At 67.8% G+C, this 56,051-nt stretch carries 47 protein-coding genes and 2 tRNA genes; 28 read left to right on the forward strand and 21 right to left on the reverse strand.

Annotated features, from left to right (window positions below; genetic code table 11):
- Positions 1-49: 49 nt before the first annotated feature.
- On the reverse strand, positions 50-1,435 hold the full coding sequence (locus ABZT04_RS40310; protein ID WP_356064107.1) for a serine hydrolase domain-containing protein: 1,386 nt from the start codon (positions 1,433-1,435) through the stop codon (positions 50-52).
- 213 nt (positions 1,436-1,648) lie between these two features.
- Between ABZT04_RS40310 and ABZT04_RS40315 the strand changes: the two genes are divergently transcribed.
- Complete coding sequence (locus ABZT04_RS40315) at positions 1,649-2,215, forward strand: dihydrofolate reductase family protein (protein ID WP_356064110.1); 567 nt, start codon at positions 1,649-1,651, stop codon at positions 2,213-2,215.
- A 54-nt stretch (positions 2,216-2,269) separates the two neighbouring features.
- Here the strand turns inward: ABZT04_RS40315 and dnaB are convergent, their stop codons facing one another.
- Positions 2,270-3,748, reverse strand: a complete 1,479-nt coding sequence (dnaB, locus tag ABZT04_RS40320) for a replicative DNA helicase (RefSeq protein ID WP_356064113.1) — start codon at positions 3,746-3,748, stop codon at positions 2,270-2,272.
- Between the two features lie 460 nt (positions 3,749-4,208).
- Between dnaB and ABZT04_RS40325 the strand changes: the two genes are divergently transcribed.
- Entirely contained in the window at positions 4,209-5,546 is a 1,338-nt protein-coding gene (locus ABZT04_RS40325; RefSeq protein WP_356064116.1) for an MATE family efflux transporter, read from the forward strand.
- Between the two features lie 167 nt (positions 5,547-5,713).
- On the opposite strand, the gene rplI is transcribed toward ABZT04_RS40325, so the two are convergent.
- The 4 genes from rplI to rpsF all read right to left on the reverse strand — a co-directional run bounded on the left by rplI (position 5,714) and on the right by rpsF (position 7,441).
- Positions 5,714-6,160 carry a 50S ribosomal protein L9 gene (gene rplI / locus ABZT04_RS40330; RefSeq protein WP_019073380.1) on the reverse strand — a complete coding sequence of 149 codons (447 nt, stop codon included), beginning with the start codon at positions 6,158-6,160 and terminating at the stop codon, positions 5,714-5,716.
- 18 nt (positions 6,161-6,178) lie between these two features.
- Complete coding sequence (gene rpsR, locus ABZT04_RS40335) at positions 6,179-6,415, reverse strand: 30S ribosomal protein S18 (protein WP_006381652.1); 237 nt, start codon at positions 6,413-6,415, stop codon at positions 6,179-6,181.
- 57 nt (positions 6,416-6,472) lie between these two features.
- On the reverse strand, positions 6,473-7,078 hold the full coding sequence (locus ABZT04_RS40340; RefSeq protein WP_356064120.1) for a single-stranded DNA-binding protein: 606 nt from the start codon (positions 7,076-7,078) through the stop codon (positions 6,473-6,475).
- A 72-nt stretch (positions 7,079-7,150) separates the two neighbouring features.
- Complete coding sequence (gene rpsF / locus ABZT04_RS40345) at positions 7,151-7,441, reverse strand: 30S ribosomal protein S6 (RefSeq protein ID WP_006604399.1); 291 nt, start codon at positions 7,439-7,441, stop codon at positions 7,151-7,153.
- A gap of 276 nt (positions 7,442-7,717) precedes the next feature.
- Between rpsF and ABZT04_RS40350 the strand changes: the two genes are divergently transcribed.
- The 3 genes from ABZT04_RS40350 to ABZT04_RS40360 all read left to right on the forward strand — a co-directional run bounded on the left by ABZT04_RS40350 (position 7,718) and on the right by ABZT04_RS40360 (position 10,448).
- Positions 7,718-8,032: a hypothetical protein gene (locus ABZT04_RS40350; RefSeq protein WP_355919981.1), complete on the forward strand. Its 315-nt coding sequence runs from the start codon at positions 7,718-7,720 to the stop codon at positions 8,030-8,032.
- A 179-nt stretch (positions 8,033-8,211) separates the two neighbouring features.
- Positions 8,212-9,333: a peptidoglycan bridge formation glycyltransferase FemX gene (gene femX / locus ABZT04_RS40355; RefSeq protein ID WP_356064123.1), complete on the forward strand. Its 1,122-nt coding sequence runs from the start codon at positions 8,212-8,214 to the stop codon at positions 9,331-9,333.
- A gap of 83 nt (positions 9,334-9,416) precedes the next feature.
- Entirely contained in the window at positions 9,417-10,448 is a 1,032-nt protein-coding gene (locus ABZT04_RS40360) for an alanine racemase (RefSeq protein ID WP_356064125.1), read from the forward strand.
- An 82-nt stretch (positions 10,449-10,530) separates the two neighbouring features.
- Here ABZT04_RS40360 and ABZT04_RS40365 read toward each other — a convergent pair whose 3' ends face one another.
- On the reverse strand, positions 10,531-12,030 hold the full coding sequence (locus tag ABZT04_RS40365; protein ID WP_356064128.1) for a glycosyltransferase 87 family protein: 1,500 nt from the start codon (positions 12,028-12,030) through the stop codon (positions 10,531-10,533).
- 107 nt (positions 12,031-12,137) lie between these two features.
- Positions 12,138-14,381, reverse strand: coding sequence for a transglycosylase domain-containing protein (locus ABZT04_RS40370; RefSeq protein WP_356064131.1), 2,244 nt, complete (start codon positions 14,379-14,381; stop codon positions 12,138-12,140).
- Between the two features lie 741 nt (positions 14,382-15,122).
- Between ABZT04_RS40370 and ABZT04_RS40375 the strand changes: the two genes are divergently transcribed.
- The 4 genes from ABZT04_RS40375 (at position 15,123) to ABZT04_RS40390 (ending at position 18,974) form a co-directional block, all read left to right on the forward strand.
- Positions 15,123-15,809 (forward strand): helix-turn-helix transcriptional regulator, encoded by a 687-nt coding sequence (locus ABZT04_RS40375; RefSeq protein ID WP_356064133.1) that lies wholly within the window; start codon positions 15,123-15,125, stop codon positions 15,807-15,809.
- 44 nt (positions 15,810-15,853) lie between these two features.
- On the forward strand, positions 15,854-16,936 hold the full coding sequence (locus tag ABZT04_RS40380) for an inositol-3-phosphate synthase (protein ID WP_266432672.1): 1,083 nt from the start codon (positions 15,854-15,856) through the stop codon (positions 16,934-16,936).
- A gap of 73 nt (positions 16,937-17,009) precedes the next feature.
- Positions 17,010-18,287, forward strand: a complete 1,278-nt coding sequence (locus ABZT04_RS40385; RefSeq protein ID WP_356064138.1) for an MFS transporter — start codon at positions 17,010-17,012, stop codon at positions 18,285-18,287.
- A 120-nt stretch (positions 18,288-18,407) separates the two neighbouring features.
- Complete coding sequence (locus ABZT04_RS40390; protein ID WP_356064141.1) at positions 18,408-18,974, forward strand: hypothetical protein; 567 nt, start codon at positions 18,408-18,410, stop codon at positions 18,972-18,974.
- A gap of 102 nt (positions 18,975-19,076) precedes the next feature.
- On the opposite strand, the gene ABZT04_RS40395 is transcribed toward ABZT04_RS40390, so the two are convergent.
- Positions 19,077-20,519, reverse strand: coding sequence for a CCA tRNA nucleotidyltransferase (locus tag ABZT04_RS40395; protein WP_356064144.1), 1,443 nt, complete (start codon positions 20,517-20,519; stop codon positions 19,077-19,079).
- Between the two features lie 258 nt (positions 20,520-20,777).
- On the opposite strand from ABZT04_RS40395, the gene ABZT04_RS40400 reads away from it, so the two are divergent.
- The 7 genes from ABZT04_RS40400 to trxA all read left to right on the forward strand — a co-directional run bounded on the left by ABZT04_RS40400 (position 20,778) and on the right by trxA (position 30,549).
- Positions 20,778-23,180, forward strand: coding sequence for a DUF6049 family protein (locus ABZT04_RS40400; protein WP_356064146.1), 2,403 nt, complete (start codon positions 20,778-20,780; stop codon positions 23,178-23,180).
- A gap of 46 nt (positions 23,181-23,226) precedes the next feature.
- A complete protein-coding gene (gene murJ / locus ABZT04_RS40405; protein ID WP_356064149.1) occupies positions 23,227-25,485 on the forward strand; it encodes a murein biosynthesis integral membrane protein MurJ in 2,259 nt (752 codons plus the stop codon).
- 118 nt (positions 25,486-25,603) lie between these two features.
- Complete coding sequence (locus ABZT04_RS40410) at positions 25,604-27,322, forward strand: protein kinase family protein (RefSeq protein WP_356064151.1); 1,719 nt, start codon at positions 25,604-25,606, stop codon at positions 27,320-27,322.
- Between the two features lie 27 nt (positions 27,323-27,349).
- Positions 27,350-28,075 carry an RNA polymerase sigma factor SigM gene (sigM, locus tag ABZT04_RS40415; protein ID WP_356064154.1) on the forward strand — a complete coding sequence of 242 codons (726 nt, stop codon included), beginning with the start codon at positions 27,350-27,352 and terminating at the stop codon, positions 28,073-28,075.
- Positions 28,072-29,034: a hypothetical protein gene (locus ABZT04_RS40420; RefSeq protein WP_356064156.1), complete on the forward strand. Its 963-nt coding sequence runs from the start codon at positions 28,072-28,074 to the stop codon at positions 29,032-29,034. Before sigM ends, ABZT04_RS40420 begins: the two co-directional genes overlap by 4 nt.
- Positions 29,035-29,205: 171 nt before the next feature.
- On the forward strand, positions 29,206-30,174 hold the full coding sequence (trxB, locus tag ABZT04_RS40425; protein ID WP_200676820.1) for a thioredoxin-disulfide reductase: 969 nt from the start codon (positions 29,206-29,208) through the stop codon (positions 30,172-30,174).
- Between the two features lie 42 nt (positions 30,175-30,216).
- Positions 30,217-30,549, forward strand: a complete 333-nt coding sequence (gene trxA / locus ABZT04_RS40430) for a thioredoxin (protein WP_355919935.1) — start codon at positions 30,217-30,219, stop codon at positions 30,547-30,549.
- Positions 30,550-30,601: 52 nt separating this feature from the next.
- Here the strand turns inward: trxA and ABZT04_RS40435 are convergent, their stop codons facing one another.
- From ABZT04_RS40435 to rpmH, 9 genes are all read right to left on the reverse strand, one after another.
- The gene (locus ABZT04_RS40435) at positions 30,602-31,219 is read right to left on the reverse strand and encodes a GNAT family N-acetyltransferase (RefSeq protein WP_356064160.1); all 618 of its coding nucleotides are present in this window, start codon (positions 31,217-31,219) and stop codon (positions 30,602-30,604) included.
- Between the two features lie 328 nt (positions 31,220-31,547).
- Positions 31,548-32,651, reverse strand: coding sequence for a ParB/RepB/Spo0J family partition protein (locus ABZT04_RS40440; RefSeq protein ID WP_356064162.1), 1,104 nt, complete (start codon positions 32,649-32,651; stop codon positions 31,548-31,550).
- Positions 32,648-33,721: a ParA family protein gene (locus tag ABZT04_RS40445; RefSeq protein WP_355920014.1), complete on the reverse strand. Its 1,074-nt coding sequence runs from the start codon at positions 33,719-33,721 to the stop codon at positions 32,648-32,650. Before ABZT04_RS40445 ends, ABZT04_RS40440 begins: the two co-directional genes overlap by 4 nt.
- Before the next feature lie 296 nt (positions 33,722-34,017).
- Positions 34,018-34,734 (reverse strand): 16S rRNA (guanine(527)-N(7))-methyltransferase RsmG, encoded by a 717-nt coding sequence (rsmG, locus tag ABZT04_RS40450; RefSeq protein ID WP_356064163.1) that lies wholly within the window; start codon positions 34,732-34,734, stop codon positions 34,018-34,020.
- 136 nt (positions 34,735-34,870) lie between these two features.
- The gene (locus ABZT04_RS40455) at positions 34,871-35,383 is read right to left on the reverse strand and encodes a R3H domain-containing nucleic acid-binding protein (RefSeq protein ID WP_019055151.1); all 513 of its coding nucleotides are present in this window, start codon (positions 35,381-35,383) and stop codon (positions 34,871-34,873) included.
- A 16-nt stretch (positions 35,384-35,399) separates the two neighbouring features.
- Positions 35,400-36,698 carry a membrane protein insertase YidC gene (yidC, locus tag ABZT04_RS40460; RefSeq protein ID WP_356064165.1) on the reverse strand — a complete coding sequence of 433 codons (1,299 nt, stop codon included), beginning with the start codon at positions 36,696-36,698 and terminating at the stop codon, positions 35,400-35,402.
- A 3-nt stretch (positions 36,699-36,701) separates the two neighbouring features.
- Entirely contained in the window at positions 36,702-37,055 is a 354-nt protein-coding gene (gene yidD, locus ABZT04_RS40465) for a membrane protein insertion efficiency factor YidD (RefSeq protein WP_355919919.1), read from the reverse strand.
- Positions 37,052-37,423: a ribonuclease P protein component gene (rnpA, locus tag ABZT04_RS40470; protein WP_356064167.1), complete on the reverse strand. Its 372-nt coding sequence runs from the start codon at positions 37,421-37,423 to the stop codon at positions 37,052-37,054. Before rnpA ends, yidD begins: the two co-directional genes overlap by 4 nt.
- Positions 37,424-37,444: 21 nt before the next feature.
- Positions 37,445-37,582 (reverse strand): 50S ribosomal protein L34, encoded by a 138-nt coding sequence (gene rpmH, locus ABZT04_RS40475; RefSeq protein ID WP_006381191.1) that lies wholly within the window; start codon positions 37,580-37,582, stop codon positions 37,445-37,447.
- A gap of 399 nt (positions 37,583-37,981) precedes the next feature.
- Between rpmH and dnaA the strand changes: the two genes are divergently transcribed.
- From dnaA to ABZT04_RS40520, 9 genes are all read left to right on the forward strand, one after another.
- Positions 37,982-39,943: a chromosomal replication initiator protein DnaA gene (dnaA, locus tag ABZT04_RS40480; RefSeq protein WP_356064169.1), complete on the forward strand. Its 1,962-nt coding sequence runs from the start codon at positions 37,982-37,984 to the stop codon at positions 39,941-39,943.
- Between the two features lie 924 nt (positions 39,944-40,867).
- Positions 40,868-41,998, forward strand: coding sequence for a DNA polymerase III subunit beta (gene dnaN / locus ABZT04_RS40485; protein ID WP_356064171.1), 1,131 nt, complete (start codon positions 40,868-40,870; stop codon positions 41,996-41,998).
- A gap of 148 nt (positions 41,999-42,146) precedes the next feature.
- Positions 42,147-43,022 (forward strand): phosphogluconate dehydrogenase (NAD(+)-dependent, decarboxylating), encoded by an 876-nt coding sequence (gene gnd, locus ABZT04_RS40490; RefSeq protein WP_356064174.1) that lies wholly within the window; start codon positions 42,147-42,149, stop codon positions 43,020-43,022.
- Positions 43,023-43,084: 62 nt separating this feature from the next.
- Positions 43,085-44,206: a DNA replication/repair protein RecF gene (gene recF, locus ABZT04_RS40495; RefSeq protein WP_356064176.1), complete on the forward strand. Its 1,122-nt coding sequence runs from the start codon at positions 43,085-43,087 to the stop codon at positions 44,204-44,206.
- On the forward strand, positions 44,203-44,739 hold the full coding sequence (locus tag ABZT04_RS40500; protein ID WP_356064178.1) for a DciA family protein: 537 nt from the start codon (positions 44,203-44,205) through the stop codon (positions 44,737-44,739). Before recF ends, ABZT04_RS40500 begins: the two co-directional genes overlap by 4 nt.
- Before the next feature lie 343 nt (positions 44,740-45,082).
- The gene (gene gyrB, locus ABZT04_RS40505) at positions 45,083-47,152 is read left to right on the forward strand and encodes a DNA topoisomerase (ATP-hydrolyzing) subunit B (RefSeq protein WP_356064181.1); all 2,070 of its coding nucleotides are present in this window, start codon (positions 45,083-45,085) and stop codon (positions 47,150-47,152) included.
- Between the two features lie 42 nt (positions 47,153-47,194).
- On the forward strand, positions 47,195-49,789 hold the full coding sequence (gene gyrA / locus ABZT04_RS40510) for a DNA gyrase subunit A (RefSeq protein ID WP_356064184.1): 2,595 nt from the start codon (positions 47,195-47,197) through the stop codon (positions 49,787-49,789).
- Between the two features lie 18 nt (positions 49,790-49,807).
- Positions 49,808-50,584: a DUF3566 domain-containing protein gene (locus tag ABZT04_RS40515; RefSeq protein WP_356064186.1), complete on the forward strand. Its 777-nt coding sequence runs from the start codon at positions 49,808-49,810 to the stop codon at positions 50,582-50,584.
- A gap of 124 nt (positions 50,585-50,708) precedes the next feature.
- Positions 50,709-50,785, forward strand: a tRNA-Ile gene (locus ABZT04_RS40520).
- A gap of 333 nt (positions 50,786-51,118) precedes the next feature.
- Here the strand turns inward: ABZT04_RS40520 and ABZT04_RS40525 are convergent.
- The gene (locus ABZT04_RS40525) at positions 51,119-51,472 is read right to left on the reverse strand and encodes a DUF6344 domain-containing protein (RefSeq protein WP_356064189.1); all 354 of its coding nucleotides are present in this window, start codon (positions 51,470-51,472) and stop codon (positions 51,119-51,121) included.
- Positions 51,473-51,809: 337 nt separating this feature from the next.
- On the opposite strand from ABZT04_RS40525, the gene ABZT04_RS40530 reads away from it, so the two are divergent.
- Together ABZT04_RS40530 and ABZT04_RS40535 are read left to right on the forward strand one after the other, a co-directional pair.
- Positions 51,810-51,938 carry a DLW-39 family protein gene (locus tag ABZT04_RS40530; protein ID WP_003999697.1) on the forward strand — a complete coding sequence of 43 codons (129 nt, stop codon included), beginning with the start codon at positions 51,810-51,812 and terminating at the stop codon, positions 51,936-51,938.
- A gap of 191 nt (positions 51,939-52,129) precedes the next feature.
- On the forward strand, positions 52,130-53,458 hold the full coding sequence (locus tag ABZT04_RS40535; RefSeq protein WP_356064192.1) for a hypothetical protein: 1,329 nt from the start codon (positions 52,130-52,132) through the stop codon (positions 53,456-53,458).
- 13 nt (positions 53,459-53,471) lie between these two features.
- Here the strand turns inward: ABZT04_RS40535 and ABZT04_RS40540 are convergent, their stop codons facing one another.
- Both ABZT04_RS40540 and ABZT04_RS40545 read right to left on the reverse strand, forming a co-directional pair.
- Positions 53,472-54,734, reverse strand: a complete 1,263-nt coding sequence (locus tag ABZT04_RS40540; RefSeq protein WP_356064195.1) for a serine/threonine-protein kinase — start codon at positions 54,732-54,734, stop codon at positions 53,472-53,474.
- 81 nt (positions 54,735-54,815) lie between these two features.
- Complete coding sequence (locus tag ABZT04_RS40545) at positions 54,816-55,364, reverse strand: DNA-binding protein (protein WP_019055167.1); 549 nt, start codon at positions 55,362-55,364, stop codon at positions 54,816-54,818.
- Positions 55,365-55,544: 180 nt separating this feature from the next.
- Between ABZT04_RS40545 and ABZT04_RS40550 the strand changes: the two genes are divergently transcribed.
- Positions 55,545-55,617: transfer RNA gene (locus ABZT04_RS40550), tRNA-Ala, on the forward strand.
- Positions 55,618-56,051 lie beyond the last annotated feature (434 nt).

Here is a 56,051-nt window from a genome sequence, read left to right on the forward strand (position 1 = left end):
GGAGGCGCCATGTTTCACGTGAAACATGGCGCCTCCCCGACCACGACGGCTAACTGATCCCTCGCCACCCCTCCGGGTCCACCCCACCCGGCACAGAAGCACCCTCCTCGTACGGCTGACGCGTGAAGACGAATGACCCGAGGTCGAGGTGGCTCACGGACCCGTCCGGCCGCTGTACGGGCCTCAGGAGCTCTCCGGCGTAGTACCCCTCCAGCCCTGTCCAGGTGCCGTCACCGTTGGCACGGAAGCGCGAACGGCGGCCGCTGCCGGCCAGCGGCTCCAGCGAGGCCCCTCCATCGGCCGTCAGCCGCAGGGCGAAGCCATGCGTCCCCCAGTACCACTGCCCCGCCAAATCCAGTGCAGCGGTGTCGACTTCGGGCATCGGGCGCCACGGATCGGGAATCCTCGGTTCGGCCTCGGCGACGATACGGACGAGATCGGCACCCAGCGATGCCACCAGCGGTCCGGAGGTGCAGTTGGCCAGCACCACGGCCGAGACGTCGTCGGCCAGGCTGATGGTCAGGTTCGCCAGGAAGCCGGGCAGCGATCCGGAATGACCGATGAGCAGTCGGCCATCACGGTGCTGGATCTGCAGACCGAGACCGTAGGCAGCACCGTCCACGACATCGGCCCCCTCGGCCGGTGCCGCGGGCGTCCGCATCTCCCGCACGGACTCCACGCTCAGCACCCGGTCGTCTCCCTTGGCCAGGAACACGGCGAACCGTGCCAAGTCACCGGTGGTGGACCAGAGTTGACCGGCAGGTGCCATCCGGCCGAGGTCCTCGACAGGTTCCGGCAGCAGCGCGTCGGCCCATGGATGCACCGCCCAGCCACCTGCGTGCGGAACCTGCGGCTGAGCACTCGTACGGTCGAGACCCAGAGGTTCGAGCACTTCCCGCCGTAGGACGTCCTCCCACGGGGCTCCGCGCAGTTCCTCGACGAGAGCGCCCAACACGGTGTAGCCGGGGTTCGAATAATGGAACCGACGGCCGACCGGATGCAGCAGGGGCTGCTCACCCAGCACATCGCGGAGCTCCGGACGCAGGGAGCCCGGCGTCCGCTCCCACCAGGGTGCGGGCGATTCGGCCGCCAACCCGCCGGTGTGCGCCAGGAGTTGCGCGATGGTGGCCTCCCCCGCACCGGTGCCGGGCAGATGCTTCTCCAGCGGGTCACCGAGATCGAAGACGCCCTCGTCCCGCAGCCGCAGCACCAGGACGGCGGTGAACGTCTTGGTGATCGAGCCGATCCGGTACTGCACGTTCTCGTCCGGCCCGTGCCCGTCCACCGAGGTCCGCGCTCCGTGCCACACCGCCCGCCCGTCCCGCACGACCGCCGCGACCAACGACGGCGCCCTCCCCTCGGCCTGGGCCACAGCGATCCGGTGCAGCAGCGCCCGGCGCGTGCCGGGAAGCAAGTCGTCCTGAGATGTCGTCATGCCCCCAGTCCATCCGGCGCAACGGCCGCACGTCGAGCACATTTCCCAGGACACGGCACCAGGTCGGCCGCCTACAGTTGTAGGGTCTCGCCGCTCGTGACATGTCGATCTTGTGTGACCTGGGCGTTCTTGGCTGTCTCACCGAGCGCACCGATGAGTTCCCCGCGCCGTGCCGGTCTGTACGGCGGGCACCCACGGACGGAAGGCTGAGCCATGCGGAAACTGATCTACGGCATGAACCTGACCCTGGACGGCTACATCGCCGCGCCCGGCGACGACATCGGCTGGAGCGGACCGCCGAGCGACGAGCTGTTCCAGTGGTGGCTCGACCACGAGCAGGCGAGTGGCCTGTCGCTGTATGGACGCAAGCTGTGGGAGACGATGAGCTCCTACTGGCCGACCGGCGACCAGCAGCCGGGCGTCACCCCGGCGCAGATCGAGTTCGCGCGGAACTGGCGGGACACACCCAAGGTGGTGTTCTCCTCGACGATCGACAAGGTCGACTGGAACACCCGCCTGGTCACCGGCGACGCGATCGCGGAGATCACCCGGCTCAAGGCCGAGGACGGCGGCCCCATGAACATCGGCGGCGCGACGCTCGCCGGGGCGGCCATGCGCGCCGGGCTGATCGACGAGTACGTGATCGCCGCCCATCCGGTCCTGGTGGGCGGCGGCACGCCGTTCTTCACCGCGCTGGACAGTTGGGTGAACCTGAACCTGGTGGAGACGCGGACGTGCCCCGGCGGCGTGGTCCTGACCAGGTACGAGACGAGGCGCTGAGCAGCAGCACCGCATTCCCGCCCGCGGCCTTGCCCCGCACCCCGCACCGCCCGGTCACGTCTGCGCCATGTCCACGAAGCGGGAGTAGTGGCCCTGGAAGGCGACGGTGATCGTCGCTGTCGGGCCGTTACGGTGCTTGCCCACGATGATGTCCGCCTCGCCCGCGCGCGGCGACTCCTTCTCGTAGGCGTCCTCGCGGTGCAGCAGGATGACCATGTCCGCGTCCTGCTCGATGGAGCCGGACTCACGCAGGTCGGACACCATCGGCTTCTTGTCCGTGCGCTGCTCGGGACCACGGTTGAGCTGCGAGAGCGCGATCACCGGCACCTCCAGCTCCTTCGCCAGGAGCTTGAGATTACGGGACATGTCCGAGACCTCCTGCTGACGGCTCTCGGAGCGCTTGGAGCCACCGGCCTGCATCAGTTGCAGATAGTCGATGATCACGAGCTTGATGTCGTTGCGCTGCTTGAGCCGGCGGCACTTCGCGCGGATCTCCATCATCGACAGGTTCGGGGAGTCGTCGATGAAGAGCGGCGCGGACGACACCTCGGGCATCCGACGCGCCAGCCGGGTCCAGTCCTCGTCGGTCATGGTGCCGGAGCGCATGTGGTGCAGAGCGACGCGGGCCTCGGCGGACAGCAGACGCATCGCGATCTCGTTGCGCCCCATTTCGAGGGAGAAGATGACACTCGGCAGATTGTGCTTGATCGACGCCGCGCGGGCGAAGTCCAGTGCCAGCGTGGACTTTCCCATGGCGGGACGGGCCGCGATGACGATCATCTGGCCCGGGTGCAGACCGTTGGTGAGCGAGTCGAGGTCCGTGAACCCGGTGGGCACACCCGTCATCTCGCCGCTGCGCGAGCCGATCGCCTCGATCTCGTCGAGTGCGCCCTCCATGATGTCGCCGAGCGGAAGGTAGTCCTCGCTGGTGCGCTGCTCGGTGACCGCGTAGATCTCGGCCTGGGCGCGGTTGACGATCTCGTCGACGTCGTCGTCGGCCGCGTATCCCATTTGGGTGATACGCGTACCGGCCTCGACCAGGCGCCGCAGGACGGCCCGCTCATGGACGATCTCCGCGTAGTACTCCGCGTTCGCGGCCGTCGGCACGGTCTGGACGAGCGTGTGCAGATACGATGCGCCGCCGACCTTGTTGATCTCGCCGCGCTTGGTGAGTTCGGCGGCGATGGTGATCGGGTCGGCCGGCTCGCCCTTGGCGTAGACGTCGAGGATCGCCTGGTAGATCGTCTCGTGCGCGGGCTTGTAGAAGTCGTGGCCCTTGAGGACCTCGACGACATCGGCGATGGCGTCCTTGGACAGCAGCATGCCGCCGAGTACGGACTGCTCCGCATCGAGGTCCTGCGGCGGCACACGTTCGAACGCCGAGCCGGCGCCCTCCCACTCGCCGCCCTCTCTGCCGCGGTCGTGCTGCTCGTCGCGACCCCGGCCCCCGTCACTGCGCCGTCGGGAAGCAGGCAGACGATCACTTGGACCGCTCTCGGCCCACGGGTCGTCCAAGGGCTCGGAAATACTCAACCGAGCCACCTCCTCCCGTCCGCCGAGCGGACCTCGCCGTGCCCCTCATTTCTACGGCACGGCACTGACAAATGAGACGCCCAACTCCGGTACGGGCGCGTCGGTTTTGTGATGGTTCTCAGGCCGACGGACGGAGCGGGCGCCGGTCCACCGTAGGCCCGCGGGCACCGTCAGCCAATCTGGTTATCCACAGGCCATGTGGACGACGGCTCGGATGCTGTGGAGAACCCCCCAAAACCTGTGCACGACCCGGTGGACAGCCCTGTGAACAAGACCCCGCCCCTTCGATCACAGCCCACCTGACCTGCACTTTCCCCATCCACCGGCTGTGCAGAAGAAAAACTTCTCCAGCAGGATCAAGATCACTTCGAACAGTGCGCGAGAGGACACGATGCGAGACTGGAGGTAAGGGTCACAGACTAGTTGCATCTCTTACCTGTGGACGATTAGATTAGTGCTCATGACACAGGCTCCTGCGGCCGCCAAGGCCACTCGACGACAGCACGACCGAGAGATCGTCATGCTGGCCGTCCCGGCCTTCGGCGCACTCGTCGCCGAGCCCCTTTTCGTCATGGCCGACAGCGCGATCGTCGGCCATCTCGGTACGGCCCAACTCGCCGGACTCGGGGTGGCCTCCGCCCTCCTGACGACAGCCGTGAGCGTCTTCGTCTTCCTCGCCTACGCCACCACTGCGGCCGTCGCCCGACGTGTCGGCGCGGGTGATCTCCAAGCAGCCATACGCCAGGGCATGGACGGCATCTGGCTCGCTCTGCTGATCGGCGCCCTCGTCATAGCCGTCGTTCTCCCCTCGGCGCCAGCCCTGGTCGACCTCTTCGGCGCCTCGGACACCGCGGCCCCCTACGCGACGACCTATCTGCGGATCTCCGCCATCGGCATCCCGGCCATGCTGATCGTGCTCGCCGCCACCGGTGTTCTACGTGGGCTGCAGAACACCAGGACGCCGCTGTACGTCGCCATCTCAGGGTTCATCGCCAACGCGGCCCTCAATGTGGGGCTGGTCTATGGTGCCGACCTCGGCATTGCCGGCTCCGCCTGGGGCACCGTCATCGCCCAATGGGGCATGGCTGCCGTCTATCTCTTCGTGGTTGTCCGCGGAGCCCACCGGCACGGCGCCTCTCTCAGGCCCGACGTCGCAGGAATCAAAGCCTCGGCACAGGCCGGCGCACCTCTCCTCGTGCGCACCCTTTCCCTGAGAGCGATTCTCCTGATCGCCACGGCCGTCGCCGCCCGCCTCGGAGACGCCGACATAGCCGCGCACCAGATCATCCTGTCCCTGTGGTCACTGCTGGCCATGGCACTCGACGCCATCGCGATCGCAGGCCAGGCCATCATCGGTCGCTACCTCGGCGCGAACGACCCCCAGGGCACCCGAGCCGCATGCCGTCGCATGGTGCAGTGGGGCATCGCAGTCGGAGTAGTGCTCGGCCTCCTGGTGATCCTGTCCCGCCCGCTCTTCCTCCCCCTGTTCACCAGCGACCCCACCGTCAAGGACACCGCCCTGCCCGCCTTGATCATGGTGGCGCTCTCGCAACCCATCTGCGGTGTCGTCTTCGTCCTGGATGGAGTGCTGATGGGCGCGGGGGACGGCCCCTATCTCGCGGGGGCGATGCTGGTGACCCTGGCGGTCTTCGCCCCGGTGGCCCTGCTCGTACCGACCCTTGGCGGCGGACTGACCGCACTCTGGGGAGCGATGACCCTGATGATGGCGGTGCGCATGCTGACCCTCTTGCTGCGAGCCCGCTCGGGCCGCTGGGTCGTCACGGGCGCAACCCGCTGACTGTTTCACGTGAAACACCGCACGCCGCCACGTTTCACGTGAAACATGCGGGCTGTAGCGCAGCATCGAACCCACCGCACGGGCCGACGTCGTGCCGTCCCGGACACGGCAGAGGGGCCGCACCCCAACGGGTGCGGCCCCTCTCTCAGCTATGCCGAGCGCAGCGGTCAGGCCGCGATGACCTCGATGTTGACCTTGGCGGCAACCTCGGGGTGCAGACGCACGGACGTCTCGTGGGCGCCCAGGGTCTTGATCGGGGCAGACAGCTCGATACGACGCTTGTCGACCTCGGGGCCACCGGAAGCCTTGATCGCGGAAGCGATGTCGGCCGGGGTGACGGAACCGAAGAGACGACCGGCGTCGCCGGAGCGGACGGCCAGACGAACCTTGACTCCTTCGAGCTGGGCCTTCACGGAGTTGGCCTGCTCGATGGTCTGGATCTCGTGGATCTTGCGAGCACGACGGATCTGCTCGACGTCCTTCTCGCCACCCTTGGTCCAGCGGATAGCGAACTTCCGCGGGATCAGGTAGTTGCGAGCGTAACCGTCCTTGACGTCGACGACGTCGCCCGCGGCACCGAGGCCGGAGACCTCGTGGGTGAGGATGATCTTCATTAGTCGGTCACCCTTCCCTTATCGCGCGGTGGAGGTGTAGGGCAGCAGCGCCATCTCACGGCTGTTCTTCACAGCCGTGGCGACGTCACGCTGGTGCTGCGTGCAGTTGCCGGTCACCCGGCGGGCACGGATCTTGCCGCGGTCGGAAATGAACTTCCGCAGCATGTTCGTGTCCTTGTAGTCCACGTACTGGACCTTGTCCTTGCAGAATGCGCAGACCTTCTTCTTCGGCTTGCGCACAGGCGGCTTCGCCATGGTGTATCTCCTGTGTGATCAAGAAGTGTGGGTACGACCCACCCTCGGCCCGAAGGCCTAGAAGGGGGGCTCGTCCGAGTAGCCGCCGCCACCGCCGGAGCCGCCGGAGTTTCCACCCCAGCCGCCACCGCCGCCGCCCTGGTTGCCACCGGCGGGAGCGCCGCTGGCCCACGGGTCATCGGCGGGAGCACCGCCGGCCGGCTGACCGCCGCCGGAGTTTCCACCCCAGCCACCGCCACCCTGCTGGCCGCCGCCGCCGCCGTAGCCACCGCCACCGCCCTGGCCACCGCCACGACCACCGGGGGTCTTGGTGACCTTGGCCGTCGCGTAGCGCAGCGAGGGGCCGATCTCGTCGACCTCGAGCTCCACGACCGTTCGCTTCTCGCCCTGCTGGGTCTCGTACGAACGCTGCCGCAGTCGTCCCTGAGCGACGACGCGCATACCGCGCGTCAGCGACTCGGCGACGTTCTCTGCGGCCTGACGCCAGATCGACGCACGGAGGAACAGCGCGTCGCCGTCCTTCCACTCGTTGGCCTGGCGATCGAATGTCCGGGGCGTCGACGCGATCGTGAAGTTCGCGACGGCAGCGCCGGACGGGGTGAAGCGCAGCTCGGGATCGTCGGTCAGGTTTCCGACGACGGTGATGACGGTCTCGCCTGCCATGGGGGAACCTCTCGGCGGTTTTGCTGCGGGGTTGCTGCTACTCGAATCCCAAGTACCGCTGAACTAGGAAGTTCAGTGGGTCTCGGGGCGGAGGACCTTGGTCCGGAGGACCGACTCGTTCAGGTTCATCTGGCGGTCGAGCTCCTTGACAACCGCAGGCTCGGCCTGCAGGTCGATGACCGAGTAGATGCCCTCGGGCTTCTTCTTGATCTCGTACGAGAGACGACGACGGCCCCAGGTGTCGACCTTCTCGACCTTTCCGTTGCCCTCACGGACGACGGAGAGGAAGTTCTCGATCAGGGGGGAGACAGCGCGCTCCTCCAGATCGGGGTCGAGGATGACCATCACCTCGTAGTGACGCATGTGGAACCCACCTCCTTTGGACTCAGCGGCCACGGTCGATCCGTGGCAGGAGGGTTGTGATGCGTAAGCAACAGTGTGTGCCAGTAAAACAGCCGCCACTGACATCGGGTGCCCCTTACGGGGATTCCGAGCCGTGGCATGGGCAGACACCGGTGCAGAGGGTACAGAGTACCCGCACACAGCCTTCCGGTTGAAATCCGGTGGCGGAGAGCGTCAATCTGTACACATCGGGTGTGTCCGGCGCGACGACGCGCCGCCTTCCGCAGGAGGTGCCACATGGCACAGGCATTGCGACCCAACACCGCCGGTTCTCTTTTCGCCACAGACGGCAAGCCCCATCCGCTCCAGGACACGCTGCTCGCGGTGACCCTGGTGCTCGGGCTGACCGCGTTCATCACAGGCTTCTTCCACCACCTGCATCTGCTCAGCTCGTGGACCGGCCTGCTGGGGATCCTCACCGGCGCCTACGGGCAGTGGATCTCCGAGACGACGAGGGAGCGCTTCGGCCTGATCCTGGGTCTCGGTGCCGCGGGTGTCGGATTCTTCCTCGGCATGGCCCACGGCGGACTGTTCGGCGGCGTCATCAGCTGACGGCCCGAAAGCCGCACTCAGAACACCGCGTAAAACACCACGGAACGCCTCGGCGGCCGACAGGCCGAGGCGAAGGTTGCATACGCCCAGTCGGGGCGCTCGCACGGCGCAGTAGGCTTCGGCGCGAGAGCCGGAGCCCCTGTACCCATGGGGACACACCAGCCCGAGGAGCGCCCCGAATGAGCCTGACCCTGAGGACCATCAGCCGTGAGCAGCATCTGGCATTCATCCAGAGCCTGCCCTCGGCTAGCCACATGCAGGTCCCGGCATGGGCTGATGTGAAGGCGGAGTGGCGCTCCGAGAGCCTCGGCTGGTTCGACGAGAGGACCGGTGAGCTGGTCGGCGCCGGACTCGTCCTCTACCGGCAACTCCCCAAGATCAAGCGCTACTTGGCCTATCTGCCCGAGGGACCGGTCATCAACTGGTTCGCGCCGAACCTGGACGACTGGCTCCAGCCCATGCTGGCCCACCTCAAGCACCAGGGCGCCTTCTCGGTGAAGATGGGCCCGCCGGTCATCATCCGGCGCTGGGAGGCCACCTCCATCAAAGCGGGCATCCAGAACCCGGACGTGAAGCGACTGCGGGACATCGAGGCCGACTTCATCGAACCGCGCGCCTTCGAGGTGGCCGACAAGCTGCGCCGTATGGGCTGGCAGCAGGGCGAGGACGGCGGCGCCGGCTTCGGCGACGTCCAGCCCCGCTACGTCTACCAGGTGCCGCTGGCGAACCGCTCCCTGGAAGAGGTCCACAAGAACTTCAACCAGTTGTGGCGCCGCAACATCAAGAAGGCCGAGAAGGCCGGTGTCGAGGTCGTCCAGGGCGGCTACCACGACCTTGAGGAATGGCAGCGGCTGTACGAGATCACGGCCGTACGCGACCACTTCCGGCCCCGCCCGCTGTCGTACTTCCAGCGTATGTGGACGGCCCTCAACACCGAGGACCCCAACCGGATGCGGTTGTACTTCGCCCGGCACAACGGGGTGAACCTGTCGGCGGCGACGATGCTCGTGGTCGGCGGACATGTCTGGTACTCCTACGGCGCCTCCGACAACATCGGGCGTGAGGTCCGGCCCTCGAACGCGATGCAGTGGCGGATGTTGCGCGACGCCTACGCGCTCGGCGCCACCGTCTACGACCTGCGCGGCATCTCCGACTCGCTGGACGAGACCGACCACCTCTTCGGTCTGATCCAGTTCAAGGTGGGCACCGGCGGACAGGCCGCCGAGTACCTCGGCGAGTGGGACTTCCCGCTGAACAAGCTGCTCCACAAGGCGCTCGACATCTACATGTCGCGCCGCTGACCGCACGGTCCTCGCTTCGATACCGTCGACAGCTCTCACACCTCTGACACACCGCAGCCACCAGAAAGGTTCCAGGTCCGGCCATGGCGCTCACGCTCTACGTCGACACCGCGCGCTGGCGGGCGCATCACAAGCATGTTGCCGGGCAGTTCCCCGGGCTCGTCCCGGTCTGCAAGGGCAACGGCTACGGCTTCGGGCACGAGCGGCTGGCGGAGGAGGCGACGCGCCTGGGCGCGGACGTCCTCGCCGTCGGCACGACGTACGAGGCCGCCCGGATCAAGGACTGGTTCGGTGGTGACCTGCTGGTGCTGACGCCGTACCGCCGCGGCGAGGAGCCCGTACCGCTGCCGGACCGGGTGATCCGCTCGGTGTCGTCCATCGACGGGGTGTACGGCCTCGTGGGTGCCCGTGTGGTGATCGAGGTGATGTCCTCGATGAAGCGTCACGGGGTGAGCGAGCAGGAACTGCCCCAACTGCACACGGCCATAGAGAACGTCCGCCTGGAGGGTTTCGCCATCCACCTCCCGCTGGACCGCACCGACGGCTCGGACGCCGTCGAGGAGGTCATCGGCTGGATGGACCGGCTGCGTGCGGCCCGGCTGCCGTTGCACACGATGTTCGTCAGCCACCTCAAGGCCGAGGAACTCGCGCGGCTGCAGCAGCAGTTCCCACAGACCCGCTTCCGGGCCCGTATCGGCACCCGGCTGTGGCTGGGGGACCACGAGGCCACCGAGTACCGCGGGGCGGTCCTGGACGTCACCCGGGTCTCCAAGGGCGACCGCTTCGGCTACCGACAGCAGAAGGCGGCCTCGGACGGCTATCTGGTGGTCGTGGCGGGCGGTACCTCGCACGGGGTGGGCCTGGAGGCCCCCAAGGCGCTGCACGGCGTCATGCCGCGCGCCAAGGGCGTCGCCCGCGCCGGCCTCGCCACGGTCAACCGGAACCTCTCGCCGTTCGTCTGGGACGGCAAGCAGCGCTGGTTCGCCGAGCCCCCGCACATGCAGGTCTCGATCCTGTTCGTACCGGCGGAGGCGGCCGAGCCGAAGGTCGGCGAGGAACTGGTGGCCCATCTGCGGCACACCACCACGCAGTTCGACCGCATCGTGGATCGCTGAGCAGCTCCCGAACAAGCCGAAAGGCCGTACACGGAAGGTTCCGTGTACGGCCTTTCGCGTGGTCTCTCCCGACCTTGTTCGCTCAGAGCGAAGGGCTGGCCGGCCCTTCGCTGCCCCAGTCCACCTGCGGCCCGTCGAAGGGGGCCGCGTGACGTCCGGGACGGGCCGCGGCCCCGAACACGAACACGTCCTCCGCCCGGTCGAGCACACCACCCGAGGGGTCGTCGTCGCCGGCCAGGCGCACCACGTCCCGCTCCGGCATGAGGATGTCGCGCACGATCACGGCACACAGGTAGAGCGTGCCCACGAGGTGCAGGCCGATGGCCCAGTGGTAGCCGTCGGTCGGCAGGCCCTTGTGGGCGTCTCCGCTGGTCGTGTACGCGAGGTACATCCAGATCCCCAGGAAGTACGCCACCTCGCACGCCTGCCAGATCAGGAAGTCCCGCCACTTCGGCCGGGCCAGCACGGCCAGGGGGACCAGCCACAGAACGTACTGCGGCGAGTAGACCTTGTTGGTCACGATGAACGCCGCGACGATCAGGAAGGCCAGTTGGGCGAAGCGCGGCCGACGCGGAGCGGTCAGCGTGAGCGCCGCGATGCCTCCGCAGCACAGCAGCATCAGCAAGGTGGCCAAGGTGTTGACCGTGTCGGTGCTGAGCGGGTCGGTGGATTTCTGAGCCATGATCAGCCAGAAGGACCCGAAGTCGACGCCCCGTTCCTGGCTGAACGTATAGAACTTCGACCACCCGTCGAAGGCGAAGAGCATCACCGGCAGGTTCACGGCCAGCCAGGCGACTGCGGTTCCGCCGAACGCCTTCCCGAAGTCCCGCCACTTGCCCGCCCGCCAGCACAGCAGGAACAACGGGCCGAGCAGGAAGACGGGATACAGCTTGGCGGCCGTTGCAAGGCCCAACAGGACGCCGAAAGCGAGTGCACGGCCCCGCGACCACATCAGCATCGCCGCGGCCGTCAGAGCGACCGCCAGCAGGTCCCAGTTGATGGTGGCGGTCAGTGCGAAGGCGGGTGCCAGGGCGACCAGCAGGCCGTCCCAGGGCCGGCGGGCGTGCGTGCGGCTGACGCATACGACAATGACGGCCGCGCACACCATCAGCATCCCGGCGTTGACCATCCAGTACCACTGTTCCTGGTGCTGGATGCTGCCGCTGCCCGGCGTGAGCCAGGCGGCCACCTCCATGAACACACCGGTCAGCACCGGGTATTCGAGGTACTGCATGTCGCCGGGCAGCTTGTCGAAGTACGGCACGAGCCCGTCGGCGAAACCGCGTCCCTGATAGAGGTGCGGGATGTCCGAGTAGCACGCGTGCGTGTACTGCGAGCTGGCGCCGAAGAACCACCCGCTGTCGTAGCAGGGCGCCTTCTGGACCAGGCCGAGGGCGAAGATGCCGATCGCCACCAGCGCGACGACCCGCACGGGCGTCCACCAGGACGTCCCGAGGAGGGCGCGTCGGCCGATGGGGCCACCGATCAGTTCACTACCAGCGGCGGCGACCTCGTCATCCTTGGTCGGCCGTACCGGATCCGGCTCGTGCACGCTCGTGGGCGTCAGTTCTGCACTGGGCATGGGCACATCCTGCCGTACGCACCTAGGAGTACGCCGAGGGCCGCCGCACCCGGTGGATGCGACGGCCCATGTTTCACGTGAAACACCCTTGACGGGCGATATGACGGCTAACCGTTTGAGCCTCCGAAGATGCCCCCATTGCCGTTGCCTCTACTAGTGCCGCTGCTTTCCGTCGCAGTGGCCGAGGTCGTCGGTGAGGACGTCGTACCTCCGTCGGTGCCACCGGTGTCGCTGCACTGCCAACTGAACTGGCAGGACTGGGTCGCCGAAGGTGTCGCGCTCGGCGTCTCACTCGGCGTCGCGCTAGGCGTCTCACTGGGCGTCTCGCTCGGCGTCACCACGATCGTCGGAGTGGGAGACGGAGCACCGGCCTCGTCCTCCACATTGTCGATCTTGGTCGCGTCCGGGAAGCCGAGGTCGGACTTGCCCTTCAGCGCGGACTCCATGTACTCGGTCCAGATCGACGTGGGAATGTCACCACCGTGAATGGACGCCACTCCCGCCGTGCCGTTCATGGAGAGCAGTTTGGCGTTCTTGGGGTCTTCCCTGAACATCGCGATCGACGTCGAGAGCTGCCGGGTGTAGCCGACGAACCAGGCCGACTTGTTGCTGTCGGTGGTACCGGTCTTGCCAGCCGCCGTACGGCCCAGAGCCTTCGCGCCCTCGGCCGTACCGTTCTGGATGACGTTCTCAAGAGTGTCCGTGACGTTGTTCGCGACGTTGTCCGGGATCGCCTGCTTCACGGCCGGCTTGGTGAAGCCGGACACCGGCTGGCCGTCGCGCTTGACCGCGGTCACCGAATACGGGTCCGCCTGCTTGCCCGAGGCGGCGAACGTCGCATAGGCGTCGGCCATCCGGATCGCGCTCGGGGTCGACGTACCGATGGCGAACGACGCGTTGAGCGTGGCGAAGCTGTCGTCGAGGATGCCGGAGGCCTTGGCCACGTCCCGCACCTTCGAGTTCCCCACATCCATGCCCAACTGCACGAACGGTGTGTTGATGGACTGCTCCATCGCCTTTCGCAGCGTGATGTAGCCCCAGGCGTGGTCGCTCTCGTTGTTCTGGTAGAAGAGCGAGTTGTCCTTGTTCAGGACGTACGAGCCGTCCTGGTTTCTGACCTTCAGATGGTCATTGCCGTTGTACTTGCTGAGCGGCGAGATACCGACGCCGTCGGTCTTGTAGGTGCCGTATTCCATGGCCGCGGCGAGCACGAAGGGCTTCCAGGTCGAACCCACCGGGACACCCGAGGTGTCGGCGTTGTTGGTGAAGTGGCCGTTCTCGTAGCCGTCACCGCCGTAGAGGGCGACGATCGCTCCGTCGTTGGGCACCACCGACGCCGCGCCGAACTGGACGTACTTGTCCAGGTTCCGCTTCTTCGGGTCGATGCGCTCCTTCTGGACCTTCTTCACGGCCGCGCTCAGCTCGTTGACCTTGTCCTTCTGGAAGGTCGTGTAGATCTGGAAGCCACCCTGGTCGAACTCGGTCTGCGAGATGTCCGAGTGGTTCAGGACGTACTTCTTGGCCGTGTCGACGAGATAGCTGATCTGCCCGGTCATGCCCTTGGTCGCCTTCAGGCCCTGGGGCATGGGGTACTTCTTGATGGCCGTCTGGTACTCGGCGTCCGTGATGCGCTTGTCGTTGTGCATCTGTTCGAGGATCCAGCTCCAGCGAGCCTTGGAACGCACGCGGTTGGCATCGGCGGTCGCCGCGGGGTCGATGCTCGTGGCGCCGATCGGGTCGTAGTACGTCGGGCCCTTCAGCAGTGCCGCGAGGAAGGCGCACTGGCTCGGCGTGAGCTTGACCGCGTCCACGCCGTAGTAGGTCTGCGCGGCTGCCTGTATGCCGTAGGCGCCGCGGCCGTAGTACGAGGTGTTCAGATAGCCCTGCAGGACCTGCTGCTTGCTGAGCTGCGTGCCCACCTTGATGGAGATGAACATCTCCTTGAACTTACGGGTGACCGTCTGTTCCTGGCTCAGGTAGGTGTTCTTCACGAACTGCTGGGTGATCGTCGAACCACCCTGTGTCTGACCGCCCCGGGCCATGTTGGCCAGGGCCCGAGCGATACCCATGGGGTCGACGCCCGAGTCCGTGTAGAAGCTCTTGTTCTCGGCCGAGATCACCGACCACTGCATGGCCTTGGGGATCTGGTCGATGGTGATGTTCTGGCGGTTCGCCCCGGTGCCCGTGGCGACCATCTGGTCGCCGTTGGACCAGTAGTAGACGTTGTTCTGCGACTTGGCCGCGGTGTTCTCGCTGGGGATGCCGACCATCGCGTAGCCGATACCGACCGCGGCCACGAGGCTGCCGAAGAAGAACAGGCACAGGCCTGAGACAAGCCTCCAGGAGGGCATCCAGCGGCGCCATCCGTACTTGCCGAAGCGCGGATAGTCGATGAACCGCTTCTTGCCGGGCGCGGGAGCACGTCCTCTGCCCCGACCGGGCCCGTTCGGGCCGCCAGGACCGCGCCCGGCGGGCTCGGCCCCTCTGCGACGGCCGCCGCCTCTCTGCGCGGCCCGACGGGCCTCGGCCCGGCTGCCGTACTGACGCTGTTCACCCTGCGACTCAGCGGGGTTGGACCCATAGGAATCGGATGGAGACCCGGTGGTGGCGCCTCGCGGTGCCGCGCGGCGGCCGGAGGTCGGTCCGGACTGGCCGCGTCGGTCCGCGGCACGTCCGCCTCCCTGCGGCTGCGGCGGTTTGCGACGGTGCTCGCTCATCGAACGATTACTCCTCGGGCAGGCGCACCCGTGCGCGCCTGGAAACGGCGGCTGGTTTCCGGTCCCCCCGAAGTACGGATGTGGTCGGTGCTGCATTCACCCGTACCGCACCGGGGACGTTGACGCCCCCACGCGTCACTTGGTTCCCGGTGGTGTGCATGCCGCACAGACTACGCACCGTCAAAACCTGCTTAGCCCCGAAGTTCACCCCAAATCAGGCAACTTGATTCCAACGAATCGGTGATGTGACGGCGCTCACCCTGCCCCCACTTGTCGCATGCGGAAGGCCGTTCTATCGTCTGGATGTATCGAGTCGATACATCAGCTCGGCATAAAGGCCGTCACGGTCGGACCACGGACAGGGAGGAGGCGACGATGAGCCGACGCTCCGGCATCCTCGAGTTCGCCATCCTCGGCCTGCTCCGCGAATCCCCGATGCACGGCTATGAGCTGCGCAAACGACTCAACACGTCACTGGGTGTGTTCCGTGCGTTCAGCTACGGGACGCTCTATCCCTGCCTCAAGACGCTGGTCACCAACGGCTGGTTGATCGAGGAGCCGGGGAACACTCCTGAGGACGCCCTCACCGCCTCACTCGCGGGGCGCCGCGCCAAGATCGTCTACCGGTTGACCGCGGAAGGTAAGGAGCACTTCGAGGAGCTGCTCTCGCAGACGGGTCCCGACGCATACGAGGACGAACATTTCGCCGCTCGTTTCGCCTTCTTCGGACAGACGTCACGCGACGTGCGCATGCGCGTCCTGGAAGGCCGCCGCAGCCGGCTGGAGGAGCGTCTGGAGAAGATGCGTGCCTCCCTGGCCCGGACCCGGGAGCGCCTCGACGACTACACCCTTGAGCTCCAGCGCCACGGAATGGAGTCCGTGGAGCGCGAAGTGCGCTGGCTGAACGAGCTCATCGAAAGCGAGCGGGCCGGACGGGACCTCAAGGGTCCCGCTCCGGACGGCACCGCTCAGCAGGACAGCACATCTGGGGAGTCGGGCGGCCTGCCCCGGCTCGGGGGTGCCACCCCCGGGCCGGATCCGTCCGATGACACCACCACATGAGGTCCAGTCAGGGCCTCACCTCGCACACACAGGGAGCAACCGGAATGGGTTCGGTTCGCGTAGCCATCGTCGGCGTGGGCAACTGCGCCGCCTCACTGGTACAGGGCGTCGAGTACTACAAGGACGCCGACCCGGCGGCCAAGGTGCCCGGTCTGATGCACGTCCAGTTCGGCGACTACCACGTAGGTGACGTCGAGTTCGTCGCCGCCTTCGACGTCGACGCGAAGAAGGTCGGTCTCGACCTCTCGGACGCCATCGGTGCCAGTGAGAACAACACCATCAAGATCTGCGACGTCCCGAACAAGGGCGTCACGGTCCAGCGCGGTCACACCCTCGACGGCCTGGGCAAGTACTACCGCATGACGATCGAGGAGTCCGCCGAGACCCCGGTCGACGTGGTCCAGGTCCTCAAGGACAAGCAGGTCGACGTCCTGATCTGCTACCTGCCCGTCGGTTCCGAGGACGCGGCGAAGTTCTACGCCCAGTGCGCCATCGACGCCAAGGTCGCCTTCGTCAACGCCCTCCCGGTCTTCATCGCCGGCACCAAGGAGTGGGCCGACAAGTTCACCGAGGCCGGTGTCCCGATCGTCGGCGACGACATCAAGTCGCAGGTCGGCGCCACCATCACGCACCGCGTGATGGCGAAGCTGTTCGAGGACCGCGGTGTCCGCCTCGAGCGCACGATGCAGCTCAACGTCGGCGGCAACATGGACTTCAAGAACATGCTGGAGCGCGACCGCCTGGAGTCCAAGAAGATCTCGAAGACGCAGGCCGTCACCTCGCAGATCCCGGACCGCGACCTGGGCGAGAAGAACGTCCACATCGGCCCGTCGGACTACGTCCAGTGGCTCGACGACCGCAAGTGGGCCTACGTCCGCCTCGAAGGCCGTGCCTTCGGCGACGTGCCGCTGAACCTGGAGTACAAGCTGGAGGTCTGGGACTCCCCGAACTCCGCGGGTGTCATCATCGACGCCCTGCGCGCCGCGAAGATCGCCAAGGACCGCGGCATCGGCGGCCCGATCCTCTCCGCGTCGAGCTACTTCATGAAGTCCCCGCCGGTCCAGTACTTCGACGACGAGGCCTTCGCCAACGTCGAGAAGTTCATCAAGGGCGAGGTCGAGCGCTAGGACCCGCCGTTCGGCCGTCGAGGGTCCCCGGGGCACCCGCCCGGGGACCCTCGACGTATGTGAGGCTGTGCCCATGGCCGTCGTCCGTGACCTGCGCATCCTCCTGCGCTTCCAGGGCTTCCGGCGCCTGCTCGCCGTACGCCTGCTCTCCCAGGGCGCGGACGGCGTCTACCAGGTCGCACTCGCCGCCTACGTCGTCTTCTCCCCGGAGAAACAGACCTCGGCCGGCGCGATCGCCTCCGCGATGGCGGTACTGCTCCTCCCGTACTCCCTGATCGGCCCGTTCGCCGGCGTCCTCCTGGACCGCTGGCGCCGCCGCCAGGTCTTCCTCTACGGCAACCTGCTGCGCGCTCTGCTGGCTGCGGTAACGGCCGTCCTGATGGTGAGCCACGTCCCCGACTGGCTCTTCTACGTCTCCGCCCTGTGCGTGACCGCCGTCAACCGCTTCGTCCTCGCGGGCCTCTCCGCCGCACTCCCTCGCGTGGTCGACGACGGGCGACTCGTCGTCGCCAACTCCCTTTCCCCCACGGCCGGAACGCTGGCGGCGACCCTGGGCGGCGGTCTCGCCTTTCTCGTACGGCTGCTGGTCGCGGACACCGACGCCGCCGTGGTGCTGCTGGGGGCGGCCCTCTACCTGTGCGCGGCCCTCACCTCGCTGCGCATGGCCCCCGAACTCCTCGGCCCCGACCAGGCGTTGACCCGGCCCCGGCTGGCGACGGCACTCGCCGGCACAGCCCGGGGCCTGACGGCGGCGGTACGGCACCTCGCCGCGCCACAACGCCGCGAGGCGGTCCGGGCCCTCGTCGCGATGACCCTGATGCGCTTCTGCTACGGCGCCCTGACGGTCCTGCTGTTGATGCTCTGCCGGTACGCCCTGTCCGCGACCCCTAACGACGGACTGCGCCTGCTGGGGCTGGCGTTGGGGGTGTCCGGCGCCGGCTTCTTCGTGGCGGCCGTGGTGACGCCCTGGGCCGCGGGACGGCTCGGCCCCAGCCGCTGGATCGCCGTGTGCGCCGCGGGAGCCGCGATCCTGGTGCCGGCCCTCGGCCTCCCGTTCGCCACCACCCCGATGCTGGCGGCGGCCTTCGTCCTGGGTCTGACCGCACAGGGCGCGAAGATCGCCACGGACACGATCGTGCAGTTCTCGGTCGACGACGGCTTCCGCGGCCGGATCTTCTCCGTCTACGACGTGCTGTTCAACGTCGCTTTCGTGGGCGCGGCGGCGATGGCCGCCCTCATGCTTCCCCCTGACGGCCGCTCAGCGGTGCTGGTGATCACGGTCGCCGTCGTCTACGGAGCGGTTGCTGCGGCTATGGCCCGCTTTGAGCGCCAGAAAGTGTCACATCACTGACACGGAGTCCATCCGGGTCACAGCGGTGTCAGTGGGGGCCGGTAACTTACGTCCGTCTTACTTCGCACCATGCCGCGTGCCATGCCGCGCCATGCGCCCACGTTCCAGGGGGGACCCCGAATGACAACTCCGCCGCCTCAGAGCCAGAACCCATACGCTCAGGGCCAGCAGCCCTACGGCCAGCCCCAGGCCCAGGCCCCGTACCCGCCGCAGGCGCAGGCTCCCTACCCGCCGCAGCCCCAGGCCCCGTACCCGCCCCAGGGCGGCTACCCGCAGCAGCCCGGCCAGCCCGGCTTCCCTCCGCAGGGCGGAGTCCCCTTCGCTCCGGTCCCGCAGCAGCCGAGGCGTAGGTTCAGCTTCAAGATGATCCGCCTCGCCGTGATCATCGTGATCGCGGTCGGAGGGATCGCCTATGGCGTCATATCCAGCCAGGACGACGCCGACACCGCCAAGGTCGGCGACTGCATGCACCGCGGCAGCACCAGCGACACCAACCCGGACCTTGAGGTCGTGAAGTGCAGCGACTCGAAGGCCCAGTACACGGTGCTGGCCAAGATCAGCGGCAACTACGCCGAGGCCGAGGCCAACACCAAGTGCACGGCGGCGGCCAAGGACTTCCAGTACACGTACACCGAGAGCGGTGACGGAAGCGACTTCCTGCTCTGCCTGAAGGACTACTCGAAGTAAGGCAGCCACGGCGAGGGGCGGCGTTTCATGTTTCACGTGAAACACCGCCCCTGCTGCTGTCCGGGTCATGTTTCACGTGAAACATGACCCTGTTCCACAGCCTCAGCTCTCCGAGGCCCACCACTCCTTGAGTGCGGCCACGGCCGCGTCATGCTCCATCGGCCCGTTCTCCAGCCGCAGTTCCAACAGGAACTTGTAGGCACGACCGATGACCGGCCCGGGCCTGACGCCCAGGATCTCCATGATCTGGTTTCCGTCGAGGTCGGGGCGGATCGAGTCCAGCTCCTCCCGTTCCTGCAACTGCGCGATCCGCTCTTCCAGCCCGTCATACGCACGGGACAGCGTGGCGGCCCTGCGCTTGTTCCGTGTGGTGCAGTCCGAGCGGGTCAGCTTGTGGAGGCGGTCGAGGAGCGGGCCGGCGTCACGGACATAGCGGCGGACGGCCGAGTCGGTCCACTCGCCGGTGCCGTAGCCGTGGAAACGCAGGTGGAGTTCGACGAGGCGTGAGACGTCCTTCACCAGGTCGTTCGAGTACTTGAGCGCCAGCATGCGCTTCTTGGTCATCTTCGCGCCGACGACCTCGTGGTGGTGGAACGAGACCCGGCCGTCCTTCTCGAAGCGGCGGGTCCGCGGCTTGCCGATGTCGTGCAGCAGCGCGGCCAGGCGGAGGGTGAGGTCGGGACCGTTCTCCTCCAGTTCCATCGCCTGCTCCAGAACGATCAGCGTGTGTTCGTAGACATCCTTGTGCCGGTGGTGCTCGTCGCTCTCCAGACGGAGGGCGGGAAGCTCAGGCAGGACGTGGTCCGCGAGTCCGGTGTCGACCATCAGGGTCAGCCCCTTGCGGGGGTTCGCGGAGAGGATCAGCTTGTTCAGCTCGTCCCGCACCCGCTCGGCCGAGACGATCTCGATCCGCCCGGACATCTCCTTCATCGCAGCGACGACCTCGGGAGCGACCTCGAAGTCGAGCTGCGCGGCGAACCGTGCCGCCCTCATCATCCGCAAGGGATCGTCCGAGAAGGACGCCTCGGGAGTGCCCGGGGTCCGCAGCACCCGTGCCGCGAGGTCGTCGAGGCCGCCGTACGGATCGACGAACTCCTTCTCCGGAAGCGCGACAGCCATCGCGTTCACCGTGAAGTCGCGCCGGACGAGGTCCTCCTCGATGGAGTCTCCGTACGACACCTCGGGTTTGCGTGAGGTCCGGTCGTACGCCTCCGACCGGTATGTGGTCACCTCGATCAGGTAGCCGTCCTTCTGCACCCCCACCGTGCCGAAGGCGATCCCGACCTCCCACACGGCGTCCGCCCACGGCCGGACGATCTTCAGTACGTCCTCGGGTCGTGCGTCCGTCGTGAAGTCCAGGTCGTTGTCGAGCCGGCCCAGCAACCTGTCCCGCACCGAGCCGCCGACCAGGGCGAGGGAGAACCCGGCCTCCTGGAAACGGCGGGCGAGTTCGTCGGTGACGGGAGCCATCCGCAGCACTTCGCTGTCCGCGCGGTACTGCACCTGGCTCGGGGCACTGGGGCTGTCTTCGTTGGCGTTCGGCACAACAGAAAAGGGTACGTGGCCCGGGCCACCGCGAGCGCCTCCATTAAATGTGCACAGGCACGTTCGCGGATACCCGCACAAGCGACGCCCTTACGACGTACACCAGCGCTCCCCTTGATACGCACACATACGGGACGGTCCGGCAACGTTCTCCGATCTTGTGGAGCAGACCGCGGCACTTCCCCTCAGCGCGCATCGTTACCATGCGTGGACGCACATTGCGACGACCACTGACGATGACGAGGGACGGGCGAGCGCGTGGCCGAGGCGGCAGACTTCCAGGGGATGAGTCCCTCACCTGCCCGCCGGTGGCTGCGGCGCACCGGCGCACTGCTCGCCGGCGCGCCTCTGCTGGCCGGCCTCCTTCAGTTGTCCGCCGCCGCGCCCGCCGGTGCGGCCGAGCAGACGTCCGCGCAGGCCGCCTCCGGCTCGCAGACCGTGTCCGTCTCCGTGGACACGTTCAGCCCCAGCAGCCCCACGGACGGCGACACACTGACGATCTCCGGGACGGTGACGAACAACGGCAAGCAGGCGGTCACCGGCGCCCACGTGGGCCTGCGCCTGGGACAGGCACTGACCACCCGCTCCGCGATCGACACCGTCGCCAAGCGCACCGACTACATCCAGGGCGTCGACGGCTCGGAGGTCGGCGACAAGTACACCGAGAAGTTCTCCAAGCTCACTCCGGGCGTCGCCGAGCCCTTCACGCTCTCCGTACCGGTGGACAAGCTGGACCTCGGCGACGACGGCGTCTACCCGCTCGCTGTCTCGCTCTCCGGCCAGACCTCGGCGCGGCCGTGGGAGCAGGTGCTGGGCATCCAGCGGACGTTCCTGCCGTGGCAGCCCGGCGAGGCGGACACGAGGACGAAGACGACGTATCTGTGGCCGCTCGTCTCCAGCGTCCACATGACGGCGCAGACGGGTTCCAACGAGCAGCAGACGCCGGTCTTCCTCAACGACGACCTCGCGAAGGAGATCTCCCCGGGCGGTCGGCTCGACCAGATGCTGTCGCTGGGCAAGGATCTCGACGTCACCTGGGTGATCGACCCCGACCTGCTGGCCTCCGTGGACGCGATGACCCGCAGCTACAGGATCCAGGGAGACGGCGACACCACGACGACGGGCACCCACCAGGCGGTCGCCAAGGCGTGGCTCGCCGAGTTGCAGTCGGCGGTGGCGGACAAGGAGGTCGTCGCCCTCCCCTTCGCCGACCCGGACCTGGCGTCGCTCGCCCACAACGGCACCAGCGTCACCGGCTCGCTGAGCCACCTCAAGGACGCCACCGACGTCGCCGCCAGCACCGTGGAGACGGTGCTCCACGTGACGCCGAGCACGGACTTCGCCTGGCCGGTGAACGGCGCCGTGGACCCGTCGATCATCAAGGTCGCCACCTCGGCCGGCGCCGACAAGGTGATCGCCCGCAGCGACAGCCTCCAGGAGACCGCCGGGCTGCCGTACACGCCCTCCGCGGCCCGGCCCATCGGCGGTGGTACGACGGCCGTGGTCGCGGACGCGAGGCTCTCGACGGCGTTCGAGGGGGATCTGACGAAGGCCGGGTCCGCCACGCTCGCGGAGCAGCGGTTCCTCGCCCAGAGCCTGGCGCTCGACCTGCAGACGAACAAGCAGCGCAGCATCGTCGTCGCGCCGCAGCGCATGCCGACCGCGAGCCAGGCCCAGGCGATGGCCGAGGCACTGACGACGCTCCAGGGCAGCGAGTGGAGCGAGTCGCAGGATCTCGCCGCGGCGGCCAAGGCCAAGCCGGACCCGAGCGCCACCACCAAGGTCCCGTCGTCCTCCGCGTACCCCTCCTCGCTGCGCAAGCAGGAGCTGCCGAAGTCCGCCTTCGAGGAGATCGCGACCACCCAGGACAAGCTCGACAACTTCCGCGTGATCCTCACCGACGAGTCCCGGGTGGTGACCCCCTTCGGGCGGGCCATGAACCGTGGGATGTCCACGTCGTGGCGCGGGGAGGCCGGGGAGGCCACGAACTTCCGCCAGGGCGTGCTGGACTACCTCGAAGACCTCACCGACCAGGTCAAGCTGATCGACAAGTCCGAGACCAAGCTCTCGGGCCGCAGCGCCACGATCCCCGTGACCGTGCAGAACAACCTGGTGCAGGGCGTCGGCCACCTGGTCCTGCGCCTCACCTCGACGAGCCCCACCCGACTGAAGATCGGCGGCAAGGCCTACACGGAGCAGCAGGTCACGGTGAACGGCGGACACAGCCAGTCGGTGAAGTTCACCACGTCGGCCAACGCCAACGGCAAGGTAGAGGTGGTCGCCCAACTGTTCACGCAGGACGGCCAGGAGTACGGGCAGGCCGTCCGGTTCGACGTGAAGGTCACCGAGGTCACCGCCACGGTGATGCTGGTCATCGGCGGCGGTGTCCTGCTCCTCGTCCTCGCCGGCTTCCGCATGTACACCCACCGCAAGCGGGCCGTCGCCCGCCAGGCGGAGGAGGAGGGTCCCGACGGGCCCGACGACGGAGCGGCCGAGGATCCCGACGGTCCGGAGAACCCCGAAGGTGCCCAAGACCGTCTCAAGGAGGAGTCCGGCACTCCGTCCCGGGCAGACGACCCGGAGCACCCGAGTGACCCGACACCGGACACCGCACCGGAAAGCGCCGACCCGTCCGGCACGGGTGAGAGAGTGGACCGTTGAGCGATGTCGTGGCCGGTGGGCCCGGGGACGATGAGGTGGGGTAACCATGAACGCGCCGTACGACGGTGACCGCGGTCAGGGCGCGGGCGGCTCGGGCTACCCCGAGGGTCCGCCACCCGAACACGGCCAGGTGCCGCCGCAGCCTCCCGCGGACATGTACCTCCAGGACGCCTACGACCAGGACCCCTACCGGGCGCAGGACCTCTCCGCCCAGGACCCGGTCGCCGAGGCGCTCTACGACCGCGCCGCGCACCCTCCGCCGCCTCCGGGCACGTACCAGCCGCAGCCCCCGCTCTACGCCCAGCCCCCGCAGTCCCCGTACGCCCCCGACCCCCGTGTGTGGGCGCAGACCCCGGCACCGGAGCCGGAGGGCCCGACCCAGTACCTGCCGTACGGCGACAACGCCCGGACGACGCAGTTCGTGGGCGTGGACGACCTGGTGAGCGGGGCGAGCGAGGAGTACCACGAGCCGGACGCCTTCGCTCATCTCTTCCGGGACCAGGGCCAGGGCGGCGCCCGCCCGCCGACGGAACCCCCGGCGGTCCCCGGCCCGTCCCCTGCGCCGTCCTCGGGCCAGGTGCCCCCCGCGCCGTCTCCGGAGCCGATGTCCGACGCGACGATGCAGCTCACCCCGACGGCGCCGGCACCGGCGCCCGCGGCCGCTCCCGCGAAGGGCGGCCGGACCACGGGTCTCCTGAAGTCGAGCGCCGTGATGGCGGCAGGCACGATGGTTTCCCGCCTGACCGGCTTCGTCCGCTCCGCGCTGATCGTCTCGGCGCTGGGTGTCGGCATGCTCGGCGACACCTTCCAGGTCGCCTACCAGTTGCCGACGATGATCTACATCCTGACCGTGGGCGGCGGCCTCAACTCCGTCTTCGTGCCGCAGCTCGTGCGTGCCATGAAGGAGGACGACGACGGCGGTGAGGCGTTCGCCAACCGACTGCTGACCCTCGTCATGGTGGCGTTGGGCGCGCTCACCGCGCTCGCGGTCTTCGCGGCCCCCCTCCTGATCCGTCTGCTGTCCGACTCGGTGGCCAACGACCCGGCGGCCAACGATGTGGGCGTCACCTTCGTCCGCTACTTCCTGCCCTCGATCTTCTTCATGGGCGTCCACGTCGTGATGGGCCAGATCCTGAACGCACGCGGCAAGTTCGGCGCGATGATGTGGACCCCGGTCCTCAACAACATCGTCATCATCGTGACGCTCGGCATGTTCATCTGGGTGTACGGCACCTCCGCGAACTCCGGCATGAAGGTCACGAGCATCCCGCCGGAGGGCCAGCGCCTGCTCGGCATCGGGGTGCTGCTCGGCCTGGTCGTCCAAGCCCTCGCGATGATCCCGTATCTGCGGGAGACCGGGTTCCGGCTGCGGCTGCGCTTCGACTGGCGGGGACACGGTCTCGGCAAGGCCGCGACGCTCGCCAAGTGGACCGTCCTCTTCGTCCTCGCCAACCAGGCCGGCGCGATCGTCGTGTCCCAACTCTCCACCGCCGCGGGCAAGTCCTCGCCCGTCGACGGCACCGGCTTCGCCGCCTACGCCAACGCACAGCTCATCTGGGGCCTGCCCCAGGCGATCATCACCGTCTCCCTGATGGCCGCTCTGCTGCCGCGCATCTCGCGCTCGGCGGCGGAGGGCGACGGAGGCGCCGTCCGCGACGACATCTCCCAGGGGCTGCGCACGACCGCCGTGGCGATCGTGCCGATCGCCTTCGGCCTCCTCGCCCTCGGTATCCCGATGTGCACCCTGATCTTCGGCTCCTCGGGGACCAGCGAGGCCACCAACATGGGCTTCATGCTGATGGCCTTCGCCCTCGGCCTGATCCCGTACTCGGTGCAGTACGTCGTCCTGCGCGCGTTCTACGCCTACGAGGACACCCGGACGCCCTTCTACAACACCGTCATCGTGGCCGCGGTCAACGCGGGCGCCTCGGTGGCCTGCTACTACATGCTCCCGGCCCGCTGGGCCGTGGTCGGCATGGCGGCCTCGTACGGCCTCGCCTACGCGATCGGTGTCGGCGTCGCCTGGAACCGGCTGCGCAAGCGGCTGGACGGCGACCTGGACGGCGCTCGTGTGCTGCGGACGTACGCTCGGCTCTGCATCGCCTCCGTGCCGGCCGCACTGCTCAGTGGTGCGGCCGTCTACGGGATCGGTCATACGCTCGGCCAGGGGGTCGTCGGCTCGTTCGCCGCACTTCTGGCGGGCGGCGCGGTACTGCTCGGAATCTTCTACGTCGCCGCCCGACGCATGCGCATCGAGGAGCTCAACTCCCTCGTCGGCATGGTGCGCGGGCGCTTGGGGCGCTGAGGCGGGGGCACACGCACAACCATCGTCCGCCGCTGTGTGTCGTGCATAGCGGCAGACTGTGGGCACAATTGGTTTCGGCGTCGGACAGCGTGCAACGGATGGGGAGGCAGGAGCGACGGTGGCGGAACGGAGCACGGCTGCCGTCGACGTGGCAGACAACAGCGGCGACGAGCCGCTGACCGCCAAGGCGGACCAGTCCACGGCCGACGGGGTGGCCCAGAACCCGGAGCGGGACACGGAAAGCGACAAGGCACAGGGGAGCGGCGGGATCGAGGGAACCGAGAAGGCCTCACCTCCCGAACTGCACAGCGGTCACAAGCTCGCCAGACGCTATCGCCTCGAAGAGTGCGTCACCCGTCTGGACGGCTTCAGCAGTTGGCGCGCGGTGGACGAGAAGCTCCGCCGTGCCGTCGGCGTCCACATCCTGCCGGCGGACCATGCGAGGGCCCGCTCCGTGCTGGCCGCGGCTCGTTCCTCGGCGCTGCTGGGTGATCCCCGCTTCGTCCAGGTGCTGGACGCCGTGGAGGAGAACGACCTCGTCTATGTCGTGCACGAATGGCTGCCCGACGCCACGGAACTGACGGCGCTTCTGGCACCCGGCCCGCTGGAGGTGCACGACGCCTACCAGATGGTCAGCCAGATCGCCTCGGCCATGGCCGCCGCACACCGCGAGGGCCTCGCCCATCTGCGCCTCAACCCGAACGCCGTGCTGCGCACCTCGTCCGGCCAGTGGCGTATCCGTGGTCTGGCCGTCAACGCCGCGCTGCGCGGCATCAGTTCGGACACCCCGCAGCGCACTGACACCGAGGCGATCGGTGCCCTGCTGTACGCCGCGCTCACCCAGCGCTGGCCGTACGAGGACGACGCCTACGGTCTGTCCGGGCTGCCCAAGGGCGTCGGTCTCATCGCCCCCGATCAGGTGCGCGCGGGTGTCCACCGCGGTCTGTCGGAGCTCGCCATGCGCGCGCTCGCCAACGACGGTGCCACGGCTTCACGGCACGAAGCGGCATGCACCACACCGGAGGAGCTGGTGAAGGCGATCGGCGAGATGCCCCGCATCCGCCCGCCGGAGCCCGTGTTCACCGCGCCGCCCGAGTACCAGCGCACGACGTACCAACAGGGCACGTACGGCCGCCCCGCGTCGCATCCCGGTGGCCCGCAGACCGTGGCGACCCCGCCGCCCCCACTGCAGAGCCGCACCGGCAAGGCCCTCAAGTGGGCCGTGTCCGCGTTGCTCATCGCCGCACTGGGCCTGGGCAGTTGGCAGCTCGCGGACGCTCTCATGGACCAGGGCAACAAGTCCGAGGACACGAAGCAGACGCAGACCACGGACGGGAACGACAAGTCCGGCGACAAGACCAAGCCCGTCAAGACGACGCTCGCTATCCAGGGCGCCGAGGAGTTCGTGGCGAAGGGCGACGCCCAGCATCCGGGCGACGTCGACAAGACGTACGACAAGGACTCGTCGACGTACTGGCGGACCTCCAGCTTCATAGGGGGCCCGGTACTCGCGCCGTACAAGCCCGGCGTGGGCATCGTCTACGACCTCGGTTCGGCCCAGAACGTGTCCACGGCGACCATAGGGCTCTACTACAGCGGCGATCACACGACGGTGAAGCTCTACGCGGCCGACTCGCTGTCGCCCTCCTCACTGGACTCCATGACGCAGATCGGCAGCGTCACGACGACTGGGACCAGTGCCACGGTGAAGGTCACCAAGCAGGTGAAGAGCCGGTACGTTCTTGTCTGGCTCACCGCTCTGCCCCACGCGGAGAGCGACCAGTACAGCAACGCGGGCTACAAGCAGGCCATCACCGACGTGAAGTTCACGGGCTGACGTCTCACCGGAGGGGGAGGGGGTCCGATGGCGGAAGGCGCCGGATACGACGGAGCGAGCGATCAGGATCTGCTCGCCCGTCATGTTGAAGGCGACTCCGATGCCTTCGGTGAGCTCGTACGGCGGCACCGGGACCGGCTCTGGGCCGTGGCCCTGCGGACGCTGGGAGACCGCGAGGAGGCCGCTGACGCCGTCCAGGACGCCCTCGTCTCCGCCTACCGGGCCGCCCACACCTTCCGCGGCCAGTCGGCCGTCACGACCTGGCTGCACCGGATCACGGTGAACGCCTGCCTGGATCGCGCTCGCAAGGCCGCCTCCAGAAAGACGTCTCCGGTCGACGACACGGAACGCCTGGAACAGCTCCTGGAGCCGCACGAGTCCGCCTCGGCTCCCGCGGAACGCAACGACTTGCATCGCCAACTGCTGGAAGCCCTGGGCACTCTCCCACCCGACCAGCGCGCCGCCCTCGTCCTCGTGGACATGCAGGGTTACCCCGTCGCGGAAGCCGCCCGCATGCTCGATGTGCCGACCGGCACGGTGAAGAGCCGCTGCGCCCGCGGAAGAGCCAGACTGCTTCCGCTGCTCACCCATCTGCGGCCGGAAAGAGCTGGCGACGACAAGGAACCGGGCTCAGGACGGAACCGGGCGCAGGGGACATCCGTCCCACCGGCAGCGGGACCTCGCGACGCGGGTCCCGAGGATGCAGGGCCGAGCGATTCAACTGCTGTGAAGGGCGGAGGTGGGCGAGCGTGACATCCACGACAGACACGGCCGGGCACCCGGACGTCGCGGACATCTCCGACCTCACCGAGGGCCTTCTCCCGCCGTCCAGGACAGCGGAGGTGGAACGGCATCTGGACGAGTGCGAACTCTGCGCGGACGTCCGCGACTCGCTGGAGGAGATCCGCGGTCTGCTGGGGACACTGCCAGGTGCACCGCGTATGCCCGCCGAGGTCGCGAGCCGTATCGACGCAGCCCTCGCCGCGGAAGCCCTCCTGGGTGCCACCGCGCCCGAAGCCCTGACCGCGCCGACGTTGGTGAGCGCGTCCCGCTCCATGGCGGGCGAGGGCCACGAGGGCGCCGAGAGTCATGTTTCACGTGAAACATCGCCTGCGGCCGACCGTCCGTCAGGACGCGCGCACGCGGCGACCGGTCCCGGACGCAAGGGGCGGAGTCGCGGCGGACGTCGCGGAAGGATCGTCCTGGGAGCCGTGTTCACCGCAGCCGTTCTGGGGGCCGGCTCTCTGTTCATCCAGTCGCTGGGCGACCACCAGTCCTCCGACACGGCTCAGGGGAACCCGACCAGCTCTGCTGACACCTTCTCCAAGGGCAAGCTGGAGAGCCAGGTCTCGGATCTCCTCTCCACCAAGAAGGCCACGAGTCGGGGCACCACCGGCGGGGAGAAGTCCTGGAAGGCCGAAACCGACCCCGGCAGCGGGGCGTCTTCCGCCAAGACTCCCCAGAGTCAGACCCTGATCATGCCTTCTGACTCCATCCCGGACTGCATTCGGCAGGGCATCGACCGCGGCAACGAGGATGTCCTCGGTGCCAAGGAAGGCACCTACAACGGAAGCGCCGCCTATCTCGTGGTGCTGCCCGATGCTTCCGACAACAGCCGTGTCACGGCATACGTCGTCGACGCGGCCTGCACGACGAGCCAGATGTCCACCCCTGGCAAGGTCCTCCTGACGCGGTCGTACCCGCGTTCCTGACTGCGGACGTCTCATCTCCGGTCGGCTTGGTACCTCCCTACCGTGTGCTGTCTGCGTGTGCCCGGACACACCGGGAATGCGGGCCCCGTAGGATCCGTTGGGTGGGGTGGAAGCTCCGAAAGGGGCGACCACCGGTCGTACTGACGCAGTCCAGAGACGAGGAACCAAGCCGTGAGCGACGTCCGAAACGTGATCATCATCGGCTCCGGGCCCGCCGGCTACACGGCGGCGCTCTACACCGCGCGCGCGTCGCTGAAGCCGCTGGTGTTCGAGGGCGCCGTCACCGCTGGTGGCGCGCTGATGAACACCACCGAGGTGGAGAACTTCCCGGGCTTCCAGGACGGCATCATGGGCCCCGAGCTCATGGACAACATGCGTGCCCAGGCCGAGCGCTTCGGTGCCGAGCTGATCCCGGACGACGTGGTCTCCGTCGACCTGACCGGTGAGATCAAGACGGTCACGGACACCTCGGGCACCGTGCACAAGGCGAAGGCCGTCATCGTCACCACCGGCTCGCAGCACCGCAAGCTGGGTCTGCCGAACGAGGACGCGCTCTCCGGCCGAGGTGTCTCGTGGTGTGCCACCTGTGACGGCTTCTTCTTCAAGGACCAGGACATCGCCGTCATCGGCGGTGGCGACACGGCGATGGAGGAGGCGACCTTCCTCTCCCGCTTCGCCAAGTCCGTGACGATCGTGCACCGCCGGGACAGCCTGCGTGCCTCCAAGGCGATGCAGGAACGCGCCTTCGCGGACCCGAAGATCAAGTTTGTCTGGGACAGCGAAGTCGCCGAGATCGAGGGCGACCCGAAGCTCGCCGGCCTCAAGCTGCGCAACCTGAAGACCGGGGAACTCTCGGACCTCGCGGTGACGGGGTTGTTCATCGCGATCGGCCATGACCCCCGCACGGAGCTCTTCAAGGGCCAACTGGACCTGGACGGAGAGGGCTACCTGAAGGTCGAGGCCCCCTCGACCCGGACCAACCTGACCGGTGTCTTCGGCGCCGGTGACGTCGTCGACCACACCTACCGCCAGGCGATCACCGCCGCCGGCACCGGCTGCTCCGCCGCTCTGGACGCCGAGCGTTTCCTCGCCGCCCTCGCGGACGAGGAGAAGGCAGAGCCCGCGAAGACCACCGTCTGACCCCCATCCGCCCCACCGCACGATCAAGTTAAGGAGCCCGCCGTGGCCGGCACTCTGAAGAATGTGACCGACGATTCCTTCGATGAGGACGTCCTCAAGAGCGACAAGCCCGTCCTGGTGGACTTCTGGGCGTCCTGGTGCGGTCCGTGCCGCCAGATCGCTCCGTCCCTTGAGGCCATCGCCGCCGAGTACGGCGACAAGATCGAGGTCGTGAAGCTCAACATCGACGAGAACCCGGGCACGGCCGCCAAGTACGGCGTCATGTCGATCCCGACCCTGAACGTCTACCAGGGCGGCGAGGTCGCCAAGACCATCGTCGGTGCGAAGCCTAAGGCTGCGATCGTTCGCGACCTTGAGGACTTCATCGCCGAGTGATGTTTCACGTGAAACACGAATGGGCCGACTCCCCGGAGTCGGCCCATTCGCTTTAGAGCGGTCGGAGCGCTGGTTCCTTCTGTACCGCCCCGAGGAGTCGGTCGAGCGCCAGCTCCACGTCTTCCTTCCACGAGAGCGTCGTGCGCAGCTCCAGCCTCAGTCGCGGATACGTCGGATGCTGGCGGACCGTCTTGAAGCCCACGGCGAGCAGATGATCGGCAGGCAGGACGCAGGCGGCCTCTTTCGCTCGGGCATCACCGAAGGCCTCGATCGCCTTGAAACCCCGCCGCAGCAGATCCTTGGCGACCGTCTGGACCATGACCCGGCCCAGGCCCTGCCCCTGGTAGCCCGGCATGATGAACGCCGTCATCAGTTGCACGGCGTCCGGTGAGACAGGGCTCGTGGGAAACGCGGTCGATCGGGGGACGTAGGCAGGCGGCGCGTAGAGGACGAAGCCGACCGGTACGTCGTCGACATAGACGACCCGCCCGCAGGAGCCCCAATCCAGCAGAACCGAGGAGATCCAGGCTTCCTTCTCTCCTGCTGACGTGCCTGCCTTTACCGCGGCCTGGCCGCTGACGGGATCCAACTCCCAGAAGACGCAGGACCGACACCGCTGGGGAAGGTCCGGGAGATTGTCCAGCGTGAGCGGTACGAGCCGACGCCCCATGAAGGCTGATCCTCGCTTCCTTCGCCCGCAGCCTCGCAGGCGGCTGTCAGAGCGCTGCGTTCCCTGAGCAGACTGCCGACGAACCCGCCGACCGCCCCCAGGCCCAGACCCGCGCTCACCAGTCCGGTGCGGCTCACCGTTCGCATGGCCCCTGCCTCCCCTAAGAGGTGCTGCCAGGTGGATGCGCCATACCCGAACGCATCGTATCCATGATGCGATTCCATCGATACCGACAGAAAGCAAAGAGCGGGCCGTGTTCCGGTACACACCGGACACGGCCCGCTCTGCTGGTCGGACGAGCAGGAATCCCTTGCCGCAGTTGAACGGCTCAGTCCTCATCCTCCGAGTCGTCGTCCAGCAGACTCCTCTGCAGGACCGGGCCCTCGCCCGGAGCCAGCGAGCCGAGGATTCGCTCAAGATCCTCTATCGAAGCGAACTCGACGGTGATCTTGCCCTTCTTCTGGCCCAGGTCGACCTTCACTCGGGTCTCGAAGCGATCCGAGAGACGGGTGGCGAGGTCGGTCAGCGCCGGGGAGACCAGAGTGCCGGCCCGCGGGCCCTTGGAACGCTGAGCCGTCTGGGGACGGGAACCCATCAGGGTCACGATCTCCTCGACCGCTCGCACCGAGAGACCCTCCGCCACGATCCGGTGGGCCAGCTGGTCCTGCTCCTCCGAGTCGTCGACGGAGAGCAGCGCCCGGGCATGACCGGCGGAGAGCACTCCGGCGGCGACCCGGCGCTGGACCGATGGCGAGAGCTTCAGCAGACGCAGGGTGTTGGAGACCTGCGGGCGGGACCGACCGATGCGGTCCGCCAACTGGTCGTGCGTGCAGTTGAAGTCCTTGAGCAACTGGTCGTAGGCAGCCGCCTCTTCGAGCGGGTTCAACTGGGCACGGTGCAGGTTCTCCAGGAGGGCGTCCAGGAGAAGCTTCTCGTCGTCCGTGGCCCGCACGATCGCCGGGATCGCTTCGAGCCCCGCCTCACGACAGGCCCGCCAGCGCCGCTCGCCCATGATGAGTTCGTAGCGCGTCGGGGCGATCTGCCGTACGACGACGGGCTGGAGGAGACCGACCTCCTTGATGGAGGTGACGAGTTCCTGCAGCGCGTCCTCGTCGAACACCTCACGCGGCTGGCGCGGGTTCGGTGTGATGTCGCCGAGGGGCAGCTCAGCGAAGTAGGCACCTACGGGAGGCGCCAGCGTCTCCACAGTGCCGTACGTCGACGAGTCCTCTGTCTCGTAGGAGACCTGCGGGAGCATGGTGACCTTCGCAGCCGCCACGCCCCGGTCGCCGGTGATGACCGGAACAGCCGTGGGGGACGTGGAAGCAGCGCCACCCCCCGTCGCGGCCGGAGCCACCGTCTTCTCCCCTGTCGGGGCTGCGGGGATCAGTGCGCCGAGCCCACGGCCCAAACCCCTCCGTCGCTCGCTCACTGGATGCCCTCCACCATGCTCTGGTCGCTCTGAGCGCCGATGTGCGCATGCGGTGCGTCATAGCTGACGCCCACACCCTTCAGAGCGATTTCCCTTGCGGCCTCAAAGTAGGAGAGGGCACCGCTCGATCCTGGATCGTAGGTCAGTACCGTCTGCCCATAACTCGGCGCCTCGGAGATACGGACCGAGCGGGGGATGCTCGTCCGCAGCACCTCGTCGCCGAAGTGACTGCGCACCTCGTCCGCGACCTGGGACGCGAGACGTGTCCGGCCGTCGTACATGGTGAGCAGGATGGTCGACACATGCAGGTTGGGGTTGAGGTGCCCCCGTACCAGGTCGACGTTGCGGAGCAACTGCCCGAGGCCTTCCAATGCGTAGTACTCGCACTGGATCGGAATGAGGACCTCCGCGCCGGCGACCAACGCGTTGACCGTCAGCAGGCCGAGTGAGGGCGGGCAGTCGATGAGGATGTAGTCCAGCGGCTGCTCATAGGCCTGAATCGCCCGTTGCAGTCTGCTCTCGCGCGCCACCAGGGACACGAGCTCGATCTCCGCACCGGCCAGGTCGATGGTGGCAGGAGCGCAGAAGAGGCCTTCGACATCGGGAACCGGCTGCACGACCTCGGCGAGAGGTCTGCTGTCGACCAACACGTCATAGATGGAAGGAACTTCCGCGTGGTGGTCGATCCCCAGTGCTGTGGACGCGTTGCCCTGTGGGTCGAGGTCGACCACCAGAACGCGGGCCCCGTGCAGGGCCAGAGAGGCGGCAAGATTGACGGTCGTCGTCGTCTTGCCCACCCCGCCCTTCTGGTTGGCGACGACCATGATTCGGGTCTGCTCCGGTCGTGGCAGGCCTTCGCCGGCACGACCTAGGGCTTCAACCGCCAGTTGGGCAGCACGACCGATGGGAGTGTCGTCCATAGGGGGCGGTGTTTCACGTGAAACATCCTCCCCCATCGACTCGGTACGGGGACCGGGGACCGGATCGGTCATCGGTCCCGCGATGTTGGCGTCGGACCGCAAGGATTCACTCTCCTCGACTTCAGGCTCGCAATGAACAGAGCCTCCCATGTCTTCAGGGTCGTGAACCAGTGAGGCCTGTTGTTCTGTGGAGAATTCCACCTCTGTGGACAACTCCGTGCCCTCTCCGAGTGATCCGAGAGGCTTCCGATCGCGGGGTTCGGCCGCAGCGCGGCCACGACTGATGATGCCGTGTAGCAGTGAACGACGTTTCACGTGAAACACGATGCACAGCGGCCGAGGCCGAACTGTCGCGACACTCCGGCATGCGTAGGTTTGGCAGCTTGTGTGGAGTAAGTCTCGTCGTCAGGACGGATCACCAACGCGGTTCAGGCGTCGACGCATCCTCAACGGCGCCGCCGTGTACGTCCCGTACGGGCCGCCTTGGCCCGCTTGGCAGCGAAACGCACTCCGCCAGGGCTCTCCCCGACCTCGACACGCACAACTGTGGACAGCGGATCGACGATCCCTTCGCCGACCTGCAGGATGGACGTCCCCACCGCTCCGAGCTTGCTGAGTCCGGTCGCCGCGCTCTTGAGCTCCTCCTCGGCCGTGTCCCCCTTGAGGGCGAGCATTTCGCCGTAAGGACGCAGCAGCGGGATGCCCCAGGTGGCCAGCCGCTCCAGCGGAGCCACGGCCCGAGCCGTCACCACATGGACCGGCTGCAGCTTGCCCATGACCTCCTCGGCACGTCCCCGCACGACGGTGACGTGGTCGAGGCCCAGGAGCTCGACGACCTCGTTGAGGAAGTTCGTGCGGCGGAGCAGCGGTTCCAGCAGGGTGATCTTGATGTCGTCACGGACCAGTGCCAAGGGGATGCCGGGAAGGCCGGCGCCGGAGCCGACATCGCACACCGTCACCCCGTCGGGCACGACCTCCGAGAGGACGGCACAGTTCAGCAGGTGCCGCTCCCACAGGCGGGGCACCTCTCGCGGGCCGATGAGCCCACGCTGCACTCCCGCGTCGGCGAGCAGCTCGGCGTACCGGACCGCATCGTCGAAGCGATCGCCGAACACCTCGCGTGCCTGCTCGGGCGCAGGGGGAAGCTCCGCTGCCTCCGTCACGGGGGACCGTCCTTCCGTACCGCACAAGCGCATTGGGCGCTGATCACCAGGACCACCAGAACTACAGGACTATCAGGCTGACAAAGTTCGGCCCCGTCTGCTCAACAGACGGGGCCGGTGGAACCGTAGGGACCGATCAGGCGGGAAGCACGACGACGAAGCGCTGCGGCTCCTCGCCCTCCGACTCGCTGCGCAGTCCCGCGGCCTTGACCGCGTCGTGCACGACCTTGCGCTCGAACGGGGTCATCGGGTTCAGCTTCACCGGCTCGCCGGTGTTCTTCACGTCGGCCGCGGCCTTGGCGCCCAGCTCGGAGAGCTCGGTGCGCTTCTTGGCGCGGTAACCCGCGATGTCCAGCATCAGTCGGCTGCGATCCCCGGTCTCCCGGTGCACAGCCAGGCGGGTGAGCTCCTGGAGTGCCTCCAGCACCTCACCGTCACGGCCGACGAGCTTCTGGAGGTCGCGGCCGCTGCTGTCACTGATGATCGAGACAGCGGCCCGGTCGGCCTCGACATCCATGTCGATATCGCCGTCGAGATCGGCGATATCGAGCAGACCCTCAAGGTAGTCCGCGGCGATCTCGCCCTCCTGCTCCAGGCGGGACAGGGTGTCTGCACCCTCGGCAGCGGCGGAGGTGGTGCCTTCCGTCACGGGATGGACTCCTTCGTTACTTCTTGGACGGGGACTTGGGCCGCTGCGGGCCCTTGCGCTGTCCGGACTGGGCCTTGCTGCGGGTGCCGCCGGCGGGCTTCGGGGCGGCCTTCTTCGCAGCGGTGGCGGGCTTGGCGTCCTCGGGTTCGTCCGACTTGCTCAGCGAGGTCTTCGGCTCGGCGTCGTCGACCGTGTCGTCAGCGCTGTCGTCGGTCACCTTCGCGGCGGCGGAGGACTGGCGCTGGGACTTGGTCTGCCGCTTGGGCTGCTGACGCTTGGGAGCGGCCGTGGTCGGCGTACCGTCCTCGGACTCCACCGCAGTGCTCTCACCCTTCACCACGGTGCCGTCCGGCTGGGCCACGAGGCCCACCTTGGTGAGGCTGTTGATGAACTTGCGCTCGAACTCGTTGCGCTCACGGCCCTTGGAGACGATCGCCTTGACGATGGCCTTCTCGCCGCGGCTGCGGGTCTTCTCGTGGTGCGTGACGTGCTTGGTGAGGCGCTCCAGGTAAGCGGCCTGGGCCTTGGAACCCGGGGTCGGGTTGTTGCGGATGACGTACATCTGCTGGCCCATGGTCCACACGTTGGTAGTCAGCCAGTAGACGAGGACACCCACGGGGAAGTTGATGCCGAAGATGGCGAACATGACGGGGAAGACGTACATCAGCATCTTCTGCTGCTGCATGAACGGCGTCTTCACCGTGGTGTCGACGTTCTTCGTCATGAGCTGGCGCTGCGTGTAGAACTGTGACGCCGACATCATCACGATCATGATCGCGGTGACGACCCGGACGTCGGTCAGCGTGGCACCGAGCGCCTCGACCTTGCTGCTGCCGTCCGTGAACTTCGCGGCCAGGGGGGCACCGAAGATGTGCGCCTTACGCGCGCTGGCGAGCAGCGAGTCGTTGATGACGCCGATCGTCGAGCCCGTCGCGATGCCGTTGAGCACGTGGTACAGGGCGAAGAAGAAAGGGGACTGCGCCAGGATGGGAAGGCACGAGGAGAGCGGGTTGGTACCCGACTCCTTGTACAGCTTCATCATCTCTTCGGACTGACGCTGCTTGTCGTTCTTGTAGCGTTCCTGGATCTTCTTCATCTCGGGCTGCAGGGTCTGCATGGCCCGGGTCGCCTTGATCTGCTTCACGAAGAGCGGGATCAGGCAGATGCGGATCAGGATCACCAGGGACACGATGGACAGGCCCCAGGCCCAGCCCGTGTCGGGACCGAAGACCTTCCCGTACACCGAGTGGAACTGGACGATGACCCAGGAAACGGGTGTCGTGATGAAGCTGAAAAGACTGGCAATCGTGTCCACTAATCATGCTCCTTGGGCATGGGACGGTGTCTCTGCGGCCGGGCTCGAAGGACTCAGCCCTTCAGTGGCCGTTTCGGCGGCGGAGGTCCCGCCCTTGTGTACGCGCCCCGCACCCCGCAGCATCTCGTGCCACCGCGGACGCTTGCGCGGCGGGACATGGTCCACACCGCCGAGCGACCACGGATTGCACCGAAGGATGCGCCAGGCCGTGAGCGCGGTGCCCTTGATCGCGCCGTGCCGGTCTATGGCCGTGTAGCCGTAGTGGGAGCACGACGGGTAGTACTTGCACACCGGCCCGAGCAGCGGACTGATCGTCCACTGGTACAGCTTGATCAGCGCCAGTAGTGGGTACTTCATCGCGCGCCCCCTCCCAGCAGCCGCTGAACGGCGGCATCCAGGTCTTGGGCCAGCTGTGCATGGTCGGCGTCGCCCGCTGCGGGCAGCGCTCGTACGACTACCAGGCTACCGGGGGGAAACAGGGTGACTCGCTCGCGCATCAGATGACGGAGTCTGCGCTTCACCTTGTTGCGCACCACGGCGCCGCCCACTGCCTTGCTGACGACGAAACCCGCACGCGTCGGGGGAGCGCTCTCCCCCGACGCGTGCGGGTCCGTGGCACCGCTACGAAAGTGGACGACGAGGAGCGGGCGGCCGGCCCGGCGACCCCGTCGTACCGCGGTCGCGAAGTCTTCGCGCCGCCTCAGCCGATGCTCGGTAGGCAGCACGACGTCATGACCTGATCGGGATCAGGCGGACAGGCTGGCGCGACCCTTGCCACGGCGGTTCGCGAGAATCGCGCGACCGGCACGGGTACGCATCCGCAGGCGGAAGCCGTGGGTCTTGGCCCGACGACGGTTGTTCGGCTGGAAGGTGCGCTTGCTCACGAGGGGGCTCCAGAAATAAATCGGTGGTTGCGGGTGCCGTCCTGGCTGTCACCGTGCGCCCACGAGTAGCTCGCAGTTACGCCCGAGTGCACCGCTGACCGATCACCCACATGCGATCTGTGCCCATCGGAGGCAGGCGGCAGCAGCCATCGACAACTCGACCTGGTCACGGTACGCGGGGCTGCGCCATCCGGTCAAACCAGCAATCAGGAGGAGACACTATCCACAGGCTGGGGACAACAACTTGAACCGCACCCGTCGCCCTGACTACCGTGGCTGGACTCCGATTCGTTCCTTTGTCCCCAGTCCCGACACGCTTTTACCCAGCGCCCCACCCGAAGTACATCCCGTCCCGTCCGCGAACCACACGTTCGTGGGACCCGTGAGAGAGCGTGCCCTGTGGCTGACGTACCTGCCGATCTTGCCGCAGTGTGGCCACGAGTGCTGGAGCAACTTCTCGGTGAGGGGCGCGGGCAGGGTGTCGAGACCAAGGACGAGCACTGGATCCGGCGCTGCCAGCCCCTGGCACTCGTCGCCGACACTGCCCTGCTCGCCGTACCGAACGAGTTTGCGAAGGGCGTGCTCGAAGGCCGCCTCGCCCCGATCGTCAGCGAAACGCTGAGCCGCGAGTGCGGCCGGCCGATCCGGATCGCGATCACCGTCGACGACTCCGCCAACGAGCCCTCCGGCCCGCCGGCGCCCCCCGCCCAGCCCCAGCGTCGCTACGAAGAGCCCGAGCAGAACCGCGACCCGTACGAGGGGGGCTACGGCCGTCATCGCGCCGATCCGCTCCCGGGCGGCCCCGGCGACCAACTGCCCACGGCCCGTCCCGCCTATCCGTCGGAGTACCAGCGCCCCGAGCCGGGCGCCTGGCCGCGGCCGGCGCAGGACGACTACGGCTGGCAGCAGCAGCGGCTCGGCTTCCCGGAACGGGACCCGTACGCGTCGCCGTCGCAGGACCAGTACGGATCGCCCTCGCAGGACCAGTACGGGCCGCCGTCCCAGGACCAGTACGGGTCACCGGCGAAGGACCAGTACGGCCAGCCCCAGGACTCGTACCAGCCGCAGCAGGACAAGTACGCGCCGCCGACGCAGGACTACCGCCCGCAGTCGATGGAGCGTCCGTCCTACGAGCAGCAGCGCGCGGAGTACGAGCAGTCGCGGGCCGAGTACGAGCAGTCCCGCGCGGACTACAACCAGCGCGACGCGCGGCGCGATCTGTCCGACTCGCGTTCGTCGTCGAACTCCGGTCATGTGCACCGCGGCGGTCCGGGGTCGACCGGACCGTTGGGCTCGAAGCCCGCGCCGGCGGCCGGTCCGGGTGAGCCGACCGCGCGTCTGAATCCGAAGTACCTCTTCGACACGTTCGTCATCGGCGCCTCCAACCGCTTCGCGCACGCGGCCGCGGTCGCCGTCGCCGAGGCGCCCGCGAAGGCGTACAACCCCCTTTTCATCTACGGGGAGTCGGGGCTCGGCAAGACGCACCTGCTGCACGCGATCGGGCACTACGCGCGGAGCCTGTACCCCGGCACGCGCGTGCGGTATGTGAGCTCCGAGGAGTTCACCAACGAGTTCATCAACTCGATCCGCGACGGCAAGGGCGACAGCTTCCGCAAGCGGTACCGCGAGATGGACATCCTTCTTGTCGACGACATCCAGTTCCTCGCGGACAAGGAGTCGACGCAGGAGGAGTTCTTCCACACCTTCAACACGCTCCACAACGCGAACAAGCAGATCGTGCTCTCCAGCGACCGGCCGCCCAAGCAGCTGGTCACGCTGGAGGACCGGTTGCGGAACCGTTTCGAGTGGGGGCTGATCACCGACGTCCAGCCGCCCGAGCTGGAGACCCGTATCGCCATCCTTCGCAAGAAGGCGGTGCAGGAGCAGCTCAACGCCCCTCCGGAGGTGCTGGAGTTCATCGCCTCCCGCATCTCGCGCAACATCCGCGAGCTGGAGGGGGCACTGATCCGGGTGACGGCGTTCGCGTCGCTCAACCGGCAGCCGGTGGACCTCGGTCTCACCGAGATCGTCCTCAAGGACCTGATCCCGGGCGGCGAGGACTCGACCCCGGAGATCACCGCCACGGCGATCATGGGAGCGACCGCCGACTACTTCGGCATCACGGTCGAGGACCTGTGCGGCAGCTCGCGCGGCCGCCAACTGGTCACGGCCCGGCAGATCGCCATGTACGTGTGCCGCGAGCTGACCGACCTCTCCCTGCCGAAGATCGGCGCGCAGTTCGGCGGCCGCGACCACACGACGGTGATGCACGCCGACCGCAAGATCCGCGCCCTGATGGCCGAGCGCCGCTCGATCTACAACCAGGTCACCGAGCTGACCAACCGCATCAAGAACGGCTGACAGCCGCGGAGTTACGGCACCGAGGGCGCCCAGGGATCTTCTCTCTGGGCGCCTTTCGTCATGCCGTAGGGCGATTCCAGCGGCTTCCGGAGCCGATCCGGGACACGCCCGCAGCCGATCCGCACCTGTGCATCGGCTCCCCGCTGTTCGAATAGGCGCCGGGTTACGGCCGCCCTCCACAGATTCGGCGACTTTCTTCCGTCCACATCCTGGGGACTACGAAGTTGTCCAGATCGTGTCCACAGGCGCCGCGGGTGAGAGACCATCGAACCAGGTCAAGTGGTTGTGGATTCGTGGACAGAAGATCTCCACAGGCTGTGGACAAAACCGTGATCCACAGGCTGGGGACGGAGTTGTCCACCGACTACCCACAGGCTGGGGCCGGTTGTCCCCAGCGATCACCAGCTTCTCCACACCGCTGTCCACTGTTCGGCAACGCAACGCGCCACCTCACCGTGTCGAGTGAAAGGCGTCACACGAAGGTGCCGGGTTGCCCTGTGGGAAAGGTGGGTAAAGCTGGGGACGGCGCTGGGGAGAAGTGGCCCTCGGCTGTGCATGGGGTGTGCAGAACTTTCCGTTCTCCACAGAAACCCGAGGTTGTCCACCGGCGTCGCCCACAGGGTCGGTGGACAAAATTCCCGCTCTGACCTGCGAAAACGCGGTTATCCACGGTATCCACAGCCCCTACTACTACTAGCAACTAGAGAGAGCTGGGAATCCGTTTCGAAGCGGGGCCTGTGCACAACTCGCGCTTCGCTGCCTGCCTGCGGCTCGTCACGACTTGACCCCGAGAGGCACCTACTGTCAGTGCCGTGCGTCAGACTGTTCCCGGATGTCCTTCCCCTCACAGGGACCGACGACACCGAGACAGACGACGAAGCCAGGCAGGCCGAGAAGCGCCGGCAACAGCAGGAGGCGGCAACAGTGAAGATCCGGGTGGAACGCGACGTACTCGCGGAGGCAGTGGCCTGGGCGGCACGCAGCCTCCCGGCCCGTCCGCCGGCGCCGGTCCTCGCCGGCCTCCTGCTGAAGTCGGAGGAAGGGCAGCTCAGCCTGTCCAGCTTCGACTACGAGGTCTCCGCGCGCGTGTCGGTCGACGCGGAGGTCGAGGAGGAGGGCACGGTCCTCGTCTCCGGCCGGCTGCTCGCCGACATCTGCCGCGCCCTGCCCAACCGGCCGGTGGAGATTTCCACAGACGGTGTACGGGCGACGGTGGTCTGCGGCTCCTCCCGCTTCACCCTCCACACACTGCCTGTGGAGGAGTACCCGGCACTGCCGCAGATGCCGACCGCGACCGGCACCGTCCCCGGTGAGGTGTTCGCCTCCGCGGCCGCCCAGGTGGCCATCGCGGCGGGCCGTGACGACACGCTGCCCGTCCTCACCGGTGTGCGCATCGAGATCGAGGGCGACACGGTGACGCTGGCGTCCACCGACCGCTACCGCTTCGCGGTCCGCGAGTTCCTGTGGAAGCCGGAGAACCCGGAGGCGTCCGCGGTCGCCCTGGTGCCCGCCAAGACGCTCCTGGACACCGCCAAGGCGCTCACGAGCGGCGACAGCGTGATCCTGGCGCTGTCCGGCTCGGGCGCGGGCGAGGGCCTCATCGGCTTCGAGGGCGCCGGTCGCCGTACGACCACCCGCCTCCTGGAGGGCGACCTCCCGAAGTACCGCTCGCTCTTCCCGACGGAGTTCAACTCCATCGCCGTGATCGAGACCGCCCCCTTCGTGGAGGCCGTCAAGCGCGTGGCCCTGGTCGCCGAGCGCAACACTCCGGTGCGGCTGAGCTTCGAGCAGGGCGTGCTGATCCTGGAGGCCGGTTCCAGCGACGACGCACAGGCTGTGGAGCGGGTCGACGCGCAGTTGGAGGGCGACGACGTGTCGATCGCCTTCAACCCGACGTTCCTGCTGGACGGCCTGAGCGCCATCGACTCCCCGGTGGCCCAGTTGTCCTTCACGACGTCCACCAAGCCCGCGCTGCTCAGCGGCAAGCCGGCCCTGGACGCCGAGGCGGACGAGGCCTACAAGTACCTGATCATGCCGGTCCGCCTGAGCGGCTGATCCGTACCGACCAGAACACCGCAGGTCGGGGCATACGACTGAGTACTTTTGAGCGCGTATGCCCACAGGTGTGCATGAGCGTCCGGGTTTAGGCTCGGACACAGGTACGCAAGTGCCCTCCTGCCACGTCGCACTTAAGGAACGACTGATGGAGCTCGGTCTCGTCGGCCTCGGCAAGATGGGCGGCAACATGCGCGAGCGCATCCGCCGCGCAGGCCACACCGTCATCGGATACGACCGCAACCCGGACGTCGCCGATGTCCACAGCCTGGGAGAGCTTGTGGACAGGCTCAAGGGCCCCCGCGTGGTGTGGGTGATGGTCCCGGCCGGCGCGGCCACCCAGTCGACCGTCGACGAGCTGGCCGAGCTCCTGGAGCCCGGCGACGTCGTCGTGGACGGCGGCAACTCCCGCTGGACGGACGACGAGAAGCACGCCGCGGAGCTGGCGGCCAAGGGCATCGGTTTCGTCGACTGCGGAGTCTCCGGCGGCGTCTGGGGCCTGCAGAACGGCTATGCGCTGATGTACGGCGGCGACGCCGAGCACATCGCCAAGGTGCTGCCGGTCTTCGACGCGCTCAAGCCCGAGGGCGACTTCGGCGCGGTGCACGCCGGCAAGGTCGGCGCCGGGCACTTCTCGAAGATGGTCCACAACGGCATCGAGTACGCCATGATGCAGGCCTATGCCGAGGGCTGGGAGCTGCTGGAGAAGGTCGACTCCGTCACGGACGTGCGCGAGGTCTTCCGCTCCTGGCAGGAGGGCACGGTCATCCGCTCCTGGCTGCTCGACCTGGCCGTCAACGCCCTTGACGGCGATGAGCACTTGGACAAGCTCAAGGGCTTCGCGGAGGACTCCGGCGAGGGCCGCTGGACCGTCGAGGCGGCCATCGACAACGCCGTGCCGCTGCCCGCGATCACGGCCTCCCTCTTCGCGCGCTTCGCGTCGCGCCAGGAGGACTCGCCGCAGATGAAGATGGTCGCGGCGCTGCGCAATCAGTTCGGCGGCCACGCGGTCGAGACGAAGTAATCCACAGATCCACAGGCCGCGGGCCCGTGGATCCACAACCTGGGGGAGGTCGGCGAACGACCATGCACGTCACGCATCTGTCGCTGGCCGACTTCCGCTCGTATGCCGGGGTCGACGTCCCGCTCGACCCCGGCGTCACCGCGTTCGTGGGCCCCAACGGACAGGGCAAGACCAACCTCGTCGAGGCGATCGGTTACCTCGCCACCCTGGGCAGCCACCGTGTCTCCTCCGACGCCCCGCTGGTCCGGGTGGGCGCCGACCGCGCGATCATCCGGGCGCAGGTCCGACAGGGCGAACGGCAGCAGTTGGTCGAGCTGGAGCTGAACCCCGGCCGCGCCAACCGGGCTCGTGTCAACCGGTCCTCGCAGGTCAGACCCCGTGACGTGCTGGGCATCGTACGGACCGTGCTGTTCGCCCCCGAGGACCTCGCCCTGGTGAAGGGCGACCCCGGGGAGCGGCGCCGTTTTCTCGACGAGCTGATCACCGCGCGCTCCCCGCGCATGGCCGGCGTCCGTTCCGACTACGAGCGGGTCCTCAGGCAGCGCAACACCCTGCTGAAGTCGGCCGCGTTGGCGCGGCGGCACGGCGGACGCTCCATGGACCTGTCCACGCTCGACGTGTGGGACCAGCATCTCGCGCGCGTGGGCGCCGAGTTGCTCGCCCAGCGGCTCGATCTGATCGCCGCCGTCCAGCCCCTCGCGGACAAGGCGTACGAGCAACTGGCCCCCGGGGGCGGCCCGGTCGCCCTGGAGTACAAGCCCTCCGCGCCCGGTGAGGCGCACACCCGCGAGGACCTCTACGAGCAGCTCATGGCGGCCATCGCGGAGGCGCGCAAGCAGGAGATCGAGCGGGGCGTCACCCTCGTAGGACCTCATCGGGACGATTTGATTCTCAAACTCGGTCAGATGCCGGCCAAGGGCTACGCCTCGCACGGGGAGTCCTGGTCGTACGCCCTTGCGTTGCGGCTCGCGTCGTACGACCTGCTCAGGGCCGAGGGCAATGAGCCGGTCCTCGTGCTCGACGACGTGTTCGCCGAGCTGGACACGCGCCGCCGGGAGCGGCTGGCGGAGCTGGTGGCGCCCGGGGAGCAGGTGCTGGTGACGGCCGCGGTCGACGACGACGTACCGCACGTACTGGCGGGGACGCGGTACAGCGTGGCGGACGGGACGGTGGAGCGCGTATGAGCACCGGCGAAGAACCCGCGCCCAAGAAGGCGGCCGAGCCCTCCGGCGTCGACCTCGCGCGCGTGGCGCTGCGCGCCGCGAAGGAACAGGCACGCGCGCGTGGGGACGCGGCGCAGCAGAAGAAGCAGGCGCGGCGCGGCGGGCTGCGCTCCGGCGCACGCGCCGACGGCCGCGACCCGATGGCGCTCGGCGCCGCGATCAACCGGCTGCTGAACGAGCGCGGCTGGGAGACGCCGGCCGCGGTGGGCGGTGTGATGGGCCGCTGGCCGCAGATCGTCGGCGAGAACCTGGCCAAGCACTGCGTTCCGGAGAGGTACGACGAGGACGAGCGGGTGCTGGTCGTGCAGTGCGACTCCACGGCCTGGGCGACCCAACTACGTCATCTCACGCCCACGCTGGTGGCCCGGCTCAACGAGGACCTGGGGCATGGCACCGTGCGGATGATCAAGGTTCTCAACCCCGGTGGACCGCCTCGCCGCTACGGCCCTCTGCGGGCTCCGGGCAGCACAGGTCCCGGCGACACCTATGGGTGACTGACATCACAGTGAAGGCTCCGGCGGACGACCGGACGCGGTGGCGAACACCGACCTGACCCCGGAGTAGCAAAGGGTTGACACCCCGAAGCGCTGAGTGCCTCCGTGAGCCTCCTTGGGCCCCGTTCCGCATATGGGGAGTCGGGAGAGACCGGTTGAGGGCGGCACATGAGGACTCAGGTACCGGCAAACCCCCATCACTGTCGGCGCTACCGGTAGACTGGAAGCAATCCCGCCCCACTTGTGGGACACACACCGAGCAACGCTGACTAAGGCTTACCAACGCAACACGCCGCAGCCGCTCCGGCCACCCTCCACCAGGGGTGCCTCCAGAGCCTGGCTTGTGCTGTGCCAGAAAGGGCGCTTCGTGGCCGATTCCGGCAACCCCAACGAGAACATCCCGTCCACAGAGGCCTCGGCTGAAGTCGCCGAGGCTATTGGCACGGCGTACGACGCCAGCGCCATCACCGTCCTCGAAGGGCTGGACGCGGTCCGCAAGCGACCCGGTATGTACATCGGCTCGACCGGCGAGCGCGGTCTGCACCACCTGGTGCAGGAGGTCGTCGACAACTCCGTCGACGAGGCGCTGGCTGGCCACGCGGACACGATCGACGTCACGATCCTCCACGACGGCGGCGTGCGCGTGATCGACAACGGCCGAGGCATCCCGGTGGGCATCGTCCCGTCCGAGGGCAAGCCCGCCGTGGAGGTCGTGCTGACCGTGCTGCACGCGGGCGGCAAGTTCGGGGGCGGCGGCTACGCGGTCTCCGGCGGTCTGCACGGCGTGGGCGTCTCCGTGGTCAACGCGCTGTCCAGCAGGGTCGCCGTCGAGGTCAGGACCGACGGCTACCGCTGGACCCAGGACTACAAGCTGGGCGTCCCCACAGCCCCGCTCGCGCGGCACGAGGCCACGGAGGAGACCGGCACCTCGGTCACCTTCTGGGCCGACCCGGACATCTTCGAGACCACCGAGTACTCCTTCGAGACGCTGTCGCGGCGCTTCCAGGAGATGGCGTTCCTCAACAAGGGTTTGACGATCAAACTCACTGACGAGCGCGAGCTGGCGAAGGCCACGGCCGGTGCCGACGAGGCGGGTGCGGACGAGAAGGACGAGGTCAAGACCGTCACGTACCACTACGAGGGCGGCATCGTCGACTACGTGACGTACCTCAACTCCCGCAAGGGAGACGTGGTGCACCCGACCGTCATCGACCTGGAGGCGGAGGACAAGGACAAGAGCCTGTCCCTCGAGGTCGCGATGCAGTGGAACAGTGGTTACACCGAGGGTGTGTACTCCTTCGCCAACATCATCCACACGCATGAGGGCGGCACGCACGAAGAGGGCTTCCGGGCCGCGCTGACGTCGCTGATCAACAAGTACGCGCGCGACAAGAAGCTGCTCCGCGAGAAGGACGACAACCTCACGGGCGACGACATCCGCGAGGGTCTGACCGCGATCATCTCGGTGAAGCTGGCCGAGCCCCAGTTCGAGGGCCAGACCAAGACCAAGCTCGGCAACACCGAGGCGAAGACCTTCGTACAGAAGGCGGTCTACGAACACCTCAACGACTGGCTGGACCGCAACCCGAACGAGGCCTCGGACATCATCCGCAAGGGCATCCAGGCGGCCACCGCGCGCGTGGCGGCCCGCAAGGCCCGCGACCTCACCCGGCGCAAGGGCCTGCTGGAGACCGCGTCCCTGCCGGGCAAGCTCTCCGACTGCCAGTCGAACGACCCCACCAAGTGCGAGATCTTCATCGTCGAGGGTGACTCCGCCGGCGGCTCGGCCAAGTCCGGCCGGAACCCGCAGTACCAGGCGATCCTCCCGATCCGAGGCAAGATCCTCAACGTCGAGAAGGCCAGGATCGACAAGATCCTGCAGAACCAGGAGATCCAGGCGCTGATCTCCGCCTTCGGCACCGGAGTCCACGAGGACTTCGATATCGAGCGGCTGCGCTATCACAAGATCATTCTGATGGCGGACGCCGACGTCGATGGCCAGCACATCTCCACCCTGCTGCTGACCTTCCTGTTCCGCTTCATGCGGCCGCTGGTCGAGGCCGGGCACGTCTTCCTGTCGCGCCCCCCGCTGTACAAGATCAAGTGGGGCCGCGACGACTTCGAGTACGCGTACTCGGACCGCGAGCGCGACGCCCTGATCGAGCTGGGCCGGCAGAACGGCAAGCGGATCAAGGAAGACTCGATCCAGCGCTTCAAGGGTCTCGGCGAGATGAACGCCGAGGAGCTGCGCATCACCACGATGGACCAGGAGCACCGCGTCCTCGGCCAGGTCACCCTGGACGACGCCGCGCAGGCCGACGACCTGTTCTCGGTCCTCATGGGCGAGGACGTCGAGGCGCGCCGCCAGTTCATCCAGCGCAACGCCAAGGACGTCCGCTTCCTCGACATCTGAGTCGGTCTCAGCTGACCGCACCAGGAAGGATCCTCACCAGCAATGGCCGACGAGAACACTCCTAGTACGCCCGAAGAGGGCGCCATCATCGCCCAGCGCGTCGAGCCCGTCGGGCTCGAGACGGAGATGCAGCGCTCGTATCTCGACTACGCGATGTCCGTCATCGTGTCGCGCGCCCTGCCCGACGTCCGTGACGGCCTCAAGCCCGTCCACCGCCGCGTCCTGTACGCCATGTACGACGGCGGCTACCGGCCCGAGAAGGGCTTCTACAAGTGCGCCCGCGTCGTCGGCGACGTCATGGGCAACTACCACCCGCACGGCGACTCCTCGATCTACGACGCGCTGGTCCGCCTCGCGCAGCCGTGGTCGATGCGGATGCCGCTGGTGGACTCCAACGGCAACTTCGGCTCCCCGGGCAACGACCCCGCCGCCGCCATGCGCTACACCGAGTGCAAGCTGGCGCCGCTGTCCATGGAGATGGTCCGTGACATCGACGAGGAGACCGTCGACTTCACGGACAACTACGACGGCCGCTCCCAGGAGCCGACCGTCCTGCCGGCCCGCTTCCCGAACCTGCTGATCAACGGCTCGGCCGGGATCGCGGTCGGCATGGCGACCAACATCCCGCCGCACAACCTCCGTGAGGTCGCGGCGGGCGCCCAGTGGTGCCTGGAGAACCCCGAGGCCTCGCACGAGGAGCTCCTCGACGCGCTGATCGAGCGCATCAAGGGCCCCGACTTCCCGACCGGCGCCCTCGTCGTCGGCCGTAAGGGCATCGAAGAGGCGTACCGCACCGGTCGCGGCTCGATCACCATGCGCGCGGTCGTCGAGGTGGAGGAGATCCAGAACCGCCAGTGCCTGGTGGTCACCGAACTCCCCTACCAGACCAACCCCGACAACCTCGCGCAGAAGATCGCCGACCTGGTGAAGGACGGCAAGGTCGGCGGCATCGCCGACGTCCGCGACGAGACGTCGTCCCGTACCGGCCAGCGCCTCGTCATCGTCCTCAAGAGGGACGCGGTCGCCAAGGTCGTACTGAACAACCTCTACAAGCACACGGACCTTCAGTCGAACTTCAGCGCCAACATGCTGGCCCTGGTCGACGGTGTGCCGCGGACGCTGTCCCTGGACGCGTTCATCCGCCACTGGGTGGCGCACCAGATCGAGGTCATCGTCCGGCGGACGAAGTTCCGGCTGCGCAAGGCCGAGGAGCGGGCGCACATCCTGCGCGGCCTCCTGAAGGCCCTGGACGCCATCGACGAGGTCATCGCGCTGATCCGGCGCAGCGACACCGTGGAGATCGCGCGTACGGGCCTGATGGGCCTCCTGGAGATCGACGAGATCCAGGCGAACGCCATCCTGGAGATGCAGCTTCGCCGACTGGCCGCCCTGGAGCGCCAGAAGATCATCCAGGAGCACGACGAACTCCAGGCGAAGATCACCGAATACAACGAGATCCTCGCCTCCCCGGTCCGCCAGCGCGGCATCGTCAGCGAGGAACTCGCCGCGATCGTCGAGAAGTTCGGCGACGACCGCAAGACGATGCTGGTGCCCTTCGACGGCGACATGTCCATCGAGGACCTCATCGCCGAAGAGGACATCGTCGTCACCATCTCGCGCGGCGGCTACGTCAAGCGCACCAAGGCGGACGACTACCGCTCCCAGAAGCGCGGCGGCAAGGGCGTACGCGGCACGAAGCTCAAGGAAGACGACATCGTCGACCACTTCTTCGTGTCGACCACCCACCACTGGCTGCTGTTCTTCACCAACAAGGGCCGCGTCTACCGCGCGAAGGCGTACGAACTCCCCGACGCCGGCCGGGACGCGCGCGGGCAGCATGTCGCGAACCTGCTCGCCTTCCAGCCGGACGAGGCGATCGCCGAGATCCTCGCGATCCGCGACTACGAGGCGGCGCCCTACCTGGTCCTCGCCACCAAGGGTGGCTTGGTCAAGAAGACGCCTCTTAAGGATTACGATTCCCCCCGCTCGGGAGGTGTCATCGCGATCAACCTCCGTGAGACGGAGGATGGTTCCGACGACGAACTGATCGGCGCCGAACTCGTCTCGTCCGAGGACGATCTGCTGCTGATCAGCAAAAAGGCACAGTCGATCCGGTTCACCGCGACGGATGACGCGCTGCGTCCCATGGGGCGTGCCACCTCCGGTGTCAAGGGCATGAGTTTCCGCGAGGGCGACCAGTTGCTCTCGATGAATGTTGTTCGACCCGGTACGTTCGTGTTCACTGCCACGGACGGCGGGTACGCGAAGCGGACCGCCGTCGACGAGTACCGCGTCCAGGGTCGCGGCGGCCTCGGCATCAAGGCCGCCAAGATCGTCGAGGACCGCGGTTCTCTCGTCGGCGCGCTGGTGGTCGAGGAGACCGACGAGATCCTCGCCATCACGCTGTCCGGCGGTGTGATTCGTACGCGAGTCAACGAGGTCAGGGAGACGGGCCGTGACACCATGGGCGTCCAACTGATCAACCTGGGCAAGCGCGATGCCGTCGTCGGTATCGCTCGTAACGCCGAGGCGGGATCCGAGGCGGCGGAAGTCGACGGCGACGAGGCCGTGGACGAGACCGCCGAGGGTGTCGCGACCACCGGCACGGACGAGGGTGACGCACCCTCCGTCGAGTAGCACGAGGAGAGAGTCATCGTGAGCGGAGCCACGGGCGCCGGATCGACCGGTACGGACACGGACGGCGGCGGCCGTGGCTCCGCCGCGAACGCGACAGATCCGCACACGACCCAACTGCGTGCGATCGACGCGAAGAAGGCCGACTCGCACGCGCCCGACACGCATGGATCCCAGGGGGGAACTGTGACGGACACCCGAGGCCCGCAGACCCAGCAGCAGTCGGCTGGGGCGGGCCCGGCCGCGCCGGGAGCTGGCGCCCCGGCCGCGCCCGCCACTCCGCCGCAGGCCTCCCCGCTGCCGGGGGAGCGCCAGCCGCAGCAGGCGCAGGGTCCCTACCACCCGCCGCAGGCCTACCCCACGCAGGCGTCGGCCGCCCAGACCGGTGCCGTACGGCGTCCGCGCACGGGCGCGCGCACCGCGCCCCGCACCCGCAAGGCGCGGCTGCGGGTGGCCAAGGCCGACCCGTGGTCGGTGATGAAGGTCAGCTTCCTGCTCTCCATCGCGCTGGGCATCTGCACGGTCGTGGCGTCCGCGGTGCTGTGGATGGTCATGGACGCGATGGGGGTCTTCTCCACGGTCGGCGGCACGATCTCGGAGGCGACCGGTTCGAACGAGTCGAACGGCTTCGACCTGCAGTCCTTCCTGTCGCTTCCGCACGTCCTGACGTTCGCGGGGATCATCGCGGTCATCGACGTCGTCCTCGCCACGGCCCTCGCGACGCTCGCCGCGTTCATCTACAACCTCTCCGCCGGCTTCGTCGGCGGCATCGAGCTGACGCTCGCCGAGGACGAGTGAGAACTCGGGTCAACGGGGGTTGAAACCTCCCTGGGCGGTCCCATGACTATCGATTTTGGGACTGCCCATGTCGTGCGCTAATCTTCAGGAGTCAGCGCGCGGGACACACTCCGCACAGCGCGGCGGGGCTATAGCTCAGTTGGTTAGAGCGCATCCCTGATAAGGATGAGGCCACAGGTTCAAATCCTGTTAGCCCCACCAGCACGAAGACCCCCGGTCCGGATGGATCGGGGGTCTTCGGCATCTGTGGCCGACATCGACAGCCGAGGGCGAGCCGTTCATGCGCGTACGACGAGTGGTCCTGTGGGGGCTGTGGTTTGCGTGTCTGGTGTTCTCCCTCTGGTTCTTCGGGGAGATGATCGCGCTGTTCCTGGAGGCGGAGTCCTGGTGACTCCGGCGGCAGCAGAACGACCCCCGGCCGCAACAGGCCGGGGGTCGTCGGTGTCTTCTCTGGAGCGTTGTACGCAAGTTCGCCGCTGTGCCAGAGACGTTGGGGCGGTGGGGACTTGGGTGAGGTGAGGTGTCGCGTGCCGGTCAGCGCTGGAGGGGTGTCGGCGGCTCGGCGTGGTCCGGGTCGGCCGGGGTGGCGGGCTCCGTGGTCTCGTCCGTGTCCGTCGGCGGGCGGTGGCGGCAACTGGGGGACTTGCCGTGGGCCTCGGCGCGGATGCGCTGCTTCATCGTGGGGGGCAGGGACCTGGTGAAGGACCAGGGGGAGATCGCCGGTGTCGTCACCTGCGCGGTGGCGCTGGTGCCCGTCGCCTTGGACCGGGGCAGCGCGGCGGCGGTGGCTGCCGGCGCGCTGATCGTGATGAGTCCGAGCGCCGTGCACAGCGCGAGGAAGGCGGTGACGAAGGCGTTCCACAGCTTCATGACCTTGATCTGGGTCATGGCCCCTCACTTTCGGGTTGGGCGATTTGCGTACTTTCCTCATGATGTGTATGCGGCTCGCGAAGTGGTGGACCGACGCCCGTGGCGCGTCGATGTTCCGATGAACACCACCCGGATGGGTGCAAGTGGCCCAAAAACGGCAGGAAAGTGGAGAAGCGTGGGCGAAGTGACCTTCTGTGAGGGTGTGATCACCCTCCGATCGGAGCGGTTCCGTCCGCTCCTACTGCGTTGTCCCGGGCGGCAGTTGGCCGCGGACACAGGTCACCGATCGGTATCGGTCGGTGTGTATAGTCGGGCGACAGAGGTCCCCAACGTCAAGGAAAGACGAGGTCGCGCGGTGAAGAAGCTTCTCCTGGTCGCACTGGCCGCCATCGGCGGGCTCCTCGTGTACCGCCAGATCCAGGCGGATCGCGCCGAGCAGGATCTGTGGACGGAGGCGACCGACTCCGTGCCCACGGGTTCGTGAGTACCGAGATCCAGTTCTGAGCAAGCCCCGACCGCCTGGCGGTCGGGGCTTTGTGTTGCGCTCCCGCTCCGGTGCGGGTACGGACGCCACGACCCGGGCGTTTCGGACGCTCGTACGCATTGCCCGGATGCCACGCGCGCGTGCGGGGCAGGATGGGCCACGTCCGGAGCAACGACGAGGGGTGACGTGTGATGGGGCGGCGTACGGCGTGGTGGCGGACGCGGGCACAGGGCGGCCGTACGCCCGTCGCTGGGGCCCTGCGACGTGCCGGTGTCGTCGCCGCGGTGCTGTGCGCGACGGCCGGCCTCACGGTCCTGCCCGCCACGGCGGCCGGGTCACCGAGCCCCTACGGCTACGACAAGGGCGACCGGACCGTCGACGGAGCGGTCGGCACGGACGAGGCCGAGATTCTCAAGCCCGGTGAGACGTACAGGAGTTCCCTGCCGAAGGGCGCCGGCCTCTACTACGGCCTCGATCTCGACACCACGTCGGACATCTACGTCTCCGTGACCGCCGTGCCTCCGGCGGGCACCACGGTTGCCGCGACCGACGGCATCAAGGTGTCGATGCAGAACGCCGCAGGCACCGCCTGCACGCACCGGAGCGCCACCTTCGGCGCGGACCGGAGCCCCCACCCGGTCGCCGCCTGGGCCGCGCGGGAGGCGGGCCAGGTCCTGTGCAAGGGCGGCGGCAAGTACTACGTGCTCGTCGAGCGCGTCGACGCGTCGGGTTCCTCGCCGGACACCTGGGGCCTGGAACTCACCGCGGTGTCGGAACCCCCGCCGGCCCAGGCCGGCACGACCGACGCGCCCCAGGACTGGAACTCCGCTTCGCCCGAGGCCGTCACCGGGGAGGCCCGGCGCCGGGCGGGCGGGTCGGGCTTCGCCGGGGCGGTCGCCGTGGGACAGGGGGTGTGGCGGGACGACGTCGAGCCCGGCGGGACGCTCTTCTACAAGGTGCCGGTCGACTGGGGCCAACAGCTCTCCGTCACCGCTGAACTGGGCGCTTCGAGCGGCGGCAGCGGCTATGTGACGCGTGCGCTGGACCTGGCGCTCTACAACCCTGTGCGCGGCTCCGTCGACGAGGCCGGCCTCAGCTATCAAGGCGGCCAGGACTCCGCTGCCCTCCAGCCCCTGCCGCCCGTCGAGTACCGCAACCGCTACTCCGTCCTCGACCACGAGAACGGGATGCGCTTCGCCGGGTCGTACTACCTCGTCGTGCATCTCGCCGCGCAGGTGGCCGACAGCTTCGGCCAGGGGCCGTTCCCGGTGACCCTGCGCGTGCGTGTCAGCGGCGCGGCGCATGCCGGTCCCGGGTACGCGGGGCAGTCCGCACCCCGGAACATCTTCGATGTGACCACGCAGGACCGCGAGGCGGCCGCGACGGGGAACGCCGGGGGAGGCGACACCGCGATGAAGGTGCTCGCGGTGGCCGGGATCGGTGCGGGCAGCGTGCTGCTGGCGACGCTCGGCGTGTGGACGGTGGCGGCCCGGCGGCGGGCTTCGACGGCCGCGCTGTAGCCGCCGGTGCGGGTCAGACGCGGGTCAGCGCCCAGAACCCCACGCCGTAGCAGACCAGTGCGAGCAGCAGGACCGGGATCGCCACCCTCGCGGGCGGCCCGGGACGGCGCCGGGCGCGTCTGGCCCGGTGCTGCGGAACCTGCGGGACCTCCGCGGTGTACGAAGCGGTGGAGGGATCGGCACGCGGCCGGGGGGAGGACAGGACAGGGGGCGGTGGCAGATGGAAGCTGCCGGTGTCTGACATCGGAGTGGGAGTTGGGGTGGGGGTCGGGGCGGACGGCTCGGAGACGATGCCCCGGCGTGGATCGAGGGGGACGGAGTCCGTGCCGCGCGGACCCGTTTCGGCTCCGGTCACCTGAGATGTCGTCGATCCCGTGTCCACCCCGGAAGCCCGCTTCAGCGGACCCTCGGGCGCGAACCCCGAAGGAAGCGGCCCCAGTTGGTCGAAGATCTCGATCAACTCGTCGTCGGGGCCGGGCGCGGGCAGCAGTTCCGCCGCTGCGGCAAGCGCCTTGCGCGCCCCCGTGGCCGTACGGAAGCGGGCCTGTGGATCGGGCTGCAGCAGCATCGCCACGACCTGCCACAGCGGTTCGGGAATCCCCTTGGGCGCCCCGGGCGTCCCGTGCTCCGCGAAGTACTGGACGAGTGCCTTGGAGTCCGGCTTGGCGCCCTCCAGCAGATACAGCGCCACCAGTCCTACGGCGAACAGGTCGGAGGGGAAGTCCGGATCCGCGCCCATCATCTGCTCGGGCGCGAGGTAACCCGGCGTGCCCACCACGAGGTTGGTCTCCGTCAGGCGGGCCTCACCCAGCCGCATCGCGATGCCGAAGTCGGACAGGCGCAGCCGCGGGCGGGCCGTGCCGGTGGCTTCGAGGAGCAGGTTGGCGGGCTTGACGTCACGGTGGACGACACCTTCGGCGTGCACCGCGGCGAGACCGGAGAGGAGCTGGTCGAGCAGCGTGCAGACGAACGCGGGAGGCAGCGGGCCGTAGTCCCCGACGAGATGGACGAGCGAACCGCCCGCCACCAGGTCCATGGTGAACAGGACCTTGTCGTCGTCGGCGGCCCAACTGGCCGGTGCGAGCACATGGGGGTGATCGATCCGCAGTGCCTGTTCCCGTACGAAGCGCAGCAGGGAGTGCGCGTCGCTCTGCTGCAGGACCTTGGCGGCCACATAGCGGCGACGGCGGTGGTCCCAGGCGCGCCAGACCGCGCCGACACCTCCGCGCCCGATCGGGTCGACCAGTTCGTACCGGCCGGCGAAGACCTCACCCATGGCTGTGCGTCGCTCCTCCCCCTTCGACCACCCCGGCGTGCCCGGCCGCCGAACCCCCGATCGGCTGCCGGGCCGTGAGGCTCAGCTCTGGTGGGACTGGTAGTGCGCGACCGCGTCGGAGGTGCGGCCGGCGCCGTAGACCCGGAGGAACTCTGCCAGTTCGGGGTGGGTCGGGGCGAGGGTGTCCGCCGCGTCGATGATGTCGCCGGCGGCGGCGACCGAGCGCAGCAGCGACTGGATCTCGCGGACCACCCGCTTGACCGTGGGCGCCCCCGAACTGCTCGTCGTGGTCGTGGTGTTGCTGAGCACCGAGCCCCCTTGGGACTTCTTGATCTCGTCCATGCGCTCGGTGGCCTCGGCCGCGCTCACGCTCCCGTCCGCGACCTGCCCCGCCAGGTCCTGCAGCAGTTGCACCCGCTGGACCACCGCGGGATTGCCGATCTTCGCCCGCTGACCGCTCATCAACTGGGACAACATCGGTGCGGAGAGTCCCAACACCCCCGCGAGACGAGCCTGGTTGAGCCCCAGATCGTCGATGAGCTTACGGAAGAGCGCCCCCAAAGGCTCTCCGTACCAGTTCCGCTGCAGCTCCCGCGCTCTGGCGGTGGCTTCCTGCTGTGCGGCGTCCATTGCGTCTCCCCATCGCTTCCCCAAAACCGCGGTTCGCTCTAGCGAACCACGCCGAGCATCTTACGGAGAGTGGTCGTTCACCGGGAGCCCCATCTTTTTGCGAGATACCGGGGGTGACCCGGTACGCTGGTCCCCGAAGCTCGCCGGTATGTGGTTCTGCCGGTCGGACGCTTCTCTAGCGGGGCCTTAGCTCAGTTGGTAGAGCGCTGTCTTTGCATGGCAGATGTCAGGGGTTCGACTCCCCTAGGCTCCACATCCCGCACCGGCCGGTCGCCCTCAGTGGCGTCCGGCCGGTGTTCGTTTGTGTCCGTGGGGTGACGTGCGTCACGTAACGGGCGGATCTTCGTTGCAGTTATTTGCGCAAACTTCCATGTTGAACAAAATTCGCAGGAGCGTCCTGCCGCTGGGCGACCCGGTGTGGAGATGATGTGGACGTGCGTGCGTCCCGCGTGTGAGCTGTATGAATACGGACGCGTAACCAAGGGTGTGCGGTACGTCAAGGGTGTCTGTGCGCTACTTGTACACCTCGGCCGTTGCAAACGTCATCGCGGGCCGTCTGCGTAAATCAAAGGTGTTGGACAGCCCGGTGAATGTTCCACGTGAAACATCGCCGTGGGGCGGGAGACCCTCGAGGACCAGGACACCGCCGACTACCTCAACGAGCACTTCGTCAGCGTCAAGGTCGAC

This window comes from Streptomyces sp. NPDC005492, assembly GCF_040605995.1.
In the GTDB taxonomy this organism is placed as follows: domain Bacteria; phylum Actinomycetota; class Actinomycetes; order Streptomycetales; family Streptomycetaceae; genus Streptomyces.

Excerpts from the sequence above, each read along its gene's own strand:
- ABZT04_RS40310 (WP_356064107.1), bottom strand. The coding sequence starts at position 1,435 with ATGACGACATCTCAGGACGACTTGCTTCCCGGCACGCGCCGGGCGCTG.
- ABZT04_RS40315 (WP_356064110.1), top strand. The coding sequence starts at position 1,649 with ATGCGGAAACTGATCTACGGCATGAACCTGACCCTGGACGGCTACATC.
- ABZT04_RS40325 (WP_356064116.1), top strand. The coding sequence starts at position 4,209 with ATGACACAGGCTCCTGCGGCCGCCAAGGCCACTCGACGACAGCACGAC.
- rplI (WP_019073380.1), bottom strand. The coding sequence starts at position 6,160 with ATGAAGATCATCCTCACCCACGAGGTCTCCGGCCTCGGTGCCGCGGGC.
- rpsR (WP_006381652.1), bottom strand. The coding sequence starts at position 6,415 with ATGGCGAAGCCGCCTGTGCGCAAGCCGAAGAAGAAGGTCTGCGCATTC.
- ABZT04_RS40340 (WP_356064120.1), bottom strand. The coding sequence starts at position 7,078 with ATGGCAGGCGAGACCGTCATCACCGTCGTCGGAAACCTGACCGACGAT.
- rpsF (WP_006604399.1), bottom strand. The coding sequence starts at position 7,441 with ATGCGTCACTACGAGGTGATGGTCATCCTCGACCCCGATCTGGAGGAG.
- ABZT04_RS40350 (WP_355919981.1), top strand. The coding sequence starts at position 7,718 with ATGGCACAGGCATTGCGACCCAACACCGCCGGTTCTCTTTTCGCCACA.
- femX (WP_356064123.1), top strand. The coding sequence starts at position 8,212 with ATGAGCCTGACCCTGAGGACCATCAGCCGTGAGCAGCATCTGGCATTC.
- ABZT04_RS40360 (WP_356064125.1), top strand. The coding sequence starts at position 9,417 with ATGGCGCTCACGCTCTACGTCGACACCGCGCGCTGGCGGGCGCATCAC.
- ABZT04_RS40365 (WP_356064128.1), bottom strand. The coding sequence starts at position 12,030 with ATGCCCAGTGCAGAACTGACGCCCACGAGCGTGCACGAGCCGGATCCG.
- ABZT04_RS40370 (WP_356064131.1), bottom strand. The coding sequence starts at position 14,381 with ATGCCCTCCTGGAGGCTTGTCTCAGGCCTGTGCCTGTTCTTCTTCGGC.
- ABZT04_RS40375 (WP_356064133.1), top strand. The coding sequence starts at position 15,123 with ATGAGCCGACGCTCCGGCATCCTCGAGTTCGCCATCCTCGGCCTGCTC.
- ABZT04_RS40380 (WP_266432672.1), top strand. The coding sequence starts at position 15,854 with ATGGGTTCGGTTCGCGTAGCCATCGTCGGCGTGGGCAACTGCGCCGCC.
- ABZT04_RS40385 (WP_356064138.1), top strand. The coding sequence starts at position 17,010 with ATGGCCGTCGTCCGTGACCTGCGCATCCTCCTGCGCTTCCAGGGCTTC.
- ABZT04_RS40390 (WP_356064141.1), top strand. The coding sequence starts at position 18,408 with ATGACAACTCCGCCGCCTCAGAGCCAGAACCCATACGCTCAGGGCCAG.
- murJ (WP_356064149.1), top strand. The coding sequence starts at position 23,227 with ATGAACGCGCCGTACGACGGTGACCGCGGTCAGGGCGCGGGCGGCTCG.
- sigM (WP_356064154.1), top strand. The coding sequence starts at position 27,350 with ATGGCGGAAGGCGCCGGATACGACGGAGCGAGCGATCAGGATCTGCTC.
- ABZT04_RS40435 (WP_356064160.1), bottom strand. The coding sequence starts at position 31,219 with ATGGGGCGTCGGCTCGTACCGCTCACGCTGGACAATCTCCCGGACCTT.
- ABZT04_RS40445 (WP_355920014.1), bottom strand. The coding sequence starts at position 33,721 with ATGGGAGGCTCTGTTCATTGCGAGCCTGAAGTCGAGGAGAGTGAATCC.
- yidD (WP_355919919.1), bottom strand. The coding sequence starts at position 37,055 with ATGAAGTACCCACTACTGGCGCTGATCAAGCTGTACCAGTGGACGATC.
- gnd (WP_356064174.1), top strand. The coding sequence starts at position 42,147 with ATGGAGCTCGGTCTCGTCGGCCTCGGCAAGATGGGCGGCAACATGCGC.
- recF (WP_356064176.1), top strand. The coding sequence starts at position 43,085 with ATGCACGTCACGCATCTGTCGCTGGCCGACTTCCGCTCGTATGCCGGG.
- ABZT04_RS40500 (WP_356064178.1), top strand. The coding sequence starts at position 44,203 with ATGAGCACCGGCGAAGAACCCGCGCCCAAGAAGGCGGCCGAGCCCTCC.
- gyrA (WP_356064184.1), top strand. The coding sequence starts at position 47,195 with ATGGCCGACGAGAACACTCCTAGTACGCCCGAAGAGGGCGCCATCATC.
- ABZT04_RS40525 (WP_356064189.1), bottom strand. The coding sequence starts at position 51,472 with ATGACCCAGATCAAGGTCATGAAGCTGTGGAACGCCTTCGTCACCGCC.
- ABZT04_RS40535 (WP_356064192.1), top strand. The coding sequence starts at position 52,130 with ATGGGGCGGCGTACGGCGTGGTGGCGGACGCGGGCACAGGGCGGCCGT.
- ABZT04_RS40540 (WP_356064195.1), bottom strand. The coding sequence starts at position 54,734 with ATGGGTGAGGTCTTCGCCGGCCGGTACGAACTGGTCGACCCGATCGGG.
- ABZT04_RS40545 (WP_019055167.1), bottom strand. The coding sequence starts at position 55,364 with ATGGACGCCGCACAGCAGGAAGCCACCGCCAGAGCGCGGGAGCTGCAG.